A 56,801-nucleotide genomic window follows, 5' to 3' on the forward strand; every position below is an offset into this window, starting at 1 on the left:
TCACCGAGTCGGACCTGCCGTCCAAGGGCCAGCTCGGCTCCTACCAGCAGGCCGTCTACTACGGCGGCCCGTAACGCGCGGCCTCGGGGGGTACGGCCGCCGGGCGTCATGGCATCGCCCGGCGCCGGTCAGGGGACGTCGCGGACGGTGTTGCGCAGCGTGCCCAGTCCGGTGACCTCCACCTCGACGACGTCGCCGTCGACGAGGAAGCCAGGGGGATCCATGAAGAGCCCGACGCCGCCCGGCGTGCCGGTGACGACGACGTCCCCGGGGGAAAGCGGGGTGAAGGTGGTGACGTACTCGATGATCGACGGGATGTCGTTGACCAGGTCGGCGACCCTGCCGTGCTGGCGGACCTGGCCGTTGACCCTGGTCGTCAGTTCGAGTTCGGTGACGTCGCCGACCTCGTCGGCCGTCACCAGGCAGGGGCCGAAGCCACCGGTACCCGGCCAGGTCTTGCCGGGGAGCCACTGGCCGGCGGCACGCTGCCAGTCGCGTACCGAGAAGTCGTTGTACACGGCGTAGCCGGCGACATGGTCGTAGGCGTCCGCCTTGGTGACCTTGTGTGCGGGCCGGGAGATGACCAGGGCCACTTCGCCCTCGTAGTCGAACTGCGCGGTCTGCGTCGGCTTGAGGGCGTCCGCGCCGTGCCCCATCTGGCTGTCGGCGTAGCGGGCGAAGACGACCGGGGCCGCGGGGGCCGCCTTGCCGATCTCGTCCTGGTGGCTGCGGTAGTTGACGCCGATGCAGATGATCTTGCCGGGGTCCGGGACGACCGGGGCGAGACGTATCTCGCCGAGCGCCACCGGGTGATCGGTGTGCTGCGCCAGGGCGTCGAGGGAGCCGGCGGCGATGGCGGCGGTGAGCGAAGGCGCCGTGGAGGTCGCGTCGTAGACGGTCTCGCCGTCGAGACGGCCCCAGGCGATGCTGCCGTCGGTGCGGTAGTAGCTGACGAACCTGCTCATCGGATGGTCCTGTTCGGTGAGGGGAGAGGATGCGGAGCTGGGGAGGGGGCGGTGACGAAGGTGCGGAGGTGGTCGACGACTCGCGGCTCGCCGGTGGAGTCGAAGACAGCGGCTACGTAACGGTCCGGGCGCACCGCGACGAACACGGGACGGGCGCCGCCGCCGGACGTGAGCGCCGCGGTGGTCTCGGTGACCGCGCCCTCCGCCGGTGCGCCGCCGGGGGCGAGCACGTGCAGCCGCGTCGCGCCGATCGCCTCCCAGTAGGGGTCGACCGCCGGACCGGGCAGTGGGCCGCCGATCTGCAGCAGCGTCCAGCCGGGCCCGAGGTGGGAGTCGAGTCCGGCTTCGGCACCGGTGGCGTCACGTACGACCGGCTGGCTCAGGGCGCGGCCGACGGCCACGGAGGGAAGGGCGACACCGCGGGCGGGTACGGCGACCCCGCCGGTGGTGTCGGGCGGCGCGATGAACCGCATCTCGGCGAGGAAATGACTTACGCGCGGGATGCGGCCGACCGCCCGGACGACGGTGTCGCGCACGCGCGTGGCCACCGGGTGGGTCGCCATGACGACCGCGCCGACACGGCGCGAGACCCGCACCATCGCGGCTCCGTGGGTGCGGCGTTCGCCCTCGTAGGACTCCAGCAGCCGCTCGGTCGCTCCACCGGTGATCGCCGCGGTCAGTTTCCAGGCGAGGTTGGTGGCGTCGCGGATGCCGGCGTTCAGGCCCTGCCCGGCGAACGGTGGCATCAGGTGCGCGGCGTCCCCGACGAGGAAGGCGCGCCCCGCCCGGTAGGTCCGCGCGATGCGCTGGTGGGCGACGTACACGACGGCGCGGCGCACGTCGTCCGGTGCCAGCTCGGCGCGGAAGCGCGGCACGACCAGCTCACGGATCCGTTCCGGAGTCGTCATCTCCTCCGGGTCCTCGTGGTCGAAGAGCATGAACTCGATCCGCAGGCGTCCCCCGACACCGGGCACGAGGACGTACGGCCGCTGCCCGTCACCGTGGAACTCGGCGAACGGGTCCCGTACTCGCGGCTCGTTGAGCAGGTCGACCACGATCCACCGCTGCGGCTGGGTGGTGCCCACCAGGTCGATCCCGGCTGCCCGGCGGACGAAGCTGCGGCCGCCGTCCGCGCCGATCAGCCAGTCGGCGGTCAGGGTCCGCGTGCTCTGTCCGGTCGTCACCGCCAGGCCGACACCGTCGCCGTTTCGCGCAAGGGCGGTCGCCTCGGCGCCGCGCAGGAACTCGAGTCCGTCGTGCGCGACAGCCCGCTCCCACAGAAGCCGTTCCAGGACCGGCTGGTCGAACTGGGTCTTGGCGGGATGCCCCAACCGGGACGCCACCGGCCTCGCCTCGAGCAGGAGGCGGTCCCCGAGACCGAAGTAGCGGCTGCCGGTGTCGAGCAGGGACTCTGCCTTGAGCGCGTCGGCCACCCCGAGCCGCTCGAGGGTGCGGAACGACTCGTCCTGGAGGCTGATCGCACGGGGCAGATCGCCCGGAGCGGTCTCCTTCTCCACGAGCGTGGTCCGCACCCCCGCGTCGGCGAGCAGGAGGGCGGCGGTGAGCCCGATCGGACCGGCGCCCACCACGAGCACGTCACGCCGGGCGGTCACGACGCCGCCCCCGGCTTCGGACGGAGAGCGAAGTCGGTGTCGAAGTCGGCGCCCCGGGTCAGGTTCCAGTACTCGAGGTGGCTGTACGGCCACACCTGCGAGACCCGGCCGCGGGCGTTCTTGTACCAGGTACGCACCTGGGGCTGCCCCCACGCGCGCCGGGCGTTGCCCCGGTCGACCCAGGCGAGGAAGCGGTCCAGGGTCTCCTGCCGGACCTCGACCGACGCGGCCCGGCGCCGCAGCAGCTGGTGGATCGCCTCGACAGCGAACTCGACCCCGCACTCGATCATGAAGTGGAACTGGCCGTGCACCACGTAATTGGTGTTCGGGCCCTGGACGAGGAAGAGGTTCGGGAACCCGGGCACGCAGATGCCGGCCCAGGCCGTGGCGTCACCGTTCCAATGCTCCTTGAGCGTCTGCCCGGACGGTCCGGTGACCACGATCGGGTCCAGATAGTCGGAGGCCTTGAAACCGGTGGCGTAGACGACCACGTCGACCGGATGGTGCCTGCCGTCGGCGGTGACGATGCCGTCACGGGTGAACCGCTCGATCGGGGAGGTGACGAGCTCGGCGTGTTCCCGGTGGAGGGCACGCGCCCACACGCCGTTGTCACGGAGCATGCGCTTGCCGCCGGGGGGATACGCCGGCACGACGAGGTCGAGCATGTCGGGGCGGTCCGCCCACTGCTCGCGCAGAAACGCGGTGAGGGTCTCCCGCACCCGCAGATTGGTCGCCGACACCGAGTCGGTGCGCTCCCACCCGGGATCGACCTCGACGGTGTGCAGGCGTCCGGTGCGCGCGCCCCAGAACGCCTGGAAGCGGAACCACTGCCCGTAGTGCGGGAGGTGCTCGCTGAGCCAGGCCAGCGCCGCCGGCGTCGGGTCGTGATAGTTGGGCGCCGGAACCGTCCAGGGCCCCGACCGCTGGAAGACGTCGAGGTGGGCGACGCGGTCGACGATGGTCGGGACGATCTGGTAGGCGCTGGCGCCGGTGCCCACCACGGCGACGCGTTTGCCGGTCAGGTCCACGTCGTGGTCCCAGCGCGCGGAGTGCATCCGCACACCGCGGAAGTCGTCCTGCCCGGGGACGTCGGGGAGGTGCGGCTTCTCCAGCTGCCCGGTCGCGGCGACGACGGCGTGGAACCGCCGCCGCCGCTCGACGCCGTCGCGCCGCACGACGACCTCCCAGGTGGCCGAGGTGTCGTCCCAGGCCATCGACAGGACCTCGGTGTCGAACTCGACGTGTTCGCGCAGCTTGGCCCGGTCGACGATCTCGGCGGCGTACTCCTCGATCTCCGCCCCCTCGGCGTACGCGTTGGGCCAGTCGGCCCGCTGTGCGAAGGAGAAGCTGTAGCAGAAGGTCGGGGTGTCCAGACGGACGCCGGGGTAGGTGTTGGCCAGCCAGGTGCCGCCGACGTCGGGGTGCTTCTCGAACGCGACGAACGGCACGCCCGCCTGCTTGAGCCGGTACATCGCCGCGATGCCGCTCATGCCGGTGCCGATGACCGCGACCTGGAAGTCCCGGTCCGGCGCGACCTCCTCGACGCGCCAGGTGGGGGCCCCCGGGCGCCGGGGAAGCAGGCCGAGTTCGTGCATCATCAGCGCCGCGTCCTCGGCGTCCGCCCCGCCCGTGACGAAGTCGACGAGAACGCGGGCCTCCGCCGGGTCGAGCAGGCGGGGCCGGGTGAGCCGTTCGTCGCGGACCCGCTTGAGCGCGGGCAGCGCGAGGTCCCGTGCCCGCGCCTGCGCGGTCTCGCTCATGCCGCCGTGCGGCGGCGCCGTCGTGTCGACGGGGGGGAGCGGCGGGCGCAGCTCGGCCGGGATCAGCGTGTGGTCCCCGGTGAGCGCCGCCAGTGCCGTGAGCAGCGACGGCAGGTCGGCCTCCGCGACGACGCGTTCGAGGAAGGCGTCGTCCTCCGTGATGGGCGTGTACTCGTCGCGCCAGTACACGTCGTCGATCTGGACGACCTCGCTCGAATCGGTCATCGGCCCTCCATCGTGTTCGGCTGTTCGGGGGTTGTCCCGGGGGCGTTTCGGGGTCATGCGACGCGGGCGGCCTCGAAGACCTCGCCGAGCACGTCGTCGAGTTCTTGGGTGAGGCACTCGGCGGCGATCACATGGTCGGGGCGCAGGACGACGGCGCCGACCGGCCGCGCGTCGAACCAGGCCTGCAGGCCCGCCCCGCCCCCCAGGTCGCCGACGACGGTGACGCCGGCCGACGCCTGCTTGCGGGCCCAGGGCAGCTGCACCTTCGGCACCACCTGCACCAGGCGGGCGCCGAGGCGGTCGAGCACGGCGAGCCGCTCCGGGGACAGGAAGACCCGCGGGTCGTTGTTCCAGGTGATCACCCGCCAGCCCTGCCCGGTGGCCTCGTCGAGCAGCATCTCCACGCCGTCGCTGTCTGTGGCCCGCGGCTGCGGGAAGATCGCGCCGGCCAGCCGCGGCACGTCGCGCGCGGGCAGCGTCTTGTACGCCGGCAGCGGCGTGTGCACCACCACGCCCTTGTCGAACCGGGGCTGCGGCTTGAACGCCTGCCGCTTCTGGGCCTCCCGCTCCTCGGGGGTGCGGTTGGCGGCGATCCGGTCGCGCTCGGCGGCCTTCACGGGGTCGTGGTCGGTCATCTCCTTCGCCATGCCGAGGGAGACGGCCACCATCTGCGTGACGTGGCCCAGCCGTTCGGTCTCGTACGTGTCCAGCAGGGCGTCGGCGGCGAGGCCCTTGACGACGGCCGCCAGTTTCCAGCCGAGGTTGAAGGCGTCACGGATGCCGGAGTTCCAGCCCTGTCCGCCGACGACCGGCATCACATGGGCGGCGTCCCCGGCGAGGAAGATCCGCCCGTGCCGGAACCGCCCGGCGACGCGGGCGTGGTGGCGGTAGACGCGACGGCGGATGATGTCCAGCCGGGCCGGGTCGGGCACGTGCGGGGCCAGCAGGCCGAAGACGAACTCGTCGTCGTCGGCGAGGTCGGCGCTCTCGTGCTCGAAGAGCGTGAACTCCCAGCGGCGGATGCCGTGGGGCAGCGCGATGGAGGCGTAGCTGCGGGCCGGGTCGCCGCCGAAGACCGCGTGCGGCGTCCCGATCGGGTCGTTCGCGACATCGATCACCAGACCGTCGCTCGGCCTGGTCTCGCCCTCGAACGAGATGCCCAGGCGCTTGCGGGTGGGCGAGGCCCCGCCCTCGGCGGCGACGACGTACCGGGCGCGCAGCGTCCCGCCGTCCGCGAGGGCGGCGACCACGCCGTCGGCCTCCTCGGTCAGGTCCACGACCTCCGCGCCGAAGCGTGCGGCGGCGTTCGGGAACCGGTCCAGGCCCTCCAGCAGCACCCGGTCGACCAGCGGCTGCACGAAGCCGTTCCGGCGTGGCCAGCCGAACTCCCGGGTGGTCGGGTTGACCTCGGACAGGATCGTCCGGTCCCCGTTGACCATGTAGATCTTCTGGTCGGGGATGGTGTGCGGGAGCACCTCCTCGACGAGGCCGGCGGTCTGCATGACCCGCAGCGCCTCGTCGTCGATGCCCACGGCCCGCGGGTAGTCGACGAGTTCCCGCTCCCGCTCGACGACCAGGACGTCGACGCCCTGCTGCCCGAGCAGATTGGCCAGGGTCAGGCCGACGGGGCCGGCTCCCACGACGAGGACGTCGCACGTGATGGTCATGAGGTGCTCCTGGCGGATCGTGCCGACTCCAGTGCGGCGAGGGTGTCGTTGAACGCGCGGTTCAGCAGGACGAGGTCGATGCCGAGGCCGACGTAGTCGACCAGGCCGTCGGCGAACAGGGCGGCCGCGTACTCGGGCCGGCCGGAGTAGATGCCGAGGGTGACGCCGTGCGCGGTCGTCACCTCGCGCAGGTGCGTGATCGCCTCACGGACGGGGCCGTCCTCCCAGTCGCCGCGGCCGGGCAGGCCGTGGGTGACGGCCAGGTCGGCCGGACCGATGTACACCGAGTCCAGGCCCGGGGTGGAGACGATCTCCTCGGCCCGCTCGACACCGGCCCGGGTCTCGATCTGGACGACGGCGGACACCGCGTCGTTGCCGGCTTCGGTGTACACCTCGCCCGGGTAGAGCGCCGGCCGGGACGGGCCCAGGCTGCGGTTCCCCAGCGGCGGGTACTTGGTGGCGGCGACCAGTGCCTCGGCCTGGGCGCGGGACTCCACGGTGGGCGCCACGATGCCGCGCGCCCCGCTGTCGAGCAGGCGCAGGATCGGGGCCGGGTCGAGTGAGCCGACGCGCGCGTAGGCGTAGGTCTCGTCCCGCGGCAGGGAACGGAGGATCCCGCAGGCCGCCTCCAGGCCCAGCTCCCCGTGCTGGAGGTCGAGGATCACCCCGTCGTAGCCGGCGGCCGCGGCCCACTCCGGCAGGGAGAACGAGGGGAGGGACTGGTGGTAGAGGATTGGGTTGCCGCCGCCGAGGCCCGACCGCTTCACTGCGCCGGTCCTTCCTGTGCCCGCCCGGCCTCTTCCCGCCCGGCCAGCCGGGCGGCGTGCGCGGCGGCCGCCCGGCCGCCGAAGACCGGCACGATCTCGCGGCGGGCGAACAGCCACCGGCCGTCCACCCGCCGGTAGCGCTCGCGGAACTCGCCCACCGAGGCGGGCTGCGTCTGCGGCTCGTTGGTGTCGCGGAAGGTCAGGTACTGCACGGTTCCCTCGACCTCGTCGCCGTCCCGCACCAGGCGGATCCCGCCGATGAAGTGGCGGCCGACGACGTCGGTCTGCAGGGCGCGCCTGGCACCCCAGACCTTCATGGCCTCACGGTCCATGTCACCCATGGGCCCCACCGAGACGCCGTCCTCGGTGTAGAGCTCCCAGGTGGTGTCCGCCCGGTCGTGGTCCAGGCGGTAGAGCATCTCCGCGATGAGCTGCTCGATCTCGACGCGGGTGGCCGCGTCGACGGGACGGTAGTCGCTCATGTCCGTCTCAGCCCTTCGAATCGGCGGTCGCGACCACGCGACCGAGTCCTGTGATGGTGGCGACGCACTCGACGTCGGCGGGCCACGGCTCGATGTAGCCGATGGACCCGGAGAGCAGCACCTCGCCGGCGCGCAGCGGCTCGCCGGTGCGGATGGCGGTCGCGGCCAGCCAGACGATCGCGTTGACCGGGTCCCCGAGCACGTTGCTGCCGACGCCCCGGGTGATCTCGGTGCCGCCTGCGGTGATGACCATCTCCGCCCGCGTCAGGTCGACCTCGCCGTAGGGGTGCCGCTCCTCGCCGAGGACGACGCCACTGCAGCCGGCGTTGTCGGCGATGGTGTCCACGATCTGCCCCACCGATCCGCCGTAGCGGAAGTCGACGACCTCGAACGCGGGGGTCACGTGGTCGATCGCGGCCTCGACACTCTCCCGGGTGGCGTCGAGGACGTCGCTCCGCAGGACGAACGCGACCTCCGCCTCGATCAGCAGCCGGTTGTACCGCGACAGCGGCAGGCGAACCCCCGAGGCGTGCACCATGTCGTCGTGGATGACGCCGTAGTCGGGCTCGTCGATGCCCACGCGGGCCTGGACCAGCGGATTGGTCAGCCCGACCTTGCGACCCACCCGCCTCACCCCCAGCTCGCGCTCACGCAGCGCGGCGAACCCGGCGGAGATCGCGTAGGCCGCGTCGAGGTCGCGCTCGGGGAGCCGGGGGCTCACGTACGGCACGGTGTACACATCACGCTTGGCTTCGAACAGCTCGCGCGCGATCCGGTCAATGGTCTCCTGGGGGACGCCCACCACGGTCCTTTCGTCAGACACGGTTCGGTCGGACACGGTTCGGTCAGGGACGGTTTCGTCGGGCACGGCTCTTGAGGAAGGCGACCGCCGCGGCGTTGAACTCCGCGGCGCCCTCCCACTGCGGCCAGTGCGCGGCGCCCCGGACCAGCAGGAACTCGCCGTCCGGGATCAGCCGGCTCAGGCGCTCGCCCTCGGCCGCGTCGCCGGTCGGCTCGTTGTCGGTCCACACCATGAGCGCGGGGACCGGGAGCGCCGCGAAGTCCTCGTCGGTGACCCGGTTGCGCCATCGCCGCTCCGGCTCCCGCAGCGCGGAGACGTTCGCCATGCTGAAGCCCTCGCGGGCGTAGATCGCCTGGCGGACGCGGACCAGTTCGTCGGTGATGTTCTCCGGGTCGTGGATGACGACCTGCAGGCGCCTCTTCACGTTCTCGAAGGTCGGCTCGCTCACCGCCTGGGCGCTCACCGACTGCGTCCGGTCCAGCCGCGGCTCCCCGACGACCCGGCCGCCGGGGGCGGACAGGATCACCGTGTGCAGCCGGTCGGCGTGCTTCGGCGCGAACTTCAGCGCGAGCCAGCCCCCGAGGGACTCACCGGCGAGGTGCACGCGCTCCAGGGACAGCGCGTCGAGCAGCGCGAGCAGGTGCTCCTCGTAGTCGCGGATCTCCAGCGGATGGTCGGCCAGCGAGGTGTGGCCGTGGCCCGGGTAGTCGTAGCCGACCACCCGGAAGCCGGCCTCGACGAAAGCGCGGACGTTCTGCGTCCATGCCTCGATGTGGCCGCTGGTGCCGCTGGCCAGCACCACGGTCTGCGCGTCGGGGGCGGGCGAGGGGAAGTCCAGGACCCGGGTGCGGTAGCCGCCGGCGTCCACGTACCGCAGGGTGTGCTCGAGGTCCGCGATCTCCTCCCAGAAGGTCGCGAAGTGTGCGCGGTCGGTCCGGTTCACGCGGTCACCGCCGCCTGGATCGCGAAGCCCGCGCCCCACTTCTCGACCGGCCAGTAGTGGTCGACGGCCATGCGGTAGGAACCGGCGGTGGACAGCGCCGCGTAGGCGGCGATCCAGCTGCGCATCTCGTGCGCGGCCGAGCCGCCCTCCGCCAGGAACCAGCCGTTCTCCCAGTCGTCGACCGGGCCCAGGTCGCCGGAGCGGAGCACGTCGAGGACGAGCGTGTCCCACTCCTCGTTGAGAGGGTCGCTCGGCGCCTTGCCGTCGGCGATCGCCTGGATGCCCCGCACGATCATCTGCTCCCGCTCGTGCCGCTCCTCGGGCGAGGGCGCGTACGAGACCAGGCGCTCGTGCACGGTGCCGGGGGCGCCGTCCCAGCGGGGGATCGGCGGGCTGTGGGAGATGCCCCCCGAGGCGAGGAACAGCACCTTCCTGTCCATCGCCCGGGCGGCCCGGCCGAACGCCTCGCCCATCAGGCGCACCCGCCGCATCGGGGAGAGCGGCAGGCCGATCGCGTTCACGAACACCGGCACGATCGGCTGGGTGAAGCCCTTCCCGAACACGAAGTCGAGGGGCTGGACGATGCCGTGGTCGACCTTCATCCGCTCGCTGCGGCCGATGTCGACACCCTCGGCCAGCACCGCCGCGTGGAAGGTCCTCGCGGCGTCGCCGTCGACCGGGAGCGGCCCCGACGTGGTGCCGTAGTCACCGACGCCCTCGGCGACGGCGCCGATCACCCACGGCGTGATCAGGGAGTAGAGCTGGCCGTTGAAGTGGTCGGGTCCGAACACCACGACCAGGTCGGGGGCGTAGGCGGCGACGAATTCCCTGACCTCGTCGATGGCGGCGTTGATCTCGGCGAACGTGTCACCTCCCGGGTCGACGTTGCCGAAGGACGGTGCGTGGGAGAGAGCTGCGAGGGCGAGCGGCAAGGCTGGTCCCTTTCTCGGGCGGGGGGGTGGGGGGCCGGACCGGACCGGGTAACCGGCCCAGGAAGCGGACGACGGTCAGGCGGCCGCGGTGACGGTCTCGGGTTCGGAGCCGGCGGTCGGGGAGGCGGCGCGCGCCTGGCCGCGGTGGAGCACCAGCACGCAGACACCGGCGACTAGCATCGGCAGGGCGAAGACCGTGAAGGCGGTTTCCATGCCCATGCCCGCGTCGAAGGCCGCGCCGCCGACGATCGGGGCCGCGATGCCGCCGAACCGGCCGGCGCCGATGACGATGCCGAAGCCTGTCGAACGCGCCAGCGTCGGGTAGAGGGTCGGGACGATGGCGTAGAAGGCGGCGGTGCCCGAGCAGACGAAGAAGGACGCCAGGAAGAGGGTCCACCAGGCGGTGGGCATCTCCGGGCCGGCCAGGCCGAACAGCGAGAGGGCGCCGGTGGCGAGCACCAGGAAGACGGGGGCGAGGAGGCGGACGTTCACCCTTCCGCCGAGGAAACCGAAGAGCACGTTGCCGAGGATGCCGCCGATGCTGAAGGCCGTGACGAGCCGCGGTGCCAGCGCAGGGTCGCCGTTGCCGGCGGCGACGCTGCTCGGCGCCCAGTTCGTCATGAAGTAGAAGCTGAGCATGTAGGCGACATAACCGACGATCATCAGGATCGTGTAGCCGCCCGTGCGCCCGGTGAAGACGGTGCGCAGCGATCCCTTGCTGCCGGCGGTGGCGGGGTCGGGCTCCGGGAGGGCCGCGAGCGCCGGCCGGCGCATCTTCACCAGGAGGGCGTTGAGGCGGTCCAGGGAGTCGGCACGCCGTCCCTCGGAGAGCCAGGCGAGCGACTCCGGGAGGAGGGCGTAGGAGGCGACTGCGGCGACGGCGCTCAGCACGAAGCCGACCCACCAGCCGAACTGCCAGCCGCGCTCGCCCAGCATCGGGCCCACGATCATCGACCCGAGAAGCCCTCCGACGTTGATCGCGGCCGCCGATATCGCCATGACCAGCGCGTAGACCCGCCGGCCCGTGTACTCCGCCAGGATCACGCCGGTCACGGCCACCAGCGCGCCGACGCCGATACCGGTGACGATGCGGCTGATGACCAGGGGCCCGGTCCCGGTCTCCGGGGTGGCGAACGGGCCGATGAGCATGCCGATCGCGATGGTGGTCGTGGCGATGACGCCCATCCTGCGCCGGCCGATGCGGTCGGCGAGCGGCGCGACGACGATCGAACCGATCAGCATGCCGATGAGGGCGCCCGACATGACGAGTCCGAGCTGGGCCTTCGTCACACCGAAGCCCTGCTCGATGTACGGGGCGGCGAACGAGGTCAGCGAGACGTCGTATCCGTCGATCACGACGAGCATGATCGCGACGACGACGGCGCGGACCTGCAGTCCGCTCATCTTCCCTTGGGCGACCTGGTCGGTGACCTTCATGGGCGGCCTCTCTGCGGTCGGGAACCGCGGGTCGGCGGCATTGCCGCCCGCGGGTCGGAAGGCTGCGTCTGAACCACCGCCTTCCCGAATCTAGAATCTAGGTTCTAGGTTCTGGCTGGCGGTACAGTGACCGGCGAACGGGGTCGGCGTCAAGGGGTCGATCCGAGATTCGGTACAACTGCGGTCCGAGCGGCGAGGGGGAACAATGGCTGGCAGGCGGAAGGCCCACCGGGCGTCCGAGGAGTCCAAGCAGGCGATTCTTGAGGCCGTGCTCTCGCTGGCGGTCGAGGCCGGGTACGAGGGCACCACCATGGCCGACGTGGCCCGTGCGTCCGGTCTGCCGATCGGATCGGTCTACTGGCACTTCCAGAACAAGGAGCAGCTCTTCGTCGAGCTGCTCGAGTACTCCTTCGAGGTCTGGAAACGGACCAACGCCTCCGTCGGCGGCATGCGCGACCTGCTGCGGCGTACCATCGGCGAGTCGGCGGCTGCCTCCGCCAGCCTGGCCGAGCCGGCCGCCGCGTTCTGGAGCATCGGTCTGGTCTTCGCGTTCGAGCGGCGACTGGAGGACAACCTCGCCCGGCAGCGGTACCTCGCCATCCGCCAGGAGATGTTCGAGTTCGTCACCTCCCGGCTGCGGACGTCCTATCCGGGGGTCCCGGACGACGTCGCGGCCGCCTTGGCGCACGACATGGCGGTCATGGGTCGGGCCCTCACCGACGGCTTCCGCGTGGCCGCGGCCGCCGGCGACGACACGGACTTCGCCCGCTATGCGGAGCTGGCCGCCGACGCGCTCGAATCGTTGGTCGCCACCCGCCTGAAGGACTACGCGCATGCCTGAGACCCCCTCGTCCGCACACCAGAAGGTCGCCGTCGTCGTCGGAGGCGGATCCGGGATCGGTGCCGCTGTGTGCGGGAGTTCGCAGCCCACGGCTACCGGGTGGTCGCGATGTCCCCCTCGGGCCGGGCCCGGGCCCTTGCCGAATCACTCGGCGGCGCCGGTGTGGACGGCTCGAACACCAGCGTCGAGGACCTTCGGGCGTGCGTCGGCCTCGCGGTGTCGCGATACGGACGCATCGACGCGGTCGTCAACAGCAGCGGTCACGCGGCCCGGGGTCCGGTGCTCGAGATCACCGACGAGGAGTGGGCCGAGGGTGTCGACCTCTACCTGCTGAACGTCGTGCGCATGGCCCGCCTCGTGACGCCCCACCTGATCGATGCCGGTGGCGGCGCCATCGTGAACATCTCCACCTCCGGCGTCTTCGAGCCCAGCGCGAAGTTCCCGGTGTCGGCCACCATGCGGGCGGCGTTGGCCTCCTTCACCAAGCTGTACGCCTCCGAGTACGGCCCGCAGGGCATCCGGATGAACAACCTGCTCACCGGGCTGACCAAGGACGATCCCGCAGCGGTCCCGGCCGAGTGGACGAGCGGCATCCCGCTGCGCCGGGCGCAGAGCACGGCGGAGGCCGCCCGGATCGTACGCTTCCTCGCCGGCGACGAGTCGGCCTACATGACCGGGCAGAACGTCCGCGTCGACGGCGGAGAGACCCGGTCGGTCTGAGAGGGCGTCACGCGGCGCGGCGGGTTGCGGTTATGGGGTGACCGTCGTGACGGACGGACACACCGACCCCGCCGCCCGCGACCGTCTCGTGAGGGCGTTGAAGGCGCACGGTGCCTGCCGGGTGGACGTCGTCTGCCCCGGCAGGGTTCCGCCGGCGGCCTCCGGTCTGCTCACCGTGCGGCCCGGCCGCGCGCCCCGACATCGCGACGCCGCTCGGCGACACAGCGGTGCCGGACCGGGCGGGGGCTACGTCCTGCGCGTCCCGCGGGCCCGCAGCGCCGCCGGGCCGACGGTCCCGGCCCCCACCGGGGCGCCGTCGGCCCCCTGACGAGCCCACCGGCCCGGCAGCGCGTTCTCGCCACCCGCGTATCCCGCTCGCATCGGGTTCGACGCCTCCCGGGCGGGGTTCACCTGGGAATGCCCGAGCGCCGGACGGCGAAACGGTTTCCGGAAAATCGACCGAATCCTTGCGCGGATATTCGGCCCCGGGCACCGGAACAGGAAGAAGTCATAACGGGAGGACCCGCTTCCTGTTGACCGGCCGGAGGCGCTGCGTTTCAATACCGGCAGCGTCAGGCGTACGACAATGTTCATTGTCCTGGTGGATTTTCCCCGTCCAACCGGCCGGGTGATCTCCGGCGTCGGCGCTCCGGTTTTCGGCCATGAGGTACGTGTACCGCCGTGATGCGAAGTCGTGCTCGCACCTTGTACGTGTAGCGCCGTGCGCCGGCCCGACTCCTCGTGTCCGAAGGGCGCGTCCCCGGAAAAGGAGGAGTTATGAGAGCGGGCGATTCCAAGCGTTATCTCGCCTATCTGGCGACTGTTGCCGCAGGGCTGAGCGTGCCCGTGTTCGCGGGAGGGGCGGCCCAGGCCGCCGAGCCCACGACGGTCACCGTCTCCGACTCGGCACGTGCCGCGCTGGCCGCCCAGGCGGCGGAGGCGGACCAGCAGGCCGCGTCCGCCGACGGCCTGTTCGGGCAGTTCAACGAGATCTACAACAGGGTCTACAACGAGGTGATCAACCCCTACCTGCAACTGGGCCAGCCGTATCTCCAGGGCTTCACGCCGAGGTCGTCCGAGCACACGGCCGACGCCGCCCCGCTGAGCCGGATCCTCGACGACCTGTCCTGACGTCACCCGCCGGTGACCCGCGCACACCCCCACCGGCTCCGGACCGGATGCGGACCGCACGTCCCGGCCGCATCCGGTGATCCGCGGTTCCACGATTCCGAAGCGTGCGAGGAGAGACACGAGTGGCACAGGAAGCGTCCAGGCAGGTCCAGTTCGTGATCAAGATATCCAAGTTCTGCAATCTGAGATGCACCTATTGCTACGAGTTCGCCGAGCTCGGACAGCGTGAACGGATGAGCCTGGACCAACTGCGTTCCATGTACGTCCACATGCGCGACTACTACGTGAAAAGGGACCAGGAGGACGGGGTGCGGACGCACCTGCACATCGTCTGGCACGGTGGCGAACCATTGATGATCGAACCGGAATATTATTGGAAGAGCCTGGACGACCAGCGTGAAATCTTCGGCGATTCGCTGCAGGTGAGCAATTTCATCCAGACCAATCTCACCGTCCTCGACGACGAGCGGATCCGGCTTCTCCGGGACGGCTTCGACCACGTCGGTGTCTCCGTGGACCTCTTCAGCGGTCTGCGTGTCAACATCGCCGGCAGGGACCAGCAGAAGAATGTGGTCGCCAACATGGAGAGGCTGCGCGCCGAAGGCGTTCGCTTCGGCTGCATCACCGTGCTGACCAGGAAGAACCTGGGACGGGTGAAGGACACCTTCTCGTTCTACGCACAGGCGGGAATCGGTTTCAGGGTTCTCCCGCTCTTCGACGGCGCCTACGAGAACCAGCACGCGGCGTACGACATCACCGTCCCGGAGATCGTCTCCGCCCTCAACGAGATGGCCGACCTCTGGCTGGAGAGCGACACGCCCGTCCAGGTCGCCCCGCTGGACAGTCACTTCCAGATCGTGCTGCGCCACCTCAACCCCGACGCGCCACGTGTCTACTTCAACCAGCGCGAGTGGCTCTCGGTGATGGTCGTGAACACGCCCGGGGACGTCTACGCCTACGGCGATCCGTACGAGGACCCCGACGCTTCGCTGGGCAACATCTTCACGACCCCGATCGAGGAACTGCTGTCGGGACCGCGTTTCGACGCCTCGGCGACCGCCGCCGAGACCCGGATGGCCGCGAACTGCCTGAACTGCAAGTACTTCGGTGCTTGTTCGGGCGCCCCCATCGCGAGCAACCGGGACAACGTGCACACGGTCGTCGACGGGATCGCCGTCTGCGACGTCGAGCGAGTGGTGCTGGAGCACATCGAGAACCGGTTGCGGAACAGCGATGTCCTGGACCCCGACGGGCGGGTCGCGGCCGTGACGGCACCCACCGTCGATCCCGTCTCCTGACCCCGGTGGTCGCTGTCCCGGGGGGAAGGCCCCGGCGTTCCTCGGCGGGCTTCGAGGCGACGGTCACCTCGGCGGACGGCCCCCGCTCGTCCGTGCCCGACCCCCCGTTCCACGACGCCGCACCGCTGCTCGCCGTGACGCTGGAGGCCATGCCGGACGGTGACGGGCAGGCGCGGCTGCCGTTCCTGTACGTCGATCTGGACGGCCTGCCGGGAGCCGCGGCCGTCGTCCGGGGCGACCGCGGGCCGGGAACGGTCCTGGAGAAGGCACTGACGCTCTTCGTCCACAGCTCCGGCAACGGCTACGTCGGTATCACCGTCACGGAGCACGACCCGTCGCCCGCCGCCGGCCCCGGCGGAGGTCCGGGCTCCGTACCGCGCGTCCTGCGCGTGGCCGTCGATCCGGTCCGGCACGCGGAGGGACTCGCGGCCGCCGTACGCTGCGGACGGCTGGTGCTGGCCCATCAGCGGGAGACCGCGGCGGGTGAGCGCCACCGGTCCTTGCTGCAGGTCGGCGTGGACCGCGGACTCCTCGAACGAGTCGTCCGGGCGGCGCTCACCCACCCCCGCCGGGTACACGTCGCCCTGCGGGACGGGCCGCCCCGGGCCTGACCCCCCGGGGCGGACGGCCCTCAGAGCATGAGGCGGTCGTGGGGCTCCCCACCGAGGCTTAGGCGTCCGCTCATAACGCCCGGCTCAGAACCGGCTCAGAACCGGCTCAGAGCACCATGCTCAGAGCACCACGCTCAGAACACCGTGCCGACGTCCCGCGCGACGACGGCGTCCATGTTGCGCTCGGCGAGCGCCGCGATGGTCATCGACGGGTTGGCGGCACCGGTCGAACCGGGAATCAGGGCCCCGTCGTTGACGTAGAGGCCGCGCTGGCCGAGGACCCTGCCGTACGGGTCGCACACGGTGCCGATGGTGGCGCCGCCGAGGGGGTGGTAGGTGGTGGTGTCGAAGAGGGTGGTGTCGAGGAGCGGATTGCGCAGGTCCTCGGCGAGGCTCCCGCCGACGATCCCCCGCAGCCGGGCGCCGATCCGGCGGATGAGGTCGGCGTCGTAGGTCTGGCTCCAGTGCAGCACGGCGTCGTCGCGCAGGGGGTCGTACACGAAGCGGCCGCGGGGCTCGACGATGCCGAAGCCGATCAGACTGGTGGTGCCCAGGTCGACGGGGAACGGGATCGGGCCGTGGATGAGGGTGAGCGGGTCCTCCGGCGTGCTGTTGTCGCGCACGCCCACGCAGGCGGGGCCGCCCTGGAGCCGGCCGGGGGAGTCGCCGAGCGGGGTCCAGGAGAAGATGCGGTCGCCGTTGTTGCCCCACCGGGTGCCGACGGCGTCGGGCAGGTCCGGGACCAGGTCCTTGGCGCGGGCCTTGACCAGGAGACGGGTGGTGCCCGCCGACCCGGCGGCCAGGAACAGCGCGTCGGTGACGATCCTCCTGCGCTCGCGCACCCGCCCGTCGGTGGCGATCCGGTCCGTGTGCACCACCCACCGGCCGGCAGGGTCACGGGAGACGTCCCGCACGACGTGCAGGGGCGCGACCTCCACCCGCCCCGTCGCCTCCGCCGCGGCGAGGTAGGTGACGTCGACGGTGCGCTTGCCGCCGTTGTTCGCGCCGAGGATGACGTCCCCGGTGGAGTACGAGGGCCGCAGCTCGCCCCGCAGTTCACGCCGCACCCACTCCCAGTCGAGCGGCAGCGGCACCCGGTACGGGGTCAGTCCGGCGTCCGTCACCTCGTCGGCGAACTGCCGGGCCGCCCGGTAACGGGGGTGGGTCAGCACGTCGTCCGGCACCGGCGCGGGGCGCAGCACCGCGCTCACCCGCCGGTAGTAGTCCCGCTCGAAGGCCGCGTAGTCGAGCACGCCGGGCATGCAGGCCGTGAACGCGGCCTCGGTCGGCCGGACGGTCATCCCGTGGTAGACGAGCGAACCGCCGCCGATCCCCGCGCCGCAGATCACGTCCATGCCGATGCCGCGGACCCGTTCGACGACGCCGGTGTACGGCCGCCACACCGCCGGCGGGGACCCGGTGAACACGGGACCCGGCGTCAGCCAGGAGGCCCGCCGGTCCTGGCGGAACAGCCGCGGGAACACGTCGGCGTCCGGGGCCACGGGCCACCGGACACCGCGCTCCAGGACCAGGACGTCCACGCCCGCGCGGGCCAGCCGGAGCGCGGTGACCGCGCCGCCGAACCCGGTGCCGACGACCACGGCACGCCTGCGGTCCTCCACCGCGCCTCGTCCCCCGGCCGCCGGTGAGGCCGCCGCCGGCCGCGGGCCCGCCGCACCGGCCAGCGCGGCCGCCGCCGCGCCCTTGAGGAACACCCTGCGCCCTGTCCCCACGTCCGCCCTCCCTCGCCGACGGGTGCCACGCAGCCGTGGCCCACGGGCGTGGAACGCTAACGGGACCGACGGCCCGGCATTCGTGCGATGGACCGCCAATTCACCCGAAAGGGCTACGGGTCCTGCCCCGTAGCCCTGTCAGGACGATCGGTCGGGCTGATCGGCCAGGCCCATTCGCCGGGCGAGGCCCGTCGGGCGGGGCGCCCGCCGGGCGAGGCCCGTCGGGCGAGGCGCCCGCCGGGCGAGGCCCGTCGGGCGGGGCGCCCGTCAGGTGGGGCCGGCCTTCGCCACCGCCGGTATGGTCACCGTGACCGGGCAGGCCTCCGGCCGGCCGTGCCGTTCCGCCCAGTTCTGCAGGGCGGTCCGGCAGGCGTGGTCGAGGTGGTGGAGGCCGGAGAGGTCCAGCTGGACCGGCCGGTCGTGCGGCAGCGCCTCGAGGGTGTCCAGGATCTTCGGCAGCCGCAGGAACGTGGCGTTGCCCGACAGGCGGGCCAGCACCGGGCCCTCGCCCCGGTCGACGACCTCCAACTGCAGGTGGGACGCCTCCCAGGCGGTCTTGACCACGGACAGCGCCAGCCCGATCAGCACGCCCTCGAACATGTTGACCGCGACGATGGACACCGCCGTGACCACCAGGATCAGCGCCTCGCCGCGGTGGGCCCGCCACAGCGCCGCCACGCCCCGGAAGGGGATCAGTTTCCAGCCCGCGTGGACCAGGACACCGGCGAGCGCGGGCAGCGGGATCAGCGCCAGGGCCCCCGGCAGCAGCGCCGCGAACAGCAGCAGCCACACGCCGTGCAGCACGCGGGAGGCCTTGGTCCGGGCGCCGGCCTGGACGTTGGCGGAGCTCCGCACGATCACCGCGGTCATCGGCAGGGCGCCCAGGACACCGCACACCGTGTTGCCCACCCCCTGGGCCACCAGCTCCTTGTCGTACTCGGTGCGCGGGCCGTCGTGCATCCGGTCCACCGCGGCGGCGCTGAACAGGCTCTCGGCCGAGGCGATCAGCACGAACGCCAGCACCGTGCCCAGCACCCCGACGCCGGCGAGGGCGGAGAGCTCGTCGAGGCCCGGCACGTCGACGGAGCCGAGCAGCCCTCGCACCTCGACGGTGGCGACGGGCAGGTCGAGGACGAGCACGGCCAGGGTCGACAGCACCACCGCGGCGAGCGCCCCCGGGACGGCGTGCAGCCGGCTCGGCAGTTTCCTCCAGCCGACCAGGACGATCACGGTGCCCGCGCCGACGGCGAGGGAGACCAGGGCCGTGGTGGACCCGAGGGCGTCCACCAGCGCCCCGGGCAGCCCGGCGATCTTGCCGAGGCCCGAGGCGGGCGCCGTCAGGCCGGCCGCCGCGTACAGCTGACCGGCGATGATCACCAGGCCGATGCCCGCCAGCATGCCCTCCACGACGGAGACCGAGATCGCCCGGAACCAGCGACCCCACCGGAGCAGCCCCATGGCGACCTGGAGCAGCCCGGCGGCCAGAACCACGGCGCCGAGCATGGCGAGGCCGTAGGCGGAGACCGCTTCGTACACCAGCACCGTCAGACCGGCGGCGGGGCCGGAGACCTGCAGGCTGCTGCCGCGCATCAGCCCGGTGACGAGGCCGCCCACGATGCCGGTCACCAGACCGAGCTCCGCGGGGACGCCGGAGGCGACGGCGACGCCGACGCACAGCGGGACGGCCACCAGGAACACCACCAGGGAGGCCGTGAAGTCCTGCCGGAGATGGGGGAATCGCGTGCGCAGGCTCATCGCGCCCCTCACCGGGCCCGGACGACGTCGGAGTGGACAACGATGTCGAGCACGGCGGACGCCTGGAGCGCGCGCCCGGTCGTGGCCGGCGAGGGCGTCACCCGGCAGCCGGAGCCGGAGCCGGCACCGGCACCGGAGGCGGGAAGGCAGCGGGCATGGTCGAGCAAGGTGTTCATGTGGGGGTTCCTCCTGGCGCGCCCGTGGGGCGCGTCGGTGTGTCGGCATGTCTGTCGGCACGGGAAGAGCGCGCACGGCGCCACGACCGCGGGTCCGGAAGACGTCCGGACCGGCGGGCGGAAGCCGTCGCCGACCGGCCGCACCACGCGACGGACCGGCCGGGGCGGGGCCCTCGGGCAGCGGACGTGCGGGTGTGGCGGTGGCGTGACGTGGAGTTGCCGGGCTTCGGCCGTGCGGGCGCGCGGGGACGCTCAGCAGCGCAGCACCTGGAGGGAGGCCAGTGAGGGGGTCTTCGGGGCCCGGGACACCGAGGCCGGCGTCACCCGCTCGGTGACGGACGGTCCGGCCAGGTGGTCCCGCACGGGGAAGGCGAGCACGGGATGCGGCACCTGGGGCGCGGGAGCCGTCCGCAGCCGGTCATGGCCGCGGAGCCGGCTCGGCTCGGAGTCGTGCCCCCTGCCCTCACGAAGGGTGACCGTTTCTCCTGTCCCGCCGCCCGGCGTCCGGTGCTCGGCGTGACCCGCCGCCAGGGCGGACGAACGCTCCGCGGACACGGAGGCGGAACCGGCCGGAACGGATGCCCCGAGGGCTTCCATTCCGAGGATCTGCAGGGCGACCAGGACGACGGCGGGCACGAACCACAGGAAGCGGAACAGCAATCCGCGTGCCATAGGCATCCTTCCGCCCGGTCGAACCGTTGCCGTGCCGGTATCAGCGTGCCACACGGAACGGGGTCGACGGTTAACTCCAAGTGACGAAAGTGGGGTCGTGATCGGTGCGCACGGAGCAGGGCGGGGCGCTCCGCGGCGCGTGTGCTCCCCCCGGCCGCATCCGCGCGCCGGTGCGTTCACCCGTCCGGGGAGGCGTGCCGCGGGAACCTATAGTGGGCCGCATGAGCCGTTGGAACGACCTGACCGGGGGAACGTCCGGCGAGGACTACGCCGCGCGGTTCGCGGCGCTGGCCCGGAGCGGGAAGGACGTGCACGGGGAGGCGCGGTTCTGTTCCGCCCTGGTGCCGCCCGGGGCGCGGGTGCTGGACGCCGGGTGCGGCACCGGCCGGGTGATGATCCGGCTCGCGGAACTCGGGTACGACTGCGTCGGCGTCGACCTGGACGCGTCGATGCTGGCGGTGGCGCGGCGGCAGCGGCCCGACCTGCCCTGGCACCAGGTAGACCTCGCGGAGTTCGAGCCGCGGGCGCTCGGCGTCGCCCCCGACTTCGACCTGGTGGTCGCCGCCGGCAACGTCCTCCAGCTGGTCGCCGAGGACACCGCCGCCACGGTGGTCCGGCGACTGGCCGCGGCGCTGCGCCCGGGAGGGCTGCTGGTCGCCGGCTTCGGCCTCGACGAGCAGCACCTGCCCGTCGCGCCCACGCTCACCCTGAGGCAGTACGACGACCACTGCGCCGCGGCCGGCCTCGCCCCCGTCGAGCGCTTCGGCACGTGGGACGCCGACCCGTACGACGGCGGCGGATACGCGGTCAGCGTCCATCACCGCTGAGCGGGCGGAGTCCGGGCCAAGGCGTGGAAGGGCTGCCGGGGGCGCCGTTTGCCTGCGAGGATGACGGGGACCGGCACACGAACGCACCGATGATCGAACACAGGGGGAAGAGCATGATCGTGCTCGTACTGGGGGTCGTCGTCCTGCTCGTCGTCGGGGGCTGTGTCTGCGTCTACCGGGCGGCCCGGGGAGACGCCCCGCGGTGGGCGCGCGGTGTGGCCAGGGTGACGCTGCTCGGCAGCGAACTGGCCCGCAGCGCCGGCCGGGGTTCCGGTTCGCGGGGGAGCGACGACGACTAGGCGCCTGTCCATGAGAGACCGTGAGGACCTGACCGCCGAACTCGTCCGGGAGTTGCTGCGCGAGCAGCAACCCGACCTGGCGGAACGGCCCGTGACGCTCGGTGCGCGCGGCTGGGACAACCAACTCTGGCGTGTCGGCGACGACTTGGCCGTGCGGCTGCCCTGGGCGACGGAGTCCGCCGACGAGTTGCTGCTCAAGGAGCACGCCTGGCTTCCCTCGCTGGCCCCGCGGCTTCCCCTGCCGGTGCCCGTCCCGCAGCGGCTCGGGACGCCCTCCGACCGGTTCCCCCGGCCGTGGATCGTCACGACCTGGGTTCCGGGGACCCCCGCCGACCGCGCCCCCGTCACCCGGGGCGCGCAGGAGGCCGACGCGCTGGCCCGGTTTTTGACCGCGCTGCACCGCCCCGCTCCCGACGGCGCGCCGACCGGGCGGGACCGCCGCGGGGGGCCGCTGGCCGACCACGCCGAGGGAGTCGCCCAAGGGCTGGACGCGGCCGAGGAGTTAGGGCTGATCCCCGCCCCGGACGCCGTCCGCGCGGTCTGGGAGGACGCCCTCGCCGCGCCCGCCTGGGACGGGCCCCCGGTGTGGATCCACGGCGACCTCCACCCGGCCAACGTCCTCACCGCGGACGGCGGCCTCTGCGGCGTGATCGACTTCGGCGAACTGTGCGCGGGCGACCCGGCGTGCGATCTCGCCGCCCCGTGGATCCTGCTGCCCGACGGCGGCGTCGACCGCTTCCACGCCGCTTACCGGCCCGCCGCGGACCCGGCGACACTGCGCCGCGCCCGCGGCTGGGCGGTGATCAAAGGACTCGGGGGCGTCTTCGTGGGGGACGCGGGCGTCCACGGGCGGCCGGGCGGGAAGCGCACCTGGGGGCCGCCGGCCCACGCCTCACTGCGGCGTCTCGCGGCGAACGCGGGCCGACCGGACTGACTGGGCCGGCCGGGCCGGCCGGGCCGGCCGTGCGGCCGTGCGGCTGCGGCGAGCCTCGCGGACGAAGTGCCGGGCGAAGAGGAACGCGCCGCGGACGAGCAGGACGTTGAGGACGGCGCCGGTGGCGTGGGGCACCAGGAGGGAGAGCGGGCCGAGGCCGGTGCCCGACAGGTCGGGCCAGGCGGCCGACAGGCCCAGGAGGAGGACCGTGACCACGGTGGAGCCGGGGAAGGCCGCCAGGGTCAGGGCGGCGCTCCATCCGTCCGGCTGTCCGGCGAGGTCGTGGGTGACCGAGGCCGCGGTGACCAGCAGCAGGTAGGCCGCCGCCGCGATCCTGACCGCCCTGCCCCGGCGGTGCCGGGAGGTGTCCTGTGCCATCGGGTTTCCGTCTCTCGAGTGCGGAGCGCGCGGAGGGGCGCGCGACGGGCCACGCGACGGGCCCGCGTCCCGAGGAACGCGGGCCCGCTGGGGCGCCATTATTGAACATGTTCAAGAAGGTTGTCGCCCCGGAGGTGCGGACCTGGTCAGCTCGCCGTGCAGGTGAGGCCGGCCGGGGCGGTGGTGCCGCCGTCGGCCGTGTAGCCGAAGGTGACGGACGCGCCGGCCCCGACGGCGCCGTTCCACGTGGCGTTGCGGACCGTCACGGCGCCGGTGGACCCGGTGTTGACGCCGTTCCAGACGCTCGTGAGGGTCTGGCCGGAACCGAGGGTCAGGCCGACGGACCAGCCGCTCAGGGCGGTGGTGCCGGTGTTGCGGACCGTCACCTCGCCCTGGTGGCCGCCGTTCCAGCTGTTGACCGTGCGGTGGGCCGCCGAGCAGCCGGCGCCGGGCGTGCCGCCGGTGGAGCCGGAGGTCGTACCGGCCGTCGTGCCGGTGGTGGTGCCGGTGGTCGTGCCCGTGGTGGTGCCGGAGGTCGTGCCGCCGGTCGTCGTGCCGCCGGTCGTGCCCGACGTCGTGCCGGTGGTGGTGCCGCCGGACGTGCCGCCGTCGGCGAGGGTGGGCGTCGTCCAGCTGCGCCAGTTGGACAGGCTGCCCGCCTTGGAGGGGGCGACCCGGAACACACCGGGGCCGCTGCCCGAGTTCTTCAGGAAGGCGTTGATGCTCTGCTGCATCGGCGTGCGCCACTCGGAGCGGGCGGCGCAGTGGGTGCCGTCCTGGACGTCCGACCAGTACGAGATCGCGTTCTGCGCGCCGAGGGCCTTGTAGATCTCCGCGCCGCCGAGCGCGGCCACGCTGCCGGAGCGCGCGGCCAGCCAGTCGACGTGCGGGTTCTCCATGACGAACAGGCCGCGCGGCGCGATCATGCCGATCATCTGGTGGGTGTCCACCGGCAGGCCTGCGGGGTTCCCGGTGTACGAGGTGAACGCGTCGCCCAGCCAGGGCTGTTCGCCGTAGGCGCTGCTCAGGGGCTGGGCCCCGCTCTCGCCGTTGACGCCGCGGAGGATCGGGGCGCCACCGGTGCCGGACTCCACGGGCATGGTGAGCGCGATCCGCTGGTCGAAGGCCCCGGCGACGAAGGCGCCCTTGCCGTAGCGGGAGCAGCCGGTGACGCCCAGGGAGTCGCCCCGCAGGACCGTGCCGCCCGACTGCTGGACGACGTCGATGATCCGGCTGACGCCCCAGGACCAGGCCATCAGCAGGCCGGTGGAGCTGGTGTTGCCGTAGAGCGTGTAGAAGGCGCCCTGCTTGTTGTTCCGGGCGGTGCCCTCACGGCCGACGGCGAGCGGATCGAAACTGATGACGGCGGCGCCGGCCGCCTTGATGGTGGCGGTGTCCGCGCCCAGCCCGCCGATGACGATCACGGCGGGGAACGGGCCGCTGCCGCTGGGCAGTTCGACCTTCGCGGAGAAGGTGGCGCGGCGGCCCTGGTCGGAGACGTCGACGGTGATGCCGGTGGAGGAGACCGTGCCGGTCACCGTGGGCTTCGCCGGCTTCTGGCCGTACACGGTGCGCTCGGCCAGCTCCCTGATCTCCGCCCGGCGGCAGCGCCAGTCGGCCTTGCTGGTGACGCCGGTGCCGTCGATCCGGGTGAACGGGTCGGGCAGTTGGGAGGTGGAGCCGGCCGGTGTGCCGCCCACGGGGCAGTCGGCGCCCTCGTCCTCGACGGCGGACGCGGCGACGGTCCGGACGTCGGTGAGGGGGAGCGCCGGCGCGGCGTCCGCCCGGGGGTCGAGGAGGGCGAGCACCAGGCTCGCGGTCGCGGCGAGCGCGGCCACGGCCCACGCCCAGGGGCGGTGCAGTGATAAGCGCATGGGACCTCCGGTGGGCGGGCGCGGCAGGGCGGACCTCGGGCGCGCCGGGGGGGGTGACGGTGCTGCCCGCCGGTCCGGCTGGGAGCGCTCCCAGCGTAGGAAGGGGGTGGAGGGGTGACAACGCTCCTGCGTCACCCGTCCCAGGTTGGCCGTTCTGCCCCTCCCGGGCGCGGCCGCACCGGCCGTCCCGGTCGGGCGGAACGGTGGAAACCGGGTCGGGGGGACCGGCCTCCAGCGTCGGACGGTGGAACTATTCGGCCACTTACGGGACAAGAGCGAAACTTTCCGAATGTTTCGGGCGTCAGGATCCGTCGCGGGTCGCTCAGCCGTGGAGGGCGCGGTAGGCGTCGGCGGCGCCGGGGTGCAGCTCGGTCGCGCCGGTGCTGATGAGACTGCGGATGTCCAGGAACTGGGCGCCCACCGCGTTGTCGGGCACCAGGGCGCTCGCCCGGAGGGCCAGCAGGCGGGTGAGCAGGTCCGCCAGGAGCGGGTCCAGGTCGGGGCGGCACACCAGGAGGTTGGACACCCCGATGGTGGCGACGCCGTCGGCCGCGCGGTAGGCCCTCGGCGGAAAGGTGACCTGCTCCAGGCCCATGTCGGCCAGCTGGGCTCCCGACACCGCCGTACCGCCGTGCCCCGCGGCGTCCGGGGGCGCCCCGGCTCCCGGGGGACCGCCCGCCCCCGGATCTCCCGTCCGGCCGAGGCGGGGCAGGAGGTCCGCCAGCGGGAGGAAGCGCAGTCCGGTCTCCTCGTCCAGCCGCGACAGCGCCGGCAGGGGGACGCCGCCCGCCACCAGCAGGCCGTCGACGGAACCCTCGCGCATCGCGGCGGTCGCGTCGGCCAGCCGCAGGTGCCGCACCGGCACGTCGGCGGCCGACAGGCCCGCCGCGCGCAGCAGCCGCTCCCCGAGGTCGGCCGCCCCCGACCCGACGGCGCCCAGCGAGACCGGGTGCCCGGCGAGGTCCGCCACCGTCCGGACCGAGGAGTCGGCCCGCACCGCGAACTGCAGGTACGTCTCGTAGACCCGGCCGATCGCGCGCAACGGCACCGGGCGCGGGAAGAAGGCGGTCCCCTGCGCGGCCAGCGCGGTGTCCGTCATCACCAGGGCGAGGTCCACCTCACCGTCGCGCAGCAGCCTGAGGTTGGTGATGCCGCCCGCGGTGGTGCGGACGCGGCAGCGCAGACGGGGACAGACCCGGGTGATCTCGCCGGCGAGCAGCCGGCCGAACGCCGCGTAGAAGGCGGTGGGTTCACCGGTGGCGATGCGCAGGACGCCGCCCGGCCCGCCGTGCCGCCGTGGGGCGTCGCCCGCCGCACCGCCGGCGAGCAGGGCGAGGGCGCCCGCGCCGCCGGCGGCGCGCAGCACCGCGCGGCGGCCGGGGGAGGAGGGCCCGGCCGGCGTCGTCACGTGTCCTCCCGGCCCAGGTCCACAACGGGCCGCGGCAGCGGCACCAGGGCACGGGCCTCCAGGCCCCGGGGCCGGGCCGGACGCAGCTCCAGCCGGCCCTCGCGTCCGGTGAGGATCTGCCGCGCGATGGCCAGGCCCAGGCCGGTGCCGGAGGTGCCGGCGTGGCGGGACGAGCGCCAGAACCGGGTGCCGGCGCTGGCCAGTTCGTCGACGCCCAGACCGGGGCCGTCGTCCTGGACGGTGAGCACCGCGAAGGGTCCCTCGGTGGCACAGCGCAGGGTGACCGAGGCGTCCTGCCCGGCGTACTTGATGGCGTTGTCCAGCAGGATGTCGATGACCTGGGCCAGTTCGTGGTCCGAACAGGCGGCGACGACCGTGGCGTCGGCCCGGTCGTCCACGGGCTCCGCGGTGAGCGTCACCCCGGCGCGGCGGGCCACCGGTTCCCACAGCCGGTGCTGCGTCAGGGCCACCTCGGTCGCGTCGCAGCAGGCCGCCGCGCCCGTCCCCGCGGTGAGTTCACCGGCCCGGTGCTCCGCCGCGGCCAGCGCCAGCATGTCGTCCAGCAGGGCCTCCAGACGGTCCAGTTCGGTGGTGACGCCGGTGTACGTGCGGTCGGCGGCCGGAGGCAGGTGGGTGTGCAGGGCGTCCACCCGCAGTCGGAGCGCGGCCATCGGGTTGCGCATCTGGTGCGAGGTGTCGGCGACCAGCCGGCGCTGCTGCTCCAGCGCGGTCGTGACGCTCCGGGCCATGCGGTTGAAGCCGATCGCGAGCTGACGCAGCTCCGGCGGACCCCCGGCACGGGTCTGTTCGGGCGGCAGCCCGGCGGCCAGCCGCCCCACGGCGCGGTCGAGCCGGCGCAACGGCCGCACCACCCAGCGGGTGGCGGCCCGGGCCAGGACCGCGCACGCCACGGCGACCAGGGCCGTGCCGGCCAGCACCGCGGCCCAGCGCCTGCCGATGTCCCCGGCCGCGGTGCCCACCGACGCCCGCATCACCACCGCCCCCGTCACCCGGGTGCCGGTGCCGGCCGGTTCGGCGAACATGCGGTGCCCGTGCGACCAGGGGTGGAGCGCGTGGGTGGGGTGCGTCGTCTGGTTGCGCAGCGCCGCGGCGACCAGCCCGGCGACCGCGGGGTCGGCGGCGCGCAGTCCGCCGGTCTGGACGACCGGCCTGCGGCTGACGTCGGTGATGACGATCGGCTCCCCGTACAGCTCGGTGTGGCGGCGCGCCTCGGCACGCACCACGGAGAAGTCCCCGGTGGTGGCCGCCTGGTCCATCAGCGAACCGAACCGGTCCAGGTCCGAGCCGCGGGCCAGGACCAGTTGCTGGGTGCGGTCCGAGGCGGTGAACAGCAGCAGCGGCACGGCGAACGCGGCCACCGTGAGCACCACGAACAGCAGCAGCGCCGTCTGGACCCGGGAACGCACGGCCGGCCCTCAGTCCCCGAACCGGAAGCCGAAGCCCCGGATGGTGGTGATCAGTTCGGGCCGCCCCAGCTTCGCGCGGAGCTGGGTGAGGTGGACGTCGAGCGACCGGGAGACGGCCCGGTGGGCGTCGCCCCAGACCTCGTCCAGCACCTGCTCGCGACTGACCGCCGTCCCGGCCCGCCCCGCCAGCACCGCCAGCACGTCGAACTCCTTCGCGGTCAGCTCGACGTCGGCCCCGGCCACCCGGACCCGGCGGGCGTCGAGATCGACCTCGACGTCGCCGACGCCCACCGAGCGCGAGACGGCCGGGGCCACCGCCCCCCGTGCCGCGGCCCGCCGGGTGACGGCCTCCATCCGGGCCAGCAGCTCCGCCAGCCGCACCGGCTTGACCAGGTAGTCGTCGGCGCCCAGCCGCAGCCCCCGCACGACGGACCGCTCGTCACCCCGGGCGGTCAGCACCACCACCGCCATGTCGCTCACCGCGCGCAGGGCCCGCAGCACGTCCAGGCCGTCGACGTCGGGCAGTCCGAGATCCAGCAGGAGGAGGTCGGCGCTGCGGTGGTACGTCTGGACGTCCCGGCCGTGACGGACCCGACGGACGTCGTGGCCGTGGTCGTACAGCACCTCCACCAGAGCCGCCGCGACGCCGTCGTCGTCCTCGGCCAGCAGTATCTGCATCCTCGCCCACCTCCCTCCGCGCGGAATCCGGGCATCCGCCCGGGCCCCGAATGTAGACCACCGAGGGCCCGCCCACCTGTGGCGTGGGGCACATCGCAGCACGTCAGAGGCGGGTCGGGAATGTTAAGGCGAGGTTAGATCCGTGTCGGGGCGGCTTCTGCGCGCCGCCGGGCCGGGCCAGGCTCCAGCCGTCCAGGAAAGCCGCGCAGGACCAGGAGCGCCATGAACCACCCGACCCGCCACGCCCCCAAGACCCCCGGCTGGCTCGACTGGTACGCCGACCCGTCCGTCCCGGCCTTCCGGCTGCCCCCGGGCGCCGTCGACACCCACTGCCACGTGTTCGGTCCGCAGGCCGCCTTCCCGTTCGCCCCGGAGCGGAAGTACACCCCCTGCGACGCTGGCAAGGAGCAGCTGTTCGCGCTGCGCGACCACCTCGGCTTCGCCCGCAACGTCGTCGTGCAGGCCACCTGCCACGGCGCGGACAACGCGGCCATGGTCGACGCCGTCCGGTCGGCGGGCGGCCGGGCCCGCGGCGTCGCCACGGTGCGCCCGGACGTCACCGAGCGGGAACTGCGGGACCTGGACGCGGCCGGCGTGCGCGGCGTGCGGTTCAACTTCGTGCGGCGCCTGGTCGACGCCTCGCCCCGGGACGCCCTCGCCGTGATCGCCGAGAAGATCGCCCCGCTCGGCTGGCACATCGTCCTCTACTTCGAGAGCGCGGACCTCGAGGACCTGGCGGACTTCTTCGCCTCGCTCCCCGCTCCGCTGGTCATCGACCACATGGGCCGGCCCGACGTGACCCGGTCCGCCGACGGCCCCGAGTTCGGCAGGTTCCTGCGGTTCGTCGAGGCCAACGACGTCTGGGTGAAGGTCACCTGCCCCGAACGCCTCAGCGTGGGCGGCCCCGCCGCTCTGGACGGCGAGCGCCACGCCTACACCGACGTCGTCCCGTTCGCGCGGCGCGTCGTCGAGGAGTTCCCCGACCGCGTGCTGTGGGGCACCGACTGGCCGCACCCCAACCTCACCGACCACATGCCCGACGACGGCCTGCTGGTCGACCACATCCCGCTGATCGCGGTCACCGCCGAGCAGCAGCGGCGCCTGCTCGTCGACAACCCCATGCGCCTCTACTGGCCGGACGAGGCCGCCTGACCCGGCAACCGCCCGCCGCACCCCCCCGCCCCCTCCGGTACGCCCCCACACCCATACGCCCCCACGCCCGTACGCCCCCACGCCCATCCTCCCGACTCCTCCGACAGGGATCCCTCCCATGACGTCACCCCAGGCGCCGGCGCACGCCAACGCGCTGAACCGGATCGACCGGCTGCCGATCGGCCGGTTCCACAAGGTCACCCTCCTGGCCATCTCCTTCGCGTACTTCTTCGAGTTCGCGGACATCAACACCTTCGCGACGACCGCCCCCAAGCTCATCGGCCTGTGGGGCGTGACCATCGACCAGGTCGCCTACGTCACCTCGCTGTCCTTCGTGGGCATGTTCCTCGGCTCCATCGGCGCCGGCGCCCTGGCCGACCGGTGGGGGCGCAAGCGGACCCTGATGGTGACCACGCTGTGGTTCGGGTTCTTCTCGTTCCTCTCGGCCTTCGCCTGGGACATCGTGTCCCTCGGCGTCCTGCGGGTGCTGACCTCGGCCGGCCTGGCCGCGATGACCGTCGTCGCGGTGATCTACGTCAACGAGATGTACCCGGCCGCCGTGCGCGGCAAGTACCAGGCGTACGCGATCGTCATCGGCATCTGCGGCACCCCGGCGACCAACCTCATCGCCAGCGCGGTGGTGCCCCTGAACGACTGGTCGTGGCGCCTGGTCTACCTCTGGGGCTCGCTCGGCATCCTGCTCGTCCTCTTCGGCAAGCGGCTGAAGGAGTCCCCGCGCTGGCACGAGAGCCGCGGCGAGCACGCCGAGGCCGACCGGATCCTCCGCGAGATCGAGGAGAGCGTCGAGGCCGAGAAGGGCCCGCTCCCCGAGCCCCTGCCGCCCGTGGCCGAGGCCCCGGTGACCCGCGCCCCGCTGCGCCTGCTCCTGCAGAAGAAGTACCTCTACCCCACCCTGCTCCTCACCGTGCTCTGGGTGACCCAGACCATCGGCTTCTTCGGCTTCTCCAGCTGGGCGCCGACGCTGCTCGCCGAGGAGGGCTTCAGCGTCGAGAAGTCCGTTTTCTACGTCGCCCTCACGACGGTGGGCGCGCCGCTCGGCTCGTTCCTGGCCTCCCTGGTCACGGACCGGTTCGAACGCAAGTGGTCCCTCGCGGTGTTCGGCACGGTCATCGCCCTGTGCGGCCTGCTGTACGGCCTCACCTTCAACCCGATCCTGATCGTGGTCTTCGGCTTCCTGGTCAACATGTTCGAACGCGGCTACACGGCGCTCGCCTACGCCTACTCCCCGGAGCTCTTCGACACCCGGGGCCGCTCCCTGGGAACCGGCGTCTCCTACGGCCTCGGCCGCCTGTCGAACGCGGCCGGACCGCTGATCGTCGCCGCCGTCTACCAGGGCAGCGGGTACCAGGCCGTCTTCTACTTCATCGCGGGGGCCTGGCTGGTCGGCGCGATCGTCCTGGCGGTCTTCGGCCCGCGGACCCGGCGGGCCCTGCTCGCCGAGCCGCGGCAGCCGGCGAAGCCGGTGCCGACGGCCTGACGCCGCCGGCCGTCCCCGGCCGTTTTACCCCGCCGGCCGTCTCCCCCCGGCCGGCCGTTCCCCCCGCCTGCCGCGCCGAGGTGCTTCCCGCGCCTCGGCGCGACCGGTGGGCGGCTAGCATCGAGCCATGCCGCTGACCGCCGAGGACGTGGACAGGTTCGAGGTCGCGAGGCCCCGGCTCGGAGCGATCGCGTACCGGATGCTCGGGTCCGCGAGCGACGCCGAGGACGTCGTGCAGGAGACGTACCTGCGCTGGCACGCGGCGGACCCCGAACGCATCGAGGTCCCCGAGGCGTGGCTGACCAAGGTGCTCACCCGGCTGTGCCTCAACCAGCTCACCTCGGCCCGCGCGCGGCGGGAGACCTACGTGGGGCAGTGGCTGCCCGAGCCGCTGCTCGAGGGCGACCCGATGCTCGGCCCCGCGGAGACGGCGGAGCAGCGCGAATCGGTGTCGTTCGCGGTGCTGACGCTGATGGAGCGGCTCACCCCGAACGAACGCGCCGTGTACGTGCTGCGGGAGGCGTTCGGGCACTCGCACCGGGAGATCGCCGACATCCTCGACATCGGTGAGTCCGCCAGCCAGCAGATCCTCCACCGCGCCAAGCACCACCTCGCCCAGGGCAGGACGCGCGTCGAGGTGGACCGGACGGCGGCGCGGCGGATCGCCGAGGAGTTCCTGGCCGCCGCGACCAGCGGCCGGTACGACGGACTGCTGCGCCTGCTCACCGACGACGCCCTCGCGGTCGGCGACGGCGGCGGCAAGGTGCCGGCCAGGACCAAGGCGTTCGAGGGCGCGCAGGCGGTCGCCAGGTTCATGTGGGGCCTGTTCAGGCCCGCGAAGGCCAAGCGCGACCTGGTGGGCGGCTCGCCGGAGATCCACGCCACGACGGCCAACGGCGAGCCCGCCGTCGTCGCCGTCGTGGACGGGCGGGTCGTCGGCGTGGTCTGCCTGGAGGTCACGTCCGAGGGCATCAGGGCGTTCCGCAGCCAGGCCAACCCGGACAAGCTCGCGCGGGCCACCGAGCGGTGGGCGGGCGAGGAGCACGGGGAGCCCCTGTTCCACGCGTTCTGACCGCGGTCAGCCCGGTACGCGTGCTGTGTGGCGTAGGTCACATCATCTGCCCGTCAGGGATCGGCGCGCTGCCCGGTTCAAGAGGCGTAACCGCCCGGAACACGGGTGACGACCGCGCAGACAGGAGCAGGCCATGGCCACGCAGCACCGCATCATCGTCCTCGGCGCCGGATACACGGGAGCCTCCGCGGCCGGCCGACTCGCCAGGCGTCTGCACCCGCGGGACGTCGCCGTCACGCTCGTCAACGCCGAACCCGACTTCGTCGAGCGCGTCAGGATGCACCAGCTCGCCGTCGGTCAGGAGCTGAGGCACCGGCCCCTCCGGGAGATGTTCACCGGGACCGGGGTCCGGCTGGAGGTCGCGAAGGTCACCGGGATCGACGTCGGGCGCAGGACCGTCGCGGTCGTGGGCGAGGACGGCGCCCGGGAGCTCGCCTACGACACCCTCGTGTACGCCCTCGGCAGCGGGTGGAACGACCACGGGATCCCCGGCGTCCGGGAGCACGCCCACGAGGTCGCGAGCAGGGCCGGCGCCCTGCGGCTGCGGGACCGGCTGGCGGGGCTGGAGGCCGGGCAGCCGGTGGTGGTCGTCGGGGGAGGCCTGACCGGACTGGAGGCCGCCACCGAGATCGCCGAGTCCCACCCGCAGTTGGCCGTGTCGCTCGCCGCCCGGGGCGGCCTGGGTGACTGGCTCTCCGCCAAGGGCCGCGGGCACCTGAGGAAGGTCTTCGACGGGCTGGACGTCACGGTCCACGAGAACGCCGCGATCACCGGAGTCGAGGCCGACCACGTCACCACCGCCGACGGCAGGGTGATCCCGGCGGCGGTCACCGTCTGGACCACCGGCTTCGCCGTGCACCCCGTCGCCCGGGCCACCGCGCTGGAGGTCGCCGGCGCGGGCCGGATCGTGGTCGACGGGACCATGCGCTCGGTCTCCCACCCGGACGTCTACGCCGTCGGCGACGCCGCGCTGGCCACGGGCCCCGGCGGCCGGCCGCTGCGGATGTCGTGCGCCAGCGGCGTCCCGACCGCGTGGCAGGCCGCCGACTCCATCGCCGCCCGGCTCACCGGCGGGAAGCTCCCCGAGGTGCCTCTGCGCTACTTCAACCAGTGCGTCTCGCTGGGGCGCAGGGAGGGCCTGATCCAGTACGTCACCGCCGACGACCGGGCCAGGAGCGCGGCGCTGACCGGCCGGGTGGCCGCGGTCTACAAGGAACTCGTCTGCAAGGGCGCGGCCTGGGGCGTGGCCCATCCGACCCTCGGACTGCCCTCGCGGCGCCGCCGGATCGCGCGGGACGCGGCGCGGACGGTGCCGACGGGTGAGACTGCGGCCACCGCAGCGCCGACCGCCGACGTGCCGGCCGCCGACGTGCCGGCCTGATCGTCGCCACCGGGCGGCCGGACCGGGCCCGCACCCGGCCGGTCGGCCCAGTGGTGGTGACCCGTGCGGGGTGCGTGGGTCCCCCGGAGAGACCCCCGTCGGCGGATCGGCGGCGCCGGCCGGTGCGGTGCGTGCTGGGGTGGGGGGCACTGCCCCCGGTCCCCGGCCGCGGCCCCGGCCCCGTGCGCCTGCCGTGGCCGCCGCCGCTCGCGGACGTCGCCGGCGTCGCGGACGCCGCGGCCCTTCGTGGACCGGGCCGACCTCCAGGAGGACGAAGATGACCCGATCCGCACGACGTCGACGCATCCGGGTGGCGCCGCCGGTGGCCGCCGCCGCACTGCTCGCGGCGGTGGCCGCGACGCCGCTCGCCCAGGCCGCCGGGGCCGCCGGGGCCTTCGGGTCGCAGGGGGAATGTGAGACCCGGCGGTGCGCGGCCGGCGCGGCCGACCTGCTCGCGCCGCCCGGCTCACCGCAGCGGGGGCCGCTGCCCGACGGGCCCGCGGCCGACCCCACGGCGGAGGTCCCGACGGCGGGGGACCCCACGGCGGAGGACCCGACGGCGCCCGGCGCCGGAGGCGGTGACGTGGAGGGCGGCTCGGAGGCGGGCCAATCCGCGCAGTTCAGCCCCCTTCCCGACGCCGCCGAGCCCGTGGCGCCCGGAGCCGCGGGGACCGACGGCGCGGTCCCGTGGCCCGGTGACCTGGCGGGCGCCTTCCCCGTGGGCGGCGGCCCGGCGGACTGGGAGCCCTCGATCCCCGGCGCGGCGGGACCGGACCCGGCCACGGATCCCTTCGGCTGGACGCAGGGACCGTCGGAGGCGGCCGGCGCGGAGGCGGCCGGCGCGGGGACCTCCGGCGCGGCGGGGACCGGGGCGGGGACCTCCGGCGCGGCGGGCACCGGGGCGGCGGGGACCGGGGTGGGGACGCCGGCTCCGGCGGAGGCGACCGGGTCAGGGGCGCAGGGAGCGGCGGAGGCGACCGGCCCCGGTGCTTCGGGCGCGGAGGCGGCGGCCCCGGCGCCCGGTGCGGAGGAGATGCCGGAGTGGCCCAGCGAGCAGCGGGAACCCCTCGCTCCGGCGGCCCCCGCGACCCCCGCCGCACCGGAGCAGGGTCAGGCGCCGGACGTGTCCGTGCCGCCCGCCGACCCCGCGGCGGCCGGAGGCGGCGAGACGGTCGAGCACCACGCGTCGCCGCTGCCCGCCCTCGGCGGCGTGCCCGCACCCGGCGCCGACGCCTGAGCCGCGCCGACGCCTGGCACGGGCCGGTCGCGGTCGCGGCGGCCCTCTCGCCGCGACCGTGACCGGCCAGCCGCCCGCGCGGCACCACGCGGGCGGCGGGCCCGGGACGCGGCGACGGCGGCCAGGGCCGCACCGCATAGGCTGGCCGGATGCAGGACGAGTACCGCACAGTGGCCCGCGCGGGCGTGCACGAGACCGAGATCAACCGCTCCCGCTTCCTGTGCAGCCTCGCCCCGGCGGCCACCGAGGAGGAGGCCCAGGCGTTCGTCGCCGCCGTCCGCAAGGAGCACGCGGACGCGACCCACAACTGCTACGCGTACGTGATCGGCGCCGACGCCTCCGTGCAGAAGGCGAGCGACGACGGCGAGCCGGGCGGCACCGCGGGCGTGCCGATGCTCCAGATGCTGACGCGCCGCGACATGCGCTACGTCGTCGCGGTCGTGACCCGGTACTACGGCGGCGTGAAACTCGGCGCCGGCGGGCTCATCCGGGCCTACGGCGGCGTGGTCGGCGAGGCGCTGGACGCGCTCGGCACGCTCACCCGGCGCCGCTTCCGGATCGCCGTGGTGACCGTGGACCACCAGCGCGCCGGGAAGATCGAGAACGACCTGCGGTCCACCGGCCGTGAGGTGCGCGACGTGCGCTACGGCGAGCGGGTCGAGATCGAGATCGGCCTCCCCGACGCGGACGTGCCGTCCTTCCGGGCCTGGCTGGCGGACGCCACGGCGGGCACCGCGGGGTTCACGCCCGGCGGAGAGGCCTACGGCGACGCCTGAGCCGGCACGGCTCGAACGCCCCCCGCGTCACGCCCGTGACGAAGGGCTCCGCACGTGTCTTGTCACCACCCGCGACCTCACCTTACTCTCCGGTAAGTAACCGCCGGTAACACGGGTGTCGCGCCATCCTGCCCGCGCCGGCCTCCGTCGTCCCCTGGAGTGAGCCGCGTGCACAGAACCCGCATCTCCGACCGGCCGGCCGCCGCCCCGGGCCGCAGGCCCGCCCGCAGGCTGCTCGCCGCCGCCCTGGTCGCCCTGGCCTGCGTGGGCGCGCAGACCGCGGTGGCCCAGGCCGCGCCCACCGCGCCCGCCGCCTCGTCCGCGTCCACCGCCGAGGCCGCGTCCGACTTCTACACCCCGCCCGCGAGCCTTCCCGACCGGAACGGCGCGATCGTCCGCAGCGAACCCCTCCCGCTGGCCATCAGCCTGCCGACCCTGGGCGGCCCGTTCCCCGGCCGGGCGACCCGGCTGATGTACCGGTCGACCGACTCCGGCGGCAGCCCCGTCGCGGTGACCGGCGCCTACATCGAGCCCACCGCCGCCTGGCGGGGCGACGGCGCGCGGCCGCTGGTGGCCGTGGCGCCCGGGACCATGGGCCAGGGTGACGAGTGCGCGGCCTCCAAGGGGCTGCAGTACCCGATCCTGATCGAGGACGACTCGGTCTCGGTCGGCTACGAGGACCTGTCGATCTACCGCCTGCTCTCGGCCGGCATCGCCGTGGTGGTCACCGACTACGTGGGCCTCGGCGCCACCGACCGGCTGCACACCTACGTCAACCGCGTCGACGGCGGGCACGCCGTGCTGGACGCGGTCCGCGCCGCCCGGTCGCTCCCGGGGACCTCGCTGCGCCCGGAGTCGAGGATCGGCCTCTACGGCTACAGCCAGGGCGGCGGCGCCACCGCCGCCGCGGCAGAACTCGCCGCGTCCTACGCCCCGGACGTCACCCTCGCCGGCACCTACTCCGGAGCGCCGCCCGCCGACCTCACCGAGACGATCAAGGGCATCGACGGCAGCGCGCTGGCCGGCGCCCTGGGCTGGTCGCTCAACGGCTTCCTCCAGGCCTACCCCGACCTGCGGCCCATCGCCGACGCCCACCTCAGCGACCGGGGCAGGAAGGCGCTGGAGGAGCTCGCGGGCATGTGCGTGGGCGACTCGCTCCTCGGCTACGGGTTCCGCCGCAGCAGCTCCTGGACCACCGACGGCAGCTCGCTCGCGGAGATCGTGGAGAGCGAGCCGCGCATCCAGGAGGTCCTCGACGACCAGCGCCTCGGCGACCGGAAGCCCTCCGGTCCGGTCCGCGTCGCCACGGGTGTCCAGGACGACATCGTGCCGCACCGGCAGTCCCGCCAGATGGCCGTCGACTGGTGCCGCAAGGGCGGCGACGTCACCTACAAGGCGATCGTGCTGCCCAACCTCGGCGACAAGATCCTCACCAACCACATGGTGCCGCTGCTCACCGACCAGGGCGACGCCGTCGACTGGCTGAAGGACCGGCTCGAGGGCCGGCGGGCGTCCTCCAACTGCTGGAGCATGCCGCTCCAGCCCTGACGGCCCGTCGGGCGCCCGGCGGTCGGCCGCCGGGCGCCCCGCCGTGTCCGGGGGCGGTTCAGTGACCGCCCGGCGACCGGCAGTTGGGGCGAAACGGGACAAAACGTGTGCAACGGGTGCGCTGTCGGTGGTCACCGTTAAGGTCGGTGGGCATGAGGCTGCTGCACACGTCGGACTGGCATCTCGGCCGGTCGTTCCACCGGGTCAACATGCTCCCGGCCCAGGCGGCGTTCGTCGACCACCTGCTCGGCGCCGTGCGCGAGCACCGGGTCGACGCGGTGGTCGTGTCGGGAGACGTGTACGACCGCGCGGTGCCCCCGCTGGCCGCGGTCGAGCTGTTCGACGACACCCTGCACAAGCTGGCGGAGCTCGGCGTGCCGGCGGTCATGATCTCCGGCAACCACGACTCGGCGCGCCGGCTGGGCGTCGGCGCCGGCCTGATCGGCCGCGCCGGCATCCACCTGCGCACCGACGCCGCCTCGGCCGGCACCCCGGTGGTCCTCGCGGACCCCTTCGGCGACGTCGCCTTCTACGGCCTGCCCTACCTCGAACCCGCCCTGGTCAAGGACGAGTTCGGCGTCGACAAGGCGGCCCACGAGGCGGTGCTGGGCGCCGCCATGGACCGGGTCCGCGCCGACCTCGCCGCCCGGCCCGACGGGACGCGCTCGGTGGTCCTCGCGCACGCCTTCGTCACCGGCGGCAAGGGCAGCGACAGCGAACGCGACATCACCGTCGGCGGCGTCGCCTCGGTGCCCGCCCGGGTCTTCGACGGCGTGGACTACGTCGCCCTCGGCCACCTGCACGGATGCCAGACCATCACCGAGCGGATCCGCTACTCCGGCTCCCCGCTCCCGTACTCCTTCTCCGAGGCCGACCACCGCAAGACGATGTGGCTGGTCGACCTCGACGCCCACGGCGGCGTGCACGCCGAGCGGATCGACTGCCCCGTGCCGCGCGCCCTCGCCCGGATACGCGGCCCGCTCGAGGAGCTCCTCGCCGACCCGGCACTGGCACGGCACGAGGACGCCTGGGTGGAGGCCACGCTCACCGACCCGGTACGCCCCGCCGACCCCATGGTCCGGCTCTGCGAACGCTTCCCGCACACCCTGAGCCTGGCCTTCGACCCCGACCGGGGACCCGAGGAGAGCGGCGCCTCGTACGCCCGCCGCCTCGCCGGGCGCACCGACCAGCAGATCGCCGAGGACTTCGTGGCCCACGTCCGCGGCGCCGGACCCGACGACGAGGAGCGCGCCGTGCTCCGCGACGCCTTCGACGCCGTGCGCGCCGACGCCGCCGCCCAGGAGGTCGCCCGATGAGGCTGCACCGGCTCGAGATGACCGCCTTCGGCCCCTTCGGCTCCACCCAGACCGTCGACTTCGACGAACTCTCCGCGGCCGGCCTGTTCCTGCTGCACGGCCCCACCGGCGCCGGCAAGACCTCCGTGCTGGACGCCGTCTGCTACGCCCTCTACGGCAAGGTGCCCGGAGCCCGCGAGAGCGGCCACAGCGGCGCCCAGGGCTCCCCCCTGCGCAGCGACCACGCCGACCCCGCCGTCAGCACCCGGGTCACCCTGGAGCTGACCGTGGCCGGCCGCCGCCTGGAGGTCACCCGGCAGCCCGCCTGGCTGCGCCCCAAGAAGCGCGGCAGCGGCACCACCCCCGAGAAGGCCCAGAGCCTGCTGCGCGAGTACGACACCGCCGCCGGCCTCTGGAAGACCACCGGCAGCCGCTCCCACCAGGAGATAGGGGAGGAGATCACCCAGCTCCTCGGCATGAGCCGGGACCAGTTCTGCCAGGTGGTGCTGCTGCCCCAGGGAGACTTCGCCCGGTTCCTGCGCGCCGACGCCGAGGCCCGCGGCAAGCTGCTCGGCCGGCTCTTCGCCACCGAGCGGTTCGGCGAGGTCGAGAAGCGCCTCGCCGAGCGCCGCCGCAGCACCGAGGCCCGCGTCAAGGAGGCCGACGCCGACCTCCTCGCCCGCGCGCACCGCATGCAGCAGGCCGCCGGGGACGCCATGGAGCTGCCCGCCCTCGCCCCCGGGGACCCCGGACTCGCCGAGACCGTGCTCACCGCGGCGGCCGTGGCCCGTTCCACCGCCCGGGAGCAGCTCGCCGTCGCCCGCTCCGCGCTGGACGCGGCCGAGACGTCCCGCGAGCAGGTGCTGCGGGAGACGAGCGAGGCCCGCGAACTCGCACGCCTGCAGCGGCGGTTCGCCGAGGCGAGGGAACAGGCCCGGCGCCTGGAGGAGGGTGCCGCCGCCTACCGCGAGGCCCAGGAGGTGATGGAGCGGTCCCGCAAGGCGGAGGCGGTGGCCCCCGCCCTCGACCTGCGGCGCTCCGCCGAGGCCGAGCACCGCAGGGCGGCCGCCGCCGAGGAGCGGGCCCGCGACCGGCTCCCCGCGGGGCTCGCCGACGACGGCGCGGCCGGACTCGCCGCGGCCGCCCGCCGCGCCGCCGAGGAACTGGGCGGTCTGGAGTCCGCCCGCCGCGCCGAGAGCAGGCTGCACGCGCTGGCCGCCGAGCGGGAGCGGCTCGACCGCCAGGAACGGGCGGACGAGGAAGCCCTCCAGGAGGCCGAGGAATGGCTCGCCGGCTGGGAGGAGACCCGCGCCGCGCTCCAGGACCGGGTCGACGCAGCCCAGGAGGCCGCCGCCCGCGCCGAACAGCTCGCCGCCCGGCAGGAACCCGCGCGACGCCGGCTGGAGGCCGCCCGGGAACGCGACCGGCTCGCCGTCCGGGCGGAGGCCGCCCGCGACGAGGCCGCCGCCGCCCGGGAGAGCGCCCTCGCCGCGCACGAACACTGGAACACCCTGCGCGAGCAACGCCTGGACGGCATCGCCGCCGAGCTCGCCGCCGCCCTCCGCGACGGCGAACCCTGCGCCGTCTGCGGCTCCCCCGACCACCCCGCCCCGGCCGGCAAGGACGTCGGCCACGTCGACCGGGCCACCGAGGAGGCCGCCCGCCTCGACCACCGCACCCGCCAGCAGCAGGCGGACGAAGCCGAACGGCGCCACGCCGGCCTGCGCGAGGCCCTGGCCGCCGCCGTCGCCGAGGCGGGCGAGGAGCCCGCCGCGCACCTGGCCCGCGAGCTGGCCGAGCTGACCGAACGGCACCGCGCCGAACACCTCGCCGCGAGCGACCTCCACCCCGCCCGCGAGGAACTGCGCCGCGCCGAGCAGGAGCACGCCCGCCGCACCGCCGCCCGGCAGGAGGCCGCCGTCCGCGCCGCCGCCCGCGTCGGCCACCGCGAACGCCTCGACCAGGAGCGCGCCACCCTGGCGCGGGAGCTCACCGAGGCGCGCGGCGCGGCCGTGAGCGTCGCCGCCCGCGCCGCCCAGCTGGAGAACGCCGTCGCCCTGCTCGACGCCGCCGCCGAGGCCGCCCGTGCCGCCGAGACCGCGGCGCACCGGCTCAAGGACGCCGACGCCCGCCTGGCCGACGCCGCCTACCGGGCCGGCTTCGACACCCCGCGGGCCGCCGCCGACGCCCTGCTCGACGCCGCCGCCCACCGGGCCCTCCAGCGGCGGCTCGACGCCTGGCAGCACGAACACGCCGCGGTCCGCGCCGTCCTCGCCGAGGAGGACACCGCCGCCGCGGCCCAGCTCCCGCCCGTGGACCTGACCGCCGCCACGGCCGCGCTCGACGCCGCCGACCTGCGGGTCCGCCGGACCGCGTCCGCCCACGACGCAGCCGTGCGGCGCTGCGCCGACCTGGACCGGCTCTCCGCCGAGGCGCACCGGGCCGCCCGCGCCCTGGCCCCGCTGCGGGCCGAGCACGACAAGGTCGCCCGGATGGCCGGCCTGGCCGCCGGCACCTCCGCCGACAACGAGCGCAGGATGCGCCTGGAGTCCTACGTCCTCGCCGCCCGCCTCGAACAGGTCGCCGCCGCGGCCACCGCCCGGCTGCTCAGGATGTCCTCCGGCCGCTACACCCTCGTCCACTCCGACGGCCGCTCCGGCCGGGGCCGCAGCGGCCTCGGCCTCCACGTGGTCGACGCCTGGACCGGCCGGGAGCGGGACACCGCCACCCTCTCCGGCGGCGAGACGTTCTTCGCCTCCCTCGCCCTGGCCCTGGGCCTGGCCGACGTGGTCACCGAGGAGGCGGGCGGCGTCCGGCTGGACACCCTCTTCATCGACGAGGGCTTCGGCAGCCTCGACGACCAGACGCTGGACGAGGTCCTCGACGTCCTGGACTCGCTGCGCGAACGCGACCGCAGCGTGGGCATCGTCAGCCATGTCGCCGACCTCAGGCGCCGCGTCCACGCCCAGCTCGAGGTGGTCAAGGGCCGCCAGGGGTCGGCGGTCCGGCAGCGCGGAGCCGTCAGCCGGTGATCGCCCGGCGGGGGAGGGGCGAGGAGTACACCACGCTGGTGGTCACCGGCCCGAGCCCGGCGATCCGCCCGGAGATCTCCTCCAGGTGCCGCATCGACCGCGCGGTGACCTTCAGGACGAAGCAGTCGTCCCCGGTGACGTGGTGCGCCTCCACGATCTCCGGGGTGACGGCCACCAGGTCGTGGAAGGGCTTGTAGTTCGAGGTCGGGTAGCGCAGGCGGACGAAGGCCAGCACCGGCAGCCCCAGCCGCTCCGGGTCGACGACGGCGGAGTAGCCCTGGATCACCCCCGCCTCCTCCAGCCGTCGCACCCGCTCGGTGACGGCGCTGGGGGACATGGAGACGGCCCGCGCCAGCTCGGTGAAACTCGCCCGGCCGTCCCGCTGCAGAACCTCCAGCACGGCCAGGTCGGTGGCGTCCGGCGTGTACGCCGGGAGATGCGTGGTCATGGGCGCAGCATGCCGGGGATTTCACGGCGGAACAACCGGAAGGCCGTGGACCTCAGGTTCCGGGGGCGGCGTGCCGCGCCTAGATTTCTCGGCGTCGCGACGACCCGACCCCGACCCCCGCACCCAGCGCCCGACCGGAGGCCCGATCCATGACCGCCACCCACGCTCCCACCGCCACCCACGCTCCCACCGCCACCGCTACGGCGCCCGCGCCCGCCACCGCCGCCACCGCGCCCGCCACCGCACCGGCGCCCGCCACCGCGTCCGCACCCGCCAACCCCGTGCTGCGCGTGCCGCCCGCCGCGCCCGAGGAGGCCGCCACGTACTTCGCGGCCGGCCTCGCCTTCCACGCCGACGTCGCCGACGTGGCCGCCGCGTTCGCCGAGGCCGGACAGGACGGCGACCCCGGCTTCGTGCTGCTCGACACGCGCTCCACCGAGGCGTGGAACCAGGGCCACGTGCCCGGGGCCCTGCACCTGCCGACCGCGCAGATCCCCGGGCTGGCCGCCCGGCTGCTGGACCCGGCCGTGCCGGTCGTCACCTACTGCTGGGGCCCCGGCTGCAACGGGGCCGCCCGGGCCGCCCTGGCCCTCGCCCGGCTCGGGTACCCGGTCAAGGAGATGCTGGGCGGCTTCGAGTACTGGGTGCGCGAGGGCTTCGCCTACGAGAGCGACGGCGGCCCCGAGGGCGGTGAGCGGCGGGAGACCGACCCGCTCACCGCCCCCGTCACCGGCGCCGACTGCGGCTGCTGACACCGCCGCCCGGCGGCCCGACCGGGACAGCCCCGGTCACCGCCGCCCGGCGACGGCCCGGTCACAGCTGGGACAGCTCGTCCACCAGGTCGTCCAGGCCCAGGGAGCCCTGCGAGAGGGCGGCCATGTGCCAGGCCTTCAGGTCGAAGGCGTCGCCGTGCCGCTCCCGCGCCTTCTCCCGGCCCAGCAGCCAGGCCCGCTCACCGAGCTTGTACCCGATGGCCTGGCCCGGCATCGACAGGTAGCGGGTCATCTCACTCGCCACGAAGTCCGCCGGCCGGCTGCTGTGCGCGCCGAAGAACTCCTCGGCCAGCTCCGGCGTCCACCGCTCGCCCGGACGGTAGGGGGAGTCCGCGGGGATCTCCAGCTCCAGGTGCATGCCGATGTCGACGATGACCCGAGCGGCGCGCATCATCTGCGCGTCCAGGTAGCCGAGCCGCTCCTCCGCGTCCCGCAGGTAGCCCAGCTCGTCCATCAGCCGCTCCGCGTACAGCGCCCAGCCCTCCAGGTTGGCGCTGACGCCGCCCACCGCGGCCTGGTAGCGGGACAGGTCCTTGGCCACGTAGGTCCACTGCGCGAGCTGCAGGTGGTGGCCCGGCACGCCCTCGTGGTACCAGGTGGAGACCAGGTCGTAGACCGGGAACCGGGTCAGCCCCATGGTGGGCAGCCAGGTCCGGCCCGGACGGGAGAAGTCCTCCGACGGGTTGGTGTAGTACGGCGCGGCGGCGCTCCCGGGCGGGGCGATGCAGGACTCCACCCGCCTCACCGGCTCCGCCAGGTCGAAGTGGGTGCCGTCCAGCTCCCGCACCGCGCGGTCCATCAGGCCCTGCAGCCAGTCCCGGACCTCGTCGACGCCCTCGATGTGCCGGCCGTGCTCGTCCAGGTGGGCCAGCGCCACCCACGGCGTGGCCGCACCCGGCAGGATGCGCTCCGCCTCCGTCCGCATCTCCGCCAGGATGCGGTGGTACTCGGCCCACCCGTAGGCGTACGCCTCGTCGAGGTCCAGGTCGGTGCCGTTGTAGTAGCGGGCCCACCGGGCGTAGCGCTCACGGCCCACGGTGTCCGGGGCGCCCGCCACGGCCGGGGCGTACACGTCGCGCATCCAGTCCCGCAGCTCCACCAGCGCCGCGGTCGCGCCGCGGGCCGCCTCGTCCAGCTCCCCGCGCAGCTTCTCCGGACCGTCGGCCGCGAAGTCCTCGAACCAGCCGCGGCCGGTGCCGTGCGGGTCCGCCCACTCGGCGAGCTGCTCGACGAACACGGCGCAGGGCCGGGGTCCGCCGTACAGCTTCCGCTCCAGGCCCAGCGCCAGCGACTCCCGGTACCCGGCGAGCGCGGCGGGCACCGCGCGCAGCCGCTCCGCGATCGCCGCCCAGTCCTCCTCGGTGTCCGCCGGGGTCACGGTGAACACCTCGCGGACCGAGTGGACCGGGCTGTGGATGTTGCTGACCGCCCGCAGGCCCTCCTGGGCGTCGTGGACGGCGAGTTCGGCGGTCAGGCGCTCCCGCAGCAGGCGGGCGCAGCGCCGCTCGATGCCGGTGTCCGCTCCGGGACGGCGCTCGGCCTCGGCGAGCCGGGCCAGGGTGGCCCGCTGCAGTTCGGCGAGGGCCTCCTGGCCGGCCGGGGAGGTGTCGGGCAGCCTGCTCGAGCTCTCCCGGACGCCGAGGTAGGTGCCGGTGATCGGGTCGAGGGCGATCAGGTCGTCGACGTAGGCGTCGGCGACCTGCCGGGGCAGCGGGTTGGTGATGTCTGACATGGCCCCATCCTTGCCCAGGAACGGGGCCGCCGTCAGCAGTGCCGGAGCCTCGGGCGGTGACAGTGGCGGGAATACGTCACGTCACCGCCCTCACGGGCTCCCGGGGCCGCTACTCGCCGAGCCGGCTCGGCGCGGGCGTGACCGGCCGCACGGGCTCCACCCGGGCCGTGATCACCAGCGTGCCCTCCTCGACCTGGTACTCCAGCGGCAGGTCGAGACCGCGCATCGCCGCGAGCATCCCGGTGTTGGAGGCCTGGGTCACCGCGTAGACCGCCTCGCACCCGGCCTCGGCCGCCATCCGCACCAGGCGGTACAGCAGCTCGCCGCCGATGCCGCGCCGCTGCCAGGCGTCCTCGACCAGCAGCGCGACCTCGGTCTCGTCGCCGTCCCACAGGAGGTGGCCGAGACCCACCACCTGGCCCTGTCCGGTCTCCACGACCAGCGTGCGGCCGAAGTTGGGGCTCAGCAGGTGGCGCAGGTAGCGGTCGGCGTCGCCCACCGGGCCGTGGTACCGGCGGCGCAGCGTCTGCGTCGAGCAGCGCGCGTGCAGCGCCTTGGCCGCCTCCAGGTCCCGCGGGTCGGCGCGGCGGACCGTGAAGTGACCCGCGCCCGGAACCGTCAGCAGGTCCTCCGAGAGCGGCAGCCGCGGTCCCAGCCGGCTGTCGAGCTCCACCAGGGCGCGGGCCCGGGCGAGCTCGGCAGGGGTGAACGGCAGGTACGGGCGCTCCACGGTGATCGCGCCTCCGTCCGGGGCGCGCAGCCGCATCCTGGTGCCGGTCTCCTCGTCGAGTTCCGCGGTCCCGTCCGGTCCCGCCACGGAGGCGTCCCCCGGCCGGGCCGGGACCTGACGGATGGCGCAGCGCCCCAGCAACTGCCGCAGCGCCAACGGGAGTTCGGAGGGGTCCAGCGCGGTCCGGGTGGCCAGGGCGACGGCCCGTGTCGGGGCGTCCACCAGGTCGTGGGCGTCGCCGCGCTCCGTCCAGACGTCCCAGCCGCCCGCCAGCTCGACCTCCGAGGTCAGCTCCGCGGCGGTGGTCCCGGCGGGCGCGCGGAGCAGGAACTCGTCCACGACGCCGTCGGCCAGCGGATGGGTCTGCAGGCTCACGATGTCGACGCCGAGACGGGCCAGGCGGTCGCAGAGCGCGGCCAGCGAGCCGGGCTCGTCGCGCACCGTGGCGCGCATCCGCCACAGCACGGCGGGCAGGTCGAGCCCCAGCGGGTCCGCACCGGCCTGCCCGGTCCGCCGCCCCGCGGGGGACGACGGCCCGGCGCCGGTATCGGTATCACCTGCCGGGGGCGAGGGTTCGTGGCGGCCTGTCCACCACGCGCGGAAGCCGCTCGGGGTCAGGCGGAACCAGGAGGGGGCCGGTCGTTCGTCGTTCACACGCTTCACGGTGGAGAAGTCTCGATGCATGTCTCCACCGTGAAGGAACGGTGTTGCGTGATCACAAACGCTTTGTGACCGTCCGGTTAAGCGGTCTTCTGTCCGCTATGGGGGATCTCACACGACGGATCCTCCCGGACGGGAACCCGCGGCCCGCAGGGCCGTGCGCAGGCGGCGGGCCTGGGTCACCAGCCGGGACGATCCGCGCCGGTCGGCGACCTCGTCCAGCCCCGCGACGGCGTCCGGCGCCCCGGTCCGTTCCGCGCACTCCGCGGCCAGGGCGACCAGGTCGCCCAGGGCCCGGGCGGCGACCGGTTCCGGTGCCGCCGGCAGCGGCGGCAGCAGCGCCCGCAGCACCGACCACACGGTGCGGTGGGCGCCGCCGTTCGCCGCGGTGCGCAGCGCGTCCGCGAGACGGGTGGGCCGCACGGCGCCGGAGAGGACGAGGGCGGCCAGGTCCACCGGGCTACTGACCGACCAGCCCCGGCCGGAGGACCTTGGTGAACAGCACCGCCCCGTCCTGCTCCCGCAGCCGCACCGTCATCTCGCCGCTGCCACCGTCGATCTCCACCTCGCCGAAGAACTGGTAGCCCTCGGCCGGCGAGACGTTGGAGGCGGTGGGCGCCTTCACGAACACCCGCTCCGGACCGAAGGTGCCGTCCAGCGCGCTCGCCGGGAAGGCCCCCGCGTTGAGCGGGCCGGAGACGAACTCCCAGAACGGTTCGAAGTCGGTGAACGCCGCCCGCGACGGCTGGTAGTGCTGTGCTGAGGTGTGGTGGACGTCGGCGGTCAGCCACACCGTGCCGGTGATCCGGCGGTGCTTGACGAACCGCAGCAGCTCCGCGATCTGCAGTTCCCGTCCCAGCGGCGCCCCCGGGTCGCCCTGGGCCACCGCCTCGACGTTCCGCCGCCCCTCGGTGGTGTCCGGGACCACCAGGCCCAGCGGCATGTCCGCGGCGATCACCTTCCACACCGCGTTGGAACGCGCCAGCTCCCGCTTCAGCCACTCCAGTTGCTCGCGCCCCAGGATGCCCTGCGGGTCGACGGTCCCGGTGCCGGAGGAGTTGGCGTTGCGGTAGGTGCGCATGTCCAGCACGAACACGTCCAGCAGCGGGCCGTGCCGCACCACCCGGTACATCCGGCCCTCACGCCGGCCCGGGGTCAGCGTGGAGACCGGGTAGTACTCGCTCACCGCCCGGCGGGCCCGCTCGACCAGCACGTCGACGCGCTTCTCGGTGTACCGGACGTCCGTGTCGGCGATGATCTGGCCCGGGTACCAGTTGTTGCGGACCTCGTGGTCGTCCCACTGCACGATCGTGGGCACCCGCGCGTTGAAGCGGCGCAGGTTCTCGTCGAGCAGGTTGTAGCGGAAGTTGCCCCGGAACTCCGCGAGGGTCTCGGCGACCTTGCTCTTCTCCTCGGTCACGACGTTCCGGTACACCCGGCCGTCGGGCAGCGCGGCGGTGGCCGCGATGGGACCGTCGGCGTAGACGCTGTCGCCGCTGAGCAGGAAGAAGTCCGGGTCCAGCCGGGCCATCGCGTCGTAGATGCGGTAACCGCCCAGGTCCGGGTTGATGCCCCAGCCCTGCCCCGCGAGGTCGCCCGACCACAGGAAGCGCAGGCCCTGCCGGCGGCGGGCGGGAGCGGTCCGGAAGGTGCCGGTGACCGGTTCGCCGGTGCGGCGCGGGTCGTCCGGGTCGGCCAGCAGCACCCGGTAGTGGACCTGCTCACCGGGCGGCAGACCGCGCAGCCGGGTCGTGCCGGTGAAGTCGGTGTCCCCGCCCAGCAGCGGTCCCGGCACCCGGCGGACCCTGCGGAACGACTCGGTGGGCGACACCTCGACGACCATCCGGGCCGGGCGGTCCGAACGGACCCAGACCAGGCCCGAGTCGGCGGTCACGTCACCGGCCTGGACGCCCCACGCCGCACGGGGACGCCCCGAAAGCGCGAACGCCGGGGCGGCGGAACCCACTCCCACGGGCAGGGCCAGGGCCGCCGAGGCGGCGAGGGAACCCCGCAGCACACTGCGGCGTGCCGGGACGGACGGGTGGTCGGACATGACTGCGCCTCCGGGAACGGGAAACCGACGGGAGAAGGGACACCGGCCGGGACGGGCCGGCCGGTGTGCGCAGCCAGACCTACTCCCGCCGCACGGCCCGCAGGCGAACCCCGGGTGAACAACGCGCTCCGCCGTCACCCGCCCGGCGGGCTCAGCGCCCGGAGCCCCCGCCGCTGCCGTCCCGCAGCACCCGCGCGACCAGGGCCGGGTCGTCGTTCATTGGCACGTGACCGCAGCCGCGCAGGCGTATCAGGCGGGCGCGCGGAATGGTCCGCTTGGCCCGCACGCCCTGGCGGGGCAGCAGCAGCCGGTCCTTGTCCCCCCAGGCCACCGTCACCGGAACGCCGGGCAGGTCCTCGGCGAAGGTCAGCCCGGCGCCCGCCCGCAGGGTCCGCTCGAACCCCGGGGCGTGTTTCAGCGCCAGCGTCTCGGCGACCACGTCCTCCGGGCGCCGGCGTCCCGGCCGCGCGTAAATCGTCCCGGTCAGCGCCGCCCGCCCGGCGGCGGACCGGGCCAGCTGCCGCACGACCGGCACCGGCAGCCGCAGGGCGCCCTCACGCATCACCCGCAGCACCGACGCGGCGTAGCGCCACTCGCCCGGCGACCAGAAGCCGCCCGGGGAGAGCGCGGTCACCGTGCGGACCTGCCCGCGGCGGCCCATCTCCAGGGCGAGCAGGCCGCCCAGCGAGTTGCCCGCCACATGCGGCCGCTCGACGCCCAGCGCGGCGCACAGGGCGCCCAGCACCGTCGTGACGGTCGGCAGGTCGTACTCCAGCCCCTCCGGCAGCGCCGGCGAGGCCCCGAAGCCGGGGAGGTCCACGGCGATCACCTCCCGGTCCGCGGCCAGAATGCGGCTCACCGGGTCCCAGGCCTGGAGGTGGTGCCCGATCCCGTGCAGCAGCAGGAGCGGCTCGCCGGAGCCCTCCCGCCGGTACGAGACGGTCACGGTCCGGGGGCCGTGCGGGGACGGGACGTCGAAGGAGACGGTGTCGGTCATGGGCTCCTCGTACGGATACGGAACGGATGGGGAGGCCGACGGCCGTTGACAGCTTGTCAGCAAAGGCCGTCCGCGGATAGGGGAGGGCCGGGCGGTCGCACGTGCCCCCGCCGCGCGGAAAGTGCCTGGACACCACGGGCCGTTCGGGATGGGATGGCACGGTGACCACCGACTCCGCCGCCGAGGCCGCCGCCGCAGAGTTCGAGTCCCACCGCGCGCTGCTGACCGGCGTCGCCTACCGGATGCTGGGCCGGGTCGCGGACGCCGAGGACGTGGTGCAGGACGCCTGGCTGCGGTGGGCGGGCACCGACCGGTCGGTGGTGCGGGAGCCGCGCGCCTACCTGACCCGCGTGGTCACCCGGCTCGCCCTCGACCGGCTGCGGCAGGTCAAGGCGCGCCAGGAGTCCTACGTGGGCCCCTGGCTGCCGGAGCCCTGGCCCACCGGCCCGGGCACGGACGGGGCGCCCGGCACGCTCGGCGCGCCGCCCGCCGACGCCGCGCGGCGTGCGGAACTCGCGGACACCGTCTCCTTCGCCGTGCTGGTGGTGCTGGAGACCCTGTCGCCGCTGGAGCGCGCCGTCTTCGTGCTGCGCGAGGCGTTCGCGTTCCCGTACGCGGAGATCGCCGCCATGCTCGACCGCGGTGAGGACGCCGTGCGCCGGATGGCCGTCCGGGCCCGCCGTCACGTCGAGGAGGGGCGGCCCCGCTACCGGGCCGAGCCCGGGGAACGCAGGGACCTCACCGAGCGGTTCCTCGCCGCGGCCGCGGGCGGCGACCTGGACGGGCTGCTCCGCGTCCTGGCGCCCGACGTCCGGCTGGTCGCCGACTCCGGAGGCAGGGCCAAGGCCCCGCTGCGCGAGCTGTTCACCGCCGAGAAGGTCGCGCGCTTCTTCCGCGGCATCAGGTCGCACGCGGCCGGGGCGTGGTCCCTCCGTCCGGTCGAGGTCAACGGCGCGCCCGCCCACCTGATCCTGGAGGACGGCCGGCCGGAGACCCTGGTGCAGGTCGAGGTCGTCGACGGCCTGGTCGGGCGGGTGTACCTGGTGCGCAACCCGGACAAGCTGCGCCGCCTCGTCGAGACGCACGGTTGACCGAAGGCGTCCGGATGCCTTCGAGCGCGAACACCGTGTGAACGCTGTGTGGTGTTCCCTGCCCGATTCCTCCTCCGGTTCCAGGATTGGTCTTGACCAGGTCTGGGGGGCGTCCTATGGTCGCAGGAAAGTTCAACAACCTTTAATAAACAAGGGCGTCTAAAGCGTCGCCGGCCACGCAGCACCGTGGAGGACAGGGTGGGGACCACGCAGCTGGAATCGGTGTCGGAGCCGAAGTACTGGCATTTGAGGACGGTGCTGAGCCAGGCACTGGACTCCGAGTTCGAGGTGGGCGAGGTACTGCCCAACGAGCGTGAACTCGCCGCCCGCTTCGGCGTCGCCAGGGCGACGCTCCGGCAGGCTCTGGAACAGCTCGAACTGGAAGGACGGCTGCAGCGCCGCCGCGGTGTGGGCACCACCGTCGCCCCGCCGCGGGTCGGGGTGGCCGTGGAGACCGAGCGGCCGCTGTGGCCGGGCGCCCCGGGCGACGCCTGGCAGCCGCTGGACTGCGCGCAGGCCGCAGCGCCCGCCGCCGTCGCGGACACGTTGGACATCGCCGCGGACGAGCGGGTGCACACGCTGCGGCGTTCGCTGACCGCGCACGGCCAGATCGTGGCCGCCGAACTCCTCTACGTGCCGGCCGCGTCGTTGCCCGAGCTCACCGCCATCGACGCGCCCGCGGGCCCGGCCCGCGCCCGGGCGGTCCTGCGCGAGCTGCAGCGCCTGACGCTCGAGGGCCAGGACCGTGCCGTGGAACTCGGCACGGCGCGCGCCGAGGACGCCAAGGACCTCGACCGGCTGCCCGGAGCGCCGGTGCTGGTGGTCACCACGCGGTTCTTCGCCGAGGGGCGGACGGCCGCGGTCTCGGTGGCGACCTACCGCGCGGACACCTGCCGGCTCACCTTCGGCGCCTCGGGCGACGTGCGGATCGTCCACGAGACGCAACGACGCGCCTGCTGACCGCGCGACCGGACCCCGCCGCCCCGTCGCGGGAGCGCTCCCGCGGCGAGCTGCGCGGGGCCGGTGCCGCGGTGGCGACGGCCTCGCGGGCGGGCTCCCGCCGTGTCACCCCGGCAGCGGCGCCCGGCCCCGAGGGTGGCGCGGCGCGGGCAGGGAGGCGCCGTCGGCGCGGGTGGCGCGGCGCGGGTGACGGGACGTCACCGGCGGGCGGTCACCGTGCTGTCCACGGCGAACAGCTGCTCCTCCACGTGGTCCAGGGCGAGCCGCAGCGCGCCGGTGGCGACGGCCGCCTCGCCGAGGACGGAGAGGGTGACCCTCGGGGTGCGCAGGCAGTAGCGGGCGAGCTCCTGTCGGAGCGGTTCCAGGACGTCGTCGAGTCCGGCCGCCCAGCCGCCGACCACCACCAGTTCGGGGTCGAGCGCCAGCACCAGGGCGGCCACGTCGTGCACCAGCCGCTGGATGAAGCGCTCCACGGCGGCCCGTGCCCGGGCGTCGCCGTCCCTGGCCTGCTGGAAGACCTGGGCCACCGCCTGCTCGTCCAGCGGGCGCAGCGGCTCGTCCTCGGTGGACAGCAGGCTCTCCGGGGTCTCCTCGCGGCCCAGCAGGTGGAGGGCGCCGATCTCCCCGGCCGCGCCGCCGAAGCCGCGGTGCAGCCGCCCGCCGATGAGCGAGCCCGCGCCGGGGCTGAGGCCGGCCAGCACGAAGACCATGTCGTCCGACTCGGTGGCCGCGCCCTTCCAGTGTTCGGCCACCGCCGCCGCGTTGGCGTCGTTCTCCACCAGGACCGGGCACTTGAAGGAGCGGCTGAGCCGCTCGCCGAGCGGCAGGCCGGTCCACTCGGGCAGCGCCGTGCCCAGCCGGACCGTGCCGTCGGCCTCGACGATGCCGGGGGTGCCGACGCCCACCGCCCACAGCGAGCCCCGCGACACCCCCGCGCGGCGCAGCAGTTCGGCCACGCCGGTCCGCATGCGTTCGATGCGGTCGTCCGCGGTGGCGGTCTCCTCGACCTCCTTGGTGAGGCTGTCCAGGACCCGCCCGTCGAGGTCGGAGAGGAGCGCGGTCACCCGGTGGGCGCCGATCTCCAGCCCCAGCAGGTGCCCCGTCTCGGCGCGGAACCGGAAGCGGCGGGCCGGCCGGCCCTGACGGCGCGTCGCGCCCTCGTCCGCGGGGGCCTCGGTCACCAGGCCCGCCTGGATCAGCCCGTCGACCACGCCCTCCACGGTGGGCCGGGACAGGCCGGTGACGCGGGTGATCTCGGTCAGTGTCGCGCAGTCGACCGCGCGCAGCGCGTGCAGCACCACGGCGGAGTTGATCCGCCGCAGCAGCGAGGGGTCACCGCCGGTCAGGCGTCCCACTGGTCCGTCCTCCCAGCTCTCTGCGGATGTTGGCCGGATGTTACTCGGCGTTCGCCCCTCCGGCGAGGACCGGGCCGGGGTTCGCGGAACTGACGGCACGGCAGTTGTCGGTGGTGCCGGGTTTACTGGAACGCATGAGCATCGCACGTCATCTCGCCGTGGTGGAACGGCTGTGCGGTCTGGAGCTGCCGGAGGAGGGCCCGGGGGCCGCCGGCCGCCTGACCGGGCCGGAGTGGTCCGGCCCGGGATGGCGGGTGGCCGAACTCCGCCGCAGCGAGGACCTCTGGGAGGACCGGGCGCCCGAGGAGGAGACGGCCGACCAGTTCGAGTGCGAGCGTGAGGCGCTGGCCCAGAGGCTGACGGCGCGCTGGGGCGAGCCGCAGCGGGTGGGGCTGTTCGGCGCCTTCCTCCGCTCCATGGAGGGGGACGGGATACCCGATCCCTGGGGGTGGCTCTGCCAGGACCTGCCGGACGTGCACCTGTGGCGGGCCCGGGGGCGGTGGATAGCCCTCGGGGTCTCCCATCCCGACCGGGAGCACCCGTTCTCGCTGCTCGCCGTGGTCACCCGTCACGACCCGCCGTAGCGGGCCCCGCGGCGGTCGGTCAGTCCTCCGCGGCCTCGCGGAGCCGTGCGTACTCCTCGGCCATGGTCGCCGCCGTCCAGTGGGCGTTGAGGCCGCTCGGGTTGGGCAGCACCCACACCCGGGTGCCGCCGCCCATGACGCGTTCCTGGGGACCCACGGCCGCCTTGCGGTCGCCGAAGGCGGCCCGGTAGGCGGTGACGCCCAGGACGGCCAGCCAGCGCGGTCGCAGCAGCTCCGTCTTGGCCTCCAGGATCCGGCCGCCCTCCAGGTACTCCTCCGCGGTCAGCTCGTCGGCACGGGCCGTCGCCCGCTCGACCACGTTGGTGATGCCGAGCCCGAACGACAGCAACGCGCGCTGCTCCGACGGGTCGAGGCGCCGCGGCGTGAAGCCGGACAGGTGCAGCACCGGCCAGAAGCGGTTGCCGGGGCGGGCGAAGTGGTGGCCGGTGGCGGCCGTCATCAGGCCCGGGTTGATGCCGCAGAACAGCACCCGCAGGCCGCCCGCGACCACATCGGGCACGATGCGGTCGCGGGCGGCCTCGAGTTCCTCGCGGGTGAAGCGGGGGCTCATGGTGCGATCGGCCGCCCGGTCAGAGGATGGCGCCGGGGGCGTACGCCGCGGCCTGCGGGTACCGCTTGACGATCTCCTCGACCCGGGCCACCACCACCCCGACCTGGTCGGCGGCCGCGCCGGTGAACGACAGCTTGTCCGCCATCAGCTCGTCCAGCGCCGCACGGTCCAGCGGAATGCGGCCGTCGGCGGCGAGCCGGTCCAGCAGCTCGTTGCGTCCGGCGCCCTGCTCGCGCATGGCGAGGGCACAGGCGACGGCGTTCTCCTTGATCGCCTCGTGCGCCTCCTCGCGGCCCACACCGGCGCGCACCGAGGCCATCAGCACCTTGGTGGTGGCCAGGAACGGAAGGTAGCGGTCCAGCTCGCGGGCGATCACGGCCGGGAAGGCGCCGAACTCGTCGAGCACGGTCAGGAAGGTCTCCAGCAGGCCGTCCAGCGCGAAGAAGGCGTCCGGCAGCGCGACCCGGCGGACCACGGAGCAGGAGACGTCGCCCTCGTTCCACTGGTCGCCCGCCAGCTCGCCGGTCATCGAGGCGTAGCCGCGCAGGATCACCATCAGGCCGTTCACGCGCTCGCAGGAGCGGGTGTTCATCTTGTGCGGCATCGCGGAGGAACCGACCTGGCCCGGCTTGAAGCCCTCGGTGACCAGCTCGTGGCCCGCCATCAGGCGGATCGTCTTCGCCAGCGAGGACGGGGCCGCCGCGAGCTGAACGAGGGTGGTGACGACCTCGTAGTCCAGCGAGCGCGGGTAGACCTGGCCGACCGAGGTGAAGGCCTGGCCGAAGCCGAGGTGGCCGGCGATCCGGTCCTCGAGCTCGGCCAGCTTCCCGGCGTCGCCGCCGAGCAGGTCCAGCATGTCCTGGGAGGTGCCGACCGGGCCCTTGATGCCGCGCAGCGGGTAGCGGCCGAGCAGCTCCTCCAGGCGGGCGTGGGCCACCAGCAGCTCGTCGGTGGCGGTGGCGAAGCGCTTGCCGAGGGTGGTGGCCTGGGCCGCCACGTTGTGGGAACGTCCGGCCATCACCAGCTCGCCGTACTCGGCGGACAGGCGGCCGAGGCGGGCCAGCACCGCGACGACCCGGTCGCGGACCAGTTCGAGGGAGAGGCGGATCTGGAGCTGCTCGACGTTCTCGGTCAGGTCGCGGGAGGTCATGCCCTTGTGGACCTGCTCGTGGCCGGCGAGGGCGTTGAACTCCTCGATGCGCGCCTTCACGTCGTGCCGGGTGACCTTCTCGCGCTCGGCGACGGAGGCCAGGTCGACCTGGTCGAGCACCCGCTCGTAGTCGGCGAGCGCGGCGTCCGGCACCTCGATCCCGAGGTCCTTCTGGGCGCGGAGCACGGCGAGCCAGAGCCGGCGCTCGAGCTTCACCTTCTCCTCGGGGGACCAGAGCGTGGCGAGCTCGGCGGAGGCGTAGCGTCCGGCGAGGACGTTCGGAATGCGGGGCTTGGCGGGAGAAGTCACGTAACCGGATTCTACTGTTCGTTCCTGCAGGTCCACGCCGCGGCCCCGTTCGTCGGAACCTACAGGGCCCGTGGCGCCGCCTCCCGCGGGGCTGCCGGGCTGCCGGGCTGCCGGGCTGCCGGGCCACCGGGGCGCCAGGCCGCCGGGTCGCCAGGCTCCGGGCCGTCGGGACGGCGCGCGAGCCCCGCGCGCCGTCCCGGCCCGTCCCCGCGTCACTCGTAGGGCAGCAGGTCCGCGCGCTTGGGCAGCAGGCCGTCGCCGGAGGAGCGGCCGGTGAGGCGGCGGGCGATCCACGGCAGCAGGTGGACCCGGGCGAACCGGGCGTCGGCGACCCGGCGGCGCAGCCAGGGCTCCGGGGGAGTGGCCGCCATCGGGATGTGCCACCCCTGGTCCTCCGGCTCGTACCCGAGGCCCTGCCAGACCGCCTCGGCGACCCGCCGGTGCCCCTCGGGGGCGAGGTGGATGCGGTCCACGTCCCACACCCGGGGATCGGCCAGCGCCGGCGCCCCGTAGAGGTCGATCAGCACCGCCCCGTGCCGCGACGCCAGCACGTCCAGCGTCTCGAACAGCGCCTCCATGCGCGGCCGGAACCGCTCCATCACGGGCCCGCGCCGCCCGGGGCTGCGCATCAGCACCAGCTGCTTGCAGGCCGGCGCCAGCCGCTCGACGGCCTCCTCCAGCAGCCCCGTCACCCGCCCCATGTCGCAGTTCGGGCGCATCGCGTCGTTGAGTCCGCCGACCAGCGTGATGACGTCGGCGCCCATCGCCGCGGCGACGTCCACCTGCTCGTCGAGGATCTGGCCGATCAGCTTGCCGCGGATCGCCAGGTTGGCGTACCGGAAACCGGGGGCGCGGGCGGCCATCCGGGCCGCGAGGAGGTCCGCCCAGCCGCGGTAGGTGCCGTCGGGAAGCCGGTCGGACATGCCCTCGGTGAAGGAATCGCCCAGGGCGACGAGGCTGGAGTACGTGGGTGCGGGATTCGTCTGCATGGCGCGACCGATCGTATCGCCGTCACATACCGCCCAGTCGGTCGCCCCCGGACACGGCGAGGGCCGGGCCCCCTCGGGGGGCCCGGCCCTCGCGGCACGGCGGGATCAGGCCGTCGGCTGGCCGAACAGCTCGCGCAGCACGTCCTCCATGGTGACCAGACCCGTCAGCCGCCCGTCGGAGCCGAGCACCGCGGCCAGGTGGGTCCGGCTGCCGCGCAGGGCGGTCAGCACGTCGTCCAGCGGGGTGTTCTCCCGCACCCGGGCGATGGGCCGCATGGTCTGCACCCGGAACGGCAGGTCGCGCGGCATCGCGTCGAGGGCGTCCTTGACGTGCAGGTAGCCGATGATCCGCCGCTCGTCGTCCACCACCGGGAAGCGGGAGAAGCCGGTCTCCGCGGAGAGCGCCTCCAGCTCGGCGGGGGTGACGCCCAGGCTGACGTAGCGGACCTTCTCCAGCGGCAGCAGGACCTCGCCCACCGGGCGGCGGCCCAGCTCCAGCGCGTCGTTCAGACGCTCCCGGGCCCGCTCGTCGATCAGACCGGCCTCCCCGGAGTCCTTCACCATCTGGGCCAGCTCGGCGTCCGAGAAGGAGGCCGTGACCTCGTCCTTCGGCTCCACCTTGAGCAGCTTCAGCAGGGTGTTGGCGAAGGCGTTGATCGTGAAGATCACCGGGCGCAGCGCCTTGGCGATCGCCACCAGCGGAGGTCCGAGCAGCAGCGCCGTGCGCACCGGCTCGGCCAGCGCGACGTTCTTGGGCACCATCTCGCCGAGCAGCATGTGCAGATAGGTCGCCAGGCTCAGCGCGATCACGAACGAGACCGCGTGACCCGCGCCGGAGGGCATGCCCATCGCGTGGAACAGCGGCTCCAGCAGGTGCGCGATGGCCGGCTCGGCCACCACGCCCAGCACCAGCGTCGACAGGGTGATGCCGAGCTGGGCGGCGGCCATCAGGGCCGAGACGTGCTCCAGCCCCCACAGCACCCGGCCGGCGCGGCGGTCGCCCTCCTCGGCGTGCGGCTCGATCTGGCTGCGCCGGACCGAGATCAGGGCGAA

51 protein-coding genes (1 of these 51 running past the window's edge) are annotated in these 56,801 nt (G+C 74.1%); 21 read left to right on the forward strand and 30 right to left on the reverse strand.

Annotation, left to right across the window (positions count from 1 at the left end):
* Positions 1 to 128 precede the first annotated feature (128 nt).
* From ABZ836_RS18115 to ABZ836_RS18160, 10 genes are all read right to left on the reverse strand, one after another.
* The gene (locus tag ABZ836_RS18115; RefSeq protein ID WP_356139020.1) at positions 129 to 965 is read right to left on the reverse strand and encodes a fumarylacetoacetate hydrolase family protein; all 837 of its coding nucleotides are present in this window, start codon (positions 963 to 965) and stop codon (positions 129 to 131) included.
* Positions 962 to 2,578 (reverse strand): FAD-dependent monooxygenase, encoded by a 1,617-nt coding sequence (locus tag ABZ836_RS18120; RefSeq protein ID WP_356139018.1) that lies wholly within the window; start codon positions 2,576 to 2,578, stop codon positions 962 to 964. Before ABZ836_RS18120 ends, ABZ836_RS18115 begins: the two co-directional genes overlap by 4 nt.
* On the reverse strand, positions 2,575 to 4,563 hold the full coding sequence (locus ABZ836_RS18125; RefSeq protein WP_361143303.1) for an NAD(P)/FAD-dependent oxidoreductase: 1,989 nt from the start codon (positions 4,561 to 4,563) through the stop codon (positions 2,575 to 2,577). The genes ABZ836_RS18120 and ABZ836_RS18125 overlap by 4 nt, the downstream gene beginning before the upstream one ends.
* Positions 4,564 to 4,616: 53 nt before the next feature.
* Complete coding sequence (locus ABZ836_RS18130; protein ID WP_356139014.1) at positions 4,617 to 6,230, reverse strand: bifunctional 3-(3-hydroxy-phenyl)propionate/3-hydroxycinnamic acid hydroxylase; 1,614 nt, start codon at positions 6,228 to 6,230, stop codon at positions 4,617 to 4,619.
* A complete protein-coding gene (locus tag ABZ836_RS18135; RefSeq protein WP_356139012.1) occupies positions 6,227 to 6,997 on the reverse strand; it encodes an aldolase/citrate lyase family protein in 771 nt (256 codons plus the stop codon). The genes ABZ836_RS18130 and ABZ836_RS18135 overlap by 4 nt, the downstream gene beginning before the upstream one ends.
* Positions 6,994 to 7,479, reverse strand: coding sequence for a nuclear transport factor 2 family protein (locus tag ABZ836_RS18140; RefSeq protein ID WP_356139010.1), 486 nt, complete (start codon positions 7,477 to 7,479; stop codon positions 6,994 to 6,996). Before ABZ836_RS18140 ends, ABZ836_RS18135 begins: the two co-directional genes overlap by 4 nt.
* A 7-nt stretch (positions 7,480 to 7,486) precedes the next feature.
* Positions 7,487 to 8,302, reverse strand: a complete 816-nt coding sequence (locus ABZ836_RS18145) for a fumarylacetoacetate hydrolase family protein (protein WP_356139009.1) — start codon at positions 8,300 to 8,302, stop codon at positions 7,487 to 7,489.
* A 22-nt stretch (positions 8,303 to 8,324) separates the two neighbouring features.
* Positions 8,325 to 9,224: an alpha/beta fold hydrolase gene (locus ABZ836_RS18150; protein WP_356139007.1), complete on the reverse strand. Its 900-nt coding sequence runs from the start codon at positions 9,222 to 9,224 to the stop codon at positions 8,325 to 8,327.
* A complete protein-coding gene (locus ABZ836_RS18155) occupies positions 9,221 to 10,156 on the reverse strand; it encodes a 3-carboxyethylcatechol 2,3-dioxygenase (RefSeq protein ID WP_356139005.1) in 936 nt (311 codons plus the stop codon). The genes ABZ836_RS18150 and ABZ836_RS18155 overlap by 4 nt, the downstream gene beginning before the upstream one ends.
* A gap of 75 nt (positions 10,157 to 10,231) precedes the next feature.
* Positions 10,232 to 11,593 carry an MFS transporter gene (locus ABZ836_RS18160; protein ID WP_356139004.1) on the reverse strand — a complete coding sequence of 454 codons (1,362 nt, stop codon included), beginning with the start codon at positions 11,591 to 11,593 and terminating at the stop codon, positions 10,232 to 10,234.
* A gap of 205 nt (positions 11,594 to 11,798) precedes the next feature.
* Here ABZ836_RS18160 and ABZ836_RS18165 point away from each other — a divergent pair, with 205 nt between their 5' ends.
* The 5 genes from ABZ836_RS18165 to ABZ836_RS18185 all read left to right on the forward strand — a co-directional run bounded on the left by ABZ836_RS18165 (position 11,799) and on the right by ABZ836_RS18185 (position 16,194).
* The gene (locus ABZ836_RS18165) at positions 11,799 to 12,434 is read left to right on the forward strand and encodes a TetR family transcriptional regulator (protein WP_356139002.1); all 636 of its coding nucleotides are present in this window, start codon (positions 11,799 to 11,801) and stop codon (positions 12,432 to 12,434) included.
* A 69-nt stretch (positions 12,435 to 12,503) separates the two neighbouring features.
* Positions 12,504 to 13,154 (forward strand): SDR family oxidoreductase, encoded by a 651-nt coding sequence (locus ABZ836_RS18170; RefSeq protein ID WP_361143310.1) that lies wholly within the window; start codon positions 12,504 to 12,506, stop codon positions 13,152 to 13,154.
* A 777-nt stretch (positions 13,155 to 13,931) separates the two neighbouring features.
* Positions 13,932 to 14,285: a hypothetical protein gene (locus ABZ836_RS18175; RefSeq protein WP_356138998.1), complete on the forward strand. Its 354-nt coding sequence runs from the start codon at positions 13,932 to 13,934 to the stop codon at positions 14,283 to 14,285.
* Between the two features lie 122 nt (positions 14,286 to 14,407).
* The gene (locus tag ABZ836_RS18180; RefSeq protein WP_361143313.1) at positions 14,408 to 15,583 is read left to right on the forward strand and encodes a radical SAM protein; all 1,176 of its coding nucleotides are present in this window, start codon (positions 14,408 to 14,410) and stop codon (positions 15,581 to 15,583) included.
* Positions 15,584 to 15,588: 5 nt separating this feature from the next.
* Entirely contained in the window at positions 15,589 to 16,194 is a 606-nt protein-coding gene (locus tag ABZ836_RS18185; RefSeq protein WP_361143315.1) for a hypothetical protein, read from the forward strand.
* 134 nt (positions 16,195 to 16,328) lie between these two features.
* Here the strand turns inward: ABZ836_RS18185 and ABZ836_RS18190 are convergent, their stop codons facing one another.
* The 4 genes from ABZ836_RS18190 to ABZ836_RS18205 form a co-directional block, all read right to left on the reverse strand.
* Entirely contained in the window at positions 16,329 to 17,927 is a 1,599-nt protein-coding gene (locus tag ABZ836_RS18190) for a GMC oxidoreductase (protein ID WP_361143318.1), read from the reverse strand.
* Between the two features lie 267 nt (positions 17,928 to 18,194).
* Positions 18,195 to 19,682: a SulP family inorganic anion transporter gene (locus ABZ836_RS18195; protein ID WP_361143321.1), complete on the reverse strand. Its 1,488-nt coding sequence runs from the start codon at positions 19,680 to 19,682 to the stop codon at positions 18,195 to 18,197.
* Positions 19,683 to 19,690: 8 nt separating this feature from the next.
* Complete coding sequence (locus ABZ836_RS18200) at positions 19,691 to 19,858, reverse strand: hypothetical protein (protein ID WP_361143324.1); 168 nt, start codon at positions 19,856 to 19,858, stop codon at positions 19,691 to 19,693.
* Positions 19,859 to 20,110: 252 nt separating this feature from the next.
* Positions 20,111 to 20,530, reverse strand: coding sequence for a hypothetical protein (locus tag ABZ836_RS18205; RefSeq protein WP_361143327.1), 420 nt, complete (start codon positions 20,528 to 20,530; stop codon positions 20,111 to 20,113).
* A 221-nt stretch (positions 20,531 to 20,751) separates the two neighbouring features.
* Between ABZ836_RS18205 and ABZ836_RS18210 the strand changes: the two genes are divergently transcribed.
* The 3 genes from ABZ836_RS18210 to ABZ836_RS18220 all read left to right on the forward strand — a co-directional run bounded on the left by ABZ836_RS18210 (position 20,752) and on the right by ABZ836_RS18220 (position 22,590).
* The gene (locus ABZ836_RS18210; RefSeq protein WP_361143330.1) at positions 20,752 to 21,357 is read left to right on the forward strand and encodes a class I SAM-dependent methyltransferase; all 606 of its coding nucleotides are present in this window, start codon (positions 20,752 to 20,754) and stop codon (positions 21,355 to 21,357) included.
* Positions 21,358 to 21,470: 113 nt separating this feature from the next.
* A complete protein-coding gene (locus ABZ836_RS18215) occupies positions 21,471 to 21,656 on the forward strand; it encodes a hypothetical protein (RefSeq protein WP_361143333.1) in 186 nt (61 codons plus the stop codon).
* Positions 21,657 to 21,666: 10 nt separating this feature from the next.
* On the forward strand, positions 21,667 to 22,590 hold the full coding sequence (locus ABZ836_RS18220; protein ID WP_361143336.1) for an aminoglycoside phosphotransferase family protein: 924 nt from the start codon (positions 21,667 to 21,669) through the stop codon (positions 22,588 to 22,590).
* Here ABZ836_RS18220 and ABZ836_RS18225 read toward each other — a convergent pair.
* From ABZ836_RS18225 to ABZ836_RS18245, 5 genes are all read right to left on the reverse strand, one after another.
* Entirely contained in the window at positions 22,549 to 22,968 is a 420-nt protein-coding gene (locus ABZ836_RS18225; RefSeq protein WP_361143339.1) for a hypothetical protein, read from the reverse strand. The two genes, ABZ836_RS18220 and ABZ836_RS18225, sit on opposite strands and share 42 nt — an antisense overlap.
* A gap of 146 nt (positions 22,969 to 23,114) precedes the next feature.
* Positions 23,115 to 24,842 (reverse strand): cellulose binding domain-containing protein, encoded by a 1,728-nt coding sequence (locus ABZ836_RS18230; protein WP_361143342.1) that lies wholly within the window; start codon positions 24,840 to 24,842, stop codon positions 23,115 to 23,117.
* A gap of 322 nt (positions 24,843 to 25,164) precedes the next feature.
* Positions 25,165 to 26,250, reverse strand: a complete 1,086-nt coding sequence (locus tag ABZ836_RS18235; protein ID WP_361143345.1) for a TAXI family TRAP transporter solute-binding subunit — start codon at positions 26,248 to 26,250, stop codon at positions 25,165 to 25,167.
* Positions 26,247 to 27,677 (reverse strand): HAMP domain-containing sensor histidine kinase, encoded by a 1,431-nt coding sequence (locus ABZ836_RS18240; RefSeq protein ID WP_361143348.1) that lies wholly within the window; start codon positions 27,675 to 27,677, stop codon positions 26,247 to 26,249. Before ABZ836_RS18240 ends, ABZ836_RS18235 begins: the two co-directional genes overlap by 4 nt.
* Positions 27,678 to 27,686: 9 nt before the next feature.
* On the reverse strand, positions 27,687 to 28,355 hold the full coding sequence (locus ABZ836_RS18245; RefSeq protein ID WP_356138971.1) for a response regulator transcription factor: 669 nt from the start codon (positions 28,353 to 28,355) through the stop codon (positions 27,687 to 27,689).
* Positions 28,356 to 28,577: 222 nt separating this feature from the next.
* On the opposite strand from ABZ836_RS18245, the gene ABZ836_RS18250 reads away from it, so the two are divergent.
* From ABZ836_RS18250 to ABZ836_RS18290, 9 genes are all read left to right on the forward strand, one after another.
* Complete coding sequence (locus ABZ836_RS18250) at positions 28,578 to 29,507, forward strand: amidohydrolase family protein (protein ID WP_361143351.1); 930 nt, start codon at positions 28,578 to 28,580, stop codon at positions 29,505 to 29,507.
* Positions 29,508 to 29,625: 118 nt separating this feature from the next.
* Positions 29,626 to 31,005, forward strand: coding sequence for an MFS transporter (locus ABZ836_RS18255; RefSeq protein WP_356138967.1), 1,380 nt, complete (start codon positions 29,626 to 29,628; stop codon positions 31,003 to 31,005).
* 127 nt (positions 31,006 to 31,132) lie between these two features.
* Positions 31,133 to 32,077 carry an RNA polymerase sigma-70 factor gene (locus tag ABZ836_RS18260; RefSeq protein WP_361143354.1) on the forward strand — a complete coding sequence of 315 codons (945 nt, stop codon included), beginning with the start codon at positions 31,133 to 31,135 and terminating at the stop codon, positions 32,075 to 32,077.
* Positions 32,078 to 32,210: 133 nt separating this feature from the next.
* A complete protein-coding gene (locus ABZ836_RS18265; protein ID WP_361143357.1) occupies positions 32,211 to 33,458 on the forward strand; it encodes an FAD-dependent oxidoreductase in 1,248 nt (415 codons plus the stop codon).
* A gap of 277 nt (positions 33,459 to 33,735) precedes the next feature.
* A complete protein-coding gene (locus ABZ836_RS18270; RefSeq protein WP_361143360.1) occupies positions 33,736 to 34,695 on the forward strand; it encodes a hypothetical protein in 960 nt (319 codons plus the stop codon).
* Positions 34,696 to 34,844: 149 nt separating this feature from the next.
* Positions 34,845 to 35,471 (forward strand): YigZ family protein, encoded by a 627-nt coding sequence (locus ABZ836_RS18275; RefSeq protein WP_361143363.1) that lies wholly within the window; start codon positions 34,845 to 34,847, stop codon positions 35,469 to 35,471.
* Positions 35,472 to 35,639: 168 nt separating this feature from the next.
* Positions 35,640 to 37,019 carry a lipase family protein gene (locus ABZ836_RS18280; protein ID WP_361143366.1) on the forward strand — a complete coding sequence of 460 codons (1,380 nt, stop codon included), beginning with the start codon at positions 35,640 to 35,642 and terminating at the stop codon, positions 37,017 to 37,019.
* Between the two features lie 152 nt (positions 37,020 to 37,171).
* Positions 37,172 to 38,335, forward strand: coding sequence for an exonuclease SbcCD subunit D (locus tag ABZ836_RS18285; protein ID WP_361143369.1), 1,164 nt, complete (start codon positions 37,172 to 37,174; stop codon positions 38,333 to 38,335).
* Positions 38,332 to 41,346 carry an SMC family ATPase gene (locus ABZ836_RS18290; RefSeq protein ID WP_361143372.1) on the forward strand — a complete coding sequence of 1,005 codons (3,015 nt, stop codon included), beginning with the start codon at positions 38,332 to 38,334 and terminating at the stop codon, positions 41,344 to 41,346. The genes ABZ836_RS18285 and ABZ836_RS18290 overlap by 4 nt, the downstream gene beginning before the upstream one ends.
* On the opposite strand, the gene ABZ836_RS18295 is transcribed toward ABZ836_RS18290, so the two are convergent.
* Positions 41,336 to 41,794, reverse strand: coding sequence for an Lrp/AsnC family transcriptional regulator (locus ABZ836_RS18295; protein ID WP_356134660.1), 459 nt, complete (start codon positions 41,792 to 41,794; stop codon positions 41,336 to 41,338). The two genes, ABZ836_RS18290 and ABZ836_RS18295, sit on opposite strands and share 11 nt — an antisense overlap.
* A gap of 149 nt (positions 41,795 to 41,943) precedes the next feature.
* Here ABZ836_RS18295 and ABZ836_RS18300 point away from each other — a divergent pair, with 149 nt between their 5' ends.
* A complete protein-coding gene (locus tag ABZ836_RS18300) occupies positions 41,944 to 42,546 on the forward strand; it encodes a rhodanese-like domain-containing protein (protein WP_361143375.1) in 603 nt (200 codons plus the stop codon).
* Between the two features lie 61 nt (positions 42,547 to 42,607).
* On the opposite strand, the gene ABZ836_RS18305 is transcribed toward ABZ836_RS18300, so the two are convergent.
* The 5 genes from ABZ836_RS18305 to ABZ836_RS18325 form a co-directional block, all read right to left on the reverse strand.
* Positions 42,608 to 44,299 carry a DUF885 domain-containing protein gene (locus tag ABZ836_RS18305; protein WP_356134664.1) on the reverse strand — a complete coding sequence of 564 codons (1,692 nt, stop codon included), beginning with the start codon at positions 44,297 to 44,299 and terminating at the stop codon, positions 42,608 to 42,610.
* A gap of 109 nt (positions 44,300 to 44,408) precedes the next feature.
* Positions 44,409 to 45,692, reverse strand: coding sequence for a GNAT family N-acetyltransferase (locus ABZ836_RS18310; protein WP_361143559.1), 1,284 nt, complete (start codon positions 45,690 to 45,692; stop codon positions 44,409 to 44,411).
* 108 nt (positions 45,693 to 45,800) lie between these two features.
* Positions 45,801 to 46,145, reverse strand: coding sequence for a hypothetical protein (locus ABZ836_RS18315; protein WP_361143378.1), 345 nt, complete (start codon positions 46,143 to 46,145; stop codon positions 45,801 to 45,803).
* Positions 46,146 to 46,149: 4 nt separating this feature from the next.
* Positions 46,150 to 47,742: an alkaline phosphatase D family protein gene (locus tag ABZ836_RS18320; protein WP_361143381.1), complete on the reverse strand. Its 1,593-nt coding sequence runs from the start codon at positions 47,740 to 47,742 to the stop codon at positions 46,150 to 46,152.
* Between the two features lie 151 nt (positions 47,743 to 47,893).
* Positions 47,894 to 48,739 carry an alpha/beta hydrolase gene (locus tag ABZ836_RS18325; RefSeq protein WP_361143384.1) on the reverse strand — a complete coding sequence of 282 codons (846 nt, stop codon included), beginning with the start codon at positions 48,737 to 48,739 and terminating at the stop codon, positions 47,894 to 47,896.
* A 161-nt stretch (positions 48,740 to 48,900) separates the two neighbouring features.
* Here ABZ836_RS18325 and sigJ point away from each other — a divergent pair, with 161 nt between their 5' ends.
* Positions 48,901 to 49,830 (forward strand): RNA polymerase sigma factor SigJ, encoded by a 930-nt coding sequence (gene sigJ, locus ABZ836_RS18330; protein WP_356134672.1) that lies wholly within the window; start codon positions 48,901 to 48,903, stop codon positions 49,828 to 49,830.
* Positions 49,831 to 50,028: 198 nt separating this feature from the next.
* Complete coding sequence (locus ABZ836_RS18335) at positions 50,029 to 50,790, forward strand: GntR family transcriptional regulator (protein WP_361143387.1); 762 nt, start codon at positions 50,029 to 50,031, stop codon at positions 50,788 to 50,790.
* 197 nt (positions 50,791 to 50,987) lie between these two features.
* Here ABZ836_RS18335 and ABZ836_RS18340 read toward each other — a convergent pair whose 3' ends face one another.
* Positions 50,988 to 52,145: an ROK family transcriptional regulator gene (locus tag ABZ836_RS18340; protein WP_356134676.1), complete on the reverse strand. Its 1,158-nt coding sequence runs from the start codon at positions 52,143 to 52,145 to the stop codon at positions 50,988 to 50,990.
* 134 nt (positions 52,146 to 52,279) lie between these two features.
* Between ABZ836_RS18340 and ABZ836_RS18345 the strand changes: the two genes are divergently transcribed.
* Complete coding sequence (locus ABZ836_RS18345) at positions 52,280 to 52,729, forward strand: hypothetical protein (protein ID WP_356134678.1); 450 nt, start codon at positions 52,280 to 52,282, stop codon at positions 52,727 to 52,729.
* Positions 52,730 to 52,748: 19 nt separating this feature from the next.
* Here the strand turns inward: ABZ836_RS18345 and mug are convergent, their stop codons facing one another.
* The 4 genes from mug to ABZ836_RS18365 all read right to left on the reverse strand — a co-directional run.
* Complete coding sequence (mug, locus tag ABZ836_RS18350) at positions 52,749 to 53,300, reverse strand: G/U mismatch-specific DNA glycosylase (protein ID WP_361143391.1); 552 nt, start codon at positions 53,298 to 53,300, stop codon at positions 52,749 to 52,751.
* Between the two features lie 19 nt (positions 53,301 to 53,319).
* Complete coding sequence (gene purB, locus ABZ836_RS18355) at positions 53,320 to 54,759, reverse strand: adenylosuccinate lyase (RefSeq protein WP_356134682.1); 1,440 nt, start codon at positions 54,757 to 54,759, stop codon at positions 53,320 to 53,322.
* A gap of 212 nt (positions 54,760 to 54,971) precedes the next feature.
* Complete coding sequence (locus ABZ836_RS18360) at positions 54,972 to 55,748, reverse strand: SGNH/GDSL hydrolase family protein (protein ID WP_356134684.1); 777 nt, start codon at positions 55,746 to 55,748, stop codon at positions 54,972 to 54,974.
* Positions 55,749 to 55,853: 105 nt separating this feature from the next.
* A protein-coding gene (locus tag ABZ836_RS18365) for a hemolysin family protein (RefSeq protein WP_361143395.1) crosses the window boundary here: on the reverse strand, positions 55,854 to 56,801 show its 3' portion. Its footprint extends 69 nt past the window's final position; only the last 948 of its 1,017 coding nucleotides appear in the window; its start codon lies off the right edge, out of view — the gene reads right to left on this strand; it ends in the stop codon at positions 55,854 to 55,856.

Source organism: Streptomyces sp. NPDC047130 (genome assembly GCF_040643475.1).
GTDB lineage: Bacteria > Actinomycetota > Actinomycetes > Streptomycetales > Streptomycetaceae > Streptomyces.

Coding starts and splice junctions, on each gene's coding strand:
- ABZ836_RS18115 (WP_356139020.1), bottom strand. CDS start 965: ATGAGCAGGTTCGTCAGCTACTACCGCACCGACGGCAGCATCGCCTGG.
- ABZ836_RS18125 (WP_361143303.1), bottom strand. CDS start 4,563: ATGACCGATTCGAGCGAGGTCGTCCAGATCGACGACGTGTACTGGCGC.
- ABZ836_RS18130 (WP_356139014.1), bottom strand. CDS start 6,230: ATGACCATCACGTGCGACGTCCTCGTCGTGGGAGCCGGCCCCGTCGGC.
- ABZ836_RS18140 (WP_356139010.1), bottom strand. CDS start 7,479: ATGAGCGACTACCGTCCCGTCGACGCGGCCACCCGCGTCGAGATCGAG.
- ABZ836_RS18160 (WP_356139004.1), bottom strand. CDS start 11,593: ATGAAGGTCACCGACCAGGTCGCCCAAGGGAAGATGAGCGGACTGCAG.
- ABZ836_RS18165 (WP_356139002.1), top strand. CDS start 11,799: ATGGCTGGCAGGCGGAAGGCCCACCGGGCGTCCGAGGAGTCCAAGCAG.
- ABZ836_RS18175 (WP_356138998.1), top strand. CDS start 13,932: ATGAGAGCGGGCGATTCCAAGCGTTATCTCGCCTATCTGGCGACTGTT.
- ABZ836_RS18195 (WP_361143321.1), bottom strand. CDS start 19,682: ATGAGCCTGCGCACGCGATTCCCCCATCTCCGGCAGGACTTCACGGCC.
- ABZ836_RS18200 (WP_361143324.1), bottom strand. CDS start 19,858: ATGAACACCTTGCTCGACCATGCCCGCTGCCTTCCCGCCTCCGGTGCC.
- ABZ836_RS18205 (WP_361143327.1), bottom strand. CDS start 20,530: ATGGCACGCGGATTGCTGTTCCGCTTCCTGTGGTTCGTGCCCGCCGTC.
- ABZ836_RS18210 (WP_361143330.1), top strand. CDS start 20,752: ATGAGCCGTTGGAACGACCTGACCGGGGGAACGTCCGGCGAGGACTAC.
- ABZ836_RS18215 (WP_361143333.1), top strand. CDS start 21,471: ATGATCGTGCTCGTACTGGGGGTCGTCGTCCTGCTCGTCGTCGGGGGC.
- ABZ836_RS18220 (WP_361143336.1), top strand. CDS start 21,667: ATGAGAGACCGTGAGGACCTGACCGCCGAACTCGTCCGGGAGTTGCTG.
- ABZ836_RS18225 (WP_361143339.1), bottom strand. CDS start 22,968: ATGGCACAGGACACCTCCCGGCACCGCCGGGGCAGGGCGGTCAGGATC.
- ABZ836_RS18230 (WP_361143342.1), bottom strand. CDS start 24,842: ATGCGCTTATCACTGCACCGCCCCTGGGCGTGGGCCGTGGCCGCGCTC.
- ABZ836_RS18245 (WP_356138971.1), bottom strand. CDS start 28,355: ATGCAGATACTGCTGGCCGAGGACGACGACGGCGTCGCGGCGGCTCTG.
- ABZ836_RS18250 (WP_361143351.1), top strand. CDS start 28,578: ATGAACCACCCGACCCGCCACGCCCCCAAGACCCCCGGCTGGCTCGAC.
- ABZ836_RS18255 (WP_356138967.1), top strand. CDS start 29,626: ATGACGTCACCCCAGGCGCCGGCGCACGCCAACGCGCTGAACCGGATC.
- ABZ836_RS18260 (WP_361143354.1), top strand. CDS start 31,133: ATGCCGCTGACCGCCGAGGACGTGGACAGGTTCGAGGTCGCGAGGCCC.
- ABZ836_RS18265 (WP_361143357.1), top strand. CDS start 32,211: ATGGCCACGCAGCACCGCATCATCGTCCTCGGCGCCGGATACACGGGA.
- ABZ836_RS18270 (WP_361143360.1), top strand. CDS start 33,736: ATGACCCGATCCGCACGACGTCGACGCATCCGGGTGGCGCCGCCGGTG.
- ABZ836_RS18275 (WP_361143363.1), top strand. CDS start 34,845: ATGCAGGACGAGTACCGCACAGTGGCCCGCGCGGGCGTGCACGAGACC.
- ABZ836_RS18285 (WP_361143369.1), top strand. CDS start 37,172: ATGAGGCTGCTGCACACGTCGGACTGGCATCTCGGCCGGTCGTTCCAC.
- ABZ836_RS18290 (WP_361143372.1), top strand. CDS start 38,332: ATGAGGCTGCACCGGCTCGAGATGACCGCCTTCGGCCCCTTCGGCTCC.
- ABZ836_RS18295 (WP_356134660.1), bottom strand. CDS start 41,794: ATGACCACGCATCTCCCGGCGTACACGCCGGACGCCACCGACCTGGCC.
- ABZ836_RS18300 (WP_361143375.1), top strand. CDS start 41,944: ATGACCGCCACCCACGCTCCCACCGCCACCCACGCTCCCACCGCCACC.
- ABZ836_RS18305 (WP_356134664.1), bottom strand. CDS start 44,299: ATGTCAGACATCACCAACCCGCTGCCCCGGCAGGTCGCCGACGCCTAC.
- ABZ836_RS18320 (WP_361143381.1), bottom strand. CDS start 47,742: ATGTCCGACCACCCGTCCGTCCCGGCACGCCGCAGTGTGCTGCGGGGT.
- ABZ836_RS18325 (WP_361143384.1), bottom strand. CDS start 48,739: ATGACCGACACCGTCTCCTTCGACGTCCCGTCCCCGCACGGCCCCCGG.
- ABZ836_RS18345 (WP_356134678.1), top strand. CDS start 52,280: ATGAGCATCGCACGTCATCTCGCCGTGGTGGAACGGCTGTGCGGTCTG.
- mug (WP_361143391.1), bottom strand. CDS start 53,300: ATGAGCCCCCGCTTCACCCGCGAGGAACTCGAGGCCGCCCGCGACCGC.
- ABZ836_RS18360 (WP_356134684.1), bottom strand. CDS start 55,748: ATGCAGACGAATCCCGCACCCACGTACTCCAGCCTCGTCGCCCTGGGC.